Source organism: Pseudomaricurvus hydrocarbonicus (assembly GCF_011602365.1).
In the GTDB taxonomy this organism is placed as follows: Bacteria; Pseudomonadota; Gammaproteobacteria; order Pseudomonadales; family Cellvibrionaceae; genus Pseudomaricurvus; species Pseudomaricurvus hydrocarbonicus.
In genome coordinates this window covers 1-57,671 of the sequence record NZ_JAAONZ010000024.1, presented here as the reverse complement: position 1 = coordinate 57,671, position 57,671 = coordinate 1, and the positions used below count along the sequence as shown (strand labels likewise).

Sequence of the window (57,671 nt, the reverse complement as noted above, 5' to 3'; positions counted from 1 at the left end):
CCCCGTCGCCCATGCGGTACTACTCCTGTTCTCCCACAACTTACCCACGTCGAGTATACAGTGAGTCCAATTCACCCCTAATCTACCCGTTCACAATTTAACCCATATGGTTAGCCCCCGAGAAAGCCATCACTCACCACATTAAGCTGAAACCACACCAAGTATAGCGATAATCCTCAAAAAACACATTTTCGCGCCATTGCAAAGCCGTTGGTCAACGACGGCCGCAGAGCACACCAGGCCACACCGCTAGAGCGGCTGTTGGCGGCCCGCCCCCCACTCAGCAAGCGGCACCCGCGGCCGAGCTGAAAACCCACGCTTGCCGACCTTGAGGCGTTGCTGGGGTCTCTCTCGCTAGCCCTGGTGATATTGCCCCGACAGCTCATGCACCGCCTCAAAAAAGGCACCGGCGTGGGCCGGATCCACTTCCGGCGTCACGCCGTGACCCAAATTAAAGACGTGCCCGGAGCCCGGGCCATAGCTCTTCAGGATGGTCGCCACCTCAGCGCGAATACGTTGCGGCTGCGCGTACAAAACCGCCGGGTCCATGTTGCCCTGTAACGCCACCTTGTTACCGACACGAGCCCGGGCGGAGCCGATATCCGTGGTCCAGTCCAGTCCCAGAGCGGTGGCACCGGAATCGGCCATAGATTCCAACCATTGACCGCCACCTTTGGTGAACAGAATCACCGGCACCTGACGCCCGTCATGCTCTTTAATCAAACCGTCGATGATGCGCTGCATCGGCTTCAGGGAAAACTCCTGATAGGCATTATGGCTCAACGCACCGCCCCAGGAATCAAAAATCTGTACCGCCTGCGCTCCAGCCAGAATCTGCTGGTTCAGGTAATCGGTAATAGACAGCACCAGCTTATCCAGCAAAACATGCAACACTTCGGGCTGATCGTACAGCATGGCTTTGGTGCGACGATAATCTTTCGAGGAACCCCCTTCCACCATGTAGGTTGCCAGAGTCCAGGGGCTGCCGGTAAAACCAATCAGGGGCACGCGGCCGTTCAGTTCGCGGCGGATGGTGGCTACCGCGTCCACCACATAAGTCAGGTCTTTGCGGGTATCGAGCACCGGCAGCGCCTCTATGTCAGCGGCCGTGCGGACGGTTTTTTTAAAGCGTGGCCCCTCCCCGGTTTCAAAATACAGCCCCAACCCCATGGCATCCGGGATGGTGAGAATGTCCGAGAACAGAATCGCCGCATCCAGCTGTGGGTAGCGGTCCAAAGGCTGCAAGGTGACCTCACAGGCGCGCTCCGGATTCATGCACAAACTCATGAAATCGCCAGCTTCCGCGCGGGTGGCGCGGTATTCCGGCAGGTAGCGCCCCGCCTGGCGCATCATCCATACAGGTGTCACGTCCACTGGTTGCTTCAACAATGCACGTAGGAAACGATCATTTTTTAATTCGGTCATGGAGCCTCTGCAAGCCGTTACTGCTAATTGAATAAGTTACTGCAAATTGAATAAGTTACCGCGAAGAGTTTCATACCTTACTGCGCAGCAAGAATGACGGCTCTTCAGAAATGCCGGCATTGTACGCGATTTGACCGGCCAAGTCTTATGGCGAAACCTATCCAGGTCTTAGGACCAAAACTATCCAGCCTTATGAGGTAACCTATGGCGATCATTAACCGCACCCTCAAAGCCCTCAGGCTGGCCGGGACGGCAGAGCCCGATAAAGCGCAGCCGCCTGGTTTCGCCCCCGGCTTGTGACCACGCACAAAAAACCCCGCACTTAGGCGGGGTTTTCAGGCGGTTGTTGTCGCTCAAGACGCGGGGCAATCACACCTCCAGATAATCCAGAATGCCTTCGGCGGCTTCTCGACCTTCCCAGATGGCGGTTACCACCAGATCTGAGCCGCGCACCATATCACCACCGGCAAACACCTTGGGATTGGACGTCTGAAATTTGAACGCCTGCTGCTCCGGGGCTTCGACACCCCCCCAGTCGTTGACATTGATGCTGTGATCCGCAAACCAGGCCTCAGGGCTCGGGCGGAAACCAAACGCGATCAACACCAAGTCCGCCGGTAAAATTTCCTCACTGCCCGGAATGGGTTCAGGACGACGGCGGCCATTTTCGTCCGCCTCACCCAGCTGTGTGGTCACCACCTTCACCCCTTCAACCTTGTCTTCGCCGACAATGGCGATAGGCTGACGGTTGAACAAAAACTCAACCCCTTCTTCACGCGCATTCGCCACTTCGCGCTTGGAGCCCGGCATGTTGTCCTCGTCACGGCGATAAGCACACGACACCGATTCAGCCTGCTGGCGAATGGAAGTGCGGTTACAGTCCATCGCGGTATCACCGCCACCGAGCACCACCACTTTTTTGCCTTCAACACTGATAAAGTCACTGGGGTTCTTTTCAAAGCCCAGGTTGCGGTTCACGCTGGAGACCAGGAACGGCAGCGCATCATAAACGCCCGGCAGATCCTCACCGGGGAAGCCGCCCTTCATGTAATTGTAAGTGCCCATGCCCATGAAAACGGCGTCATACTCACTGAGCAGCTCTTCCATGGAAACGTCTTTGCCGATCTCGGTATTGAGGCGAAACTCAATACCCATCTCGGTAAAAATTTCGCGGCGACGAACCAGCACCGACTTTTCCAGCTTGAATTCAGGAATACCAAACGTCAGCAGACCACCGATTTCCGGGTAGCGATCAAACACCACCGGCTTGACCCCATTGCGCACCAGGACATCCGCACACCCCAGCCCGGCAGGCCCGGCACCAATGACAGCAACCTTTTTATCGGTCCAGACCACCGAGGACATGTCTGGCTTCCAACCCATGGCAAACGCAGTATCGGTAATGTACTTTTCCGCATTGCCAATGGTCACCGCACCAAAGCCGTCATTTAGGGTACACGCACCCTCGCACAAGCGATCCTGTGGACACACCCGGCCGCACACTTCAGGCAGAGTATTGGTTTGATGACTTAACTCAGCAGCTTCAAAGATGTTGCCCTCGGAAATCAACTTCAACCAATTAGGAATAAAGTTGTGAACCGGACACTTCCATTCACAGTAAGGGTTACCACACTCAAGACAGCGATGAGACTGGTTAGCCACCTGCTCTTCACTGAATGGCTGATAAATTTCCACGAACTCGGTTTTACGAGTTTCGATTGCCTTTTTGTTGGGGTCCTGTCGACCCACATCCAAAAACTGAAAGTTATTGTGTAAGCGGTCAGCCATAAATTCTATCTCTAATTACGTTCGTTGCCGTTAAACCTGTTTGTTGTCGCTGAAACCGGGGCTTGTTGTCGTTCACGGTGATCACTTTCACCGTGCTTTACACCACGCAAATGGCGTCACGACACATAGATATAACCAAGCCCCCAGCGCAACAGCGCAGTTTATTCGCCGCGCTGCTTGACGTTATCCAACAGCTGGCCCAGGCCTGCCGCTTTCGGTTTAACCAACCAGAATTTACCAATGAAATCGTCGAAGTTATCCAGTAACTTCTGGCCCCAGGCACTGCCGGTTTCCGCGACAAATTCCTCGATCACACCGCGCAAGTGGTTGCGATGCGCTTCCAGTGCTTCCCGGTTAATGCGATGAATTTCAATCAGCTCGTGATTGTACTTGTCCACAAAAGTGTTGTTCTGATCCAGTACGTAAGCGAAGCCGCCGGTCATACCCGCACCAAAGTTCACCCCGGTTTCACCCAGCACAGTCACAATACCGCCCGTCATGTACTCACAACAGTGGTCACCCGCACCTTCGACAACTACATGGGCGCCGGAGTTACGTACACCGCAGCGCTCACCAGCGCTGCCGGCCGCAAACAATTTACCACCCGTGGCACCGTACAAACAGGTGTTGCCCATGATGCTGGTTTCATTGGAAGCGAACTCCGACCCCTGTGGCGGACGCAGGACAATCTTGCCGCCCGCCATGCCTTTACCCACGTAGTCGTTGGCATCACCTTCCAGATACAGCTCCAGTCCACCGGCGTTCCAGACCCCAAAGCTCTGCCCGGCAATACCGGTAAGATTGAGCTTGATCGGCTTGTCGGCCATCCCCTGATTGCCATAGCGCTTGGCGATTTCACCACTGATGCGCGCCCCAATTGAGCGATCACAGTTGGTGATGTGGAACGAGAACTCGCCCCCGGTTTTGCCGTCGATAGCCGGCAACAACTCTTTCACCATGCGCTCGGCACACTCACCTTTATCGTAAGGCTCATTACGCTCTACCGCACAAATTTGTGGTTTGCTGTCGAGCAGGTCATCGGTGTAGATAATCGGCGTCAGATCCAGCTTGGCCTGCCTTTCGGTCCTGCCGTCAATGCACTCCAACAGATCCACCCGGCCCACCAGCTCTTCGATGCTACGCACCCCCAGACGGGCCATCCACTCTCGCGTTTCTTCAGCGACAAATTTGAAGAAATTCATCGCCATATCGACGGTGCCGATATAGTGCTCATCGCGCAGCTTGTCGTTCTGGGTCGCAACACCGGTCGCACAGTTGTTCAGGTGGCAAATGCGCAGGTATTTACAGCCCAGCGCCACCATCGGCGCGGTACCAAAACCAAAGCTTTCAGCGCCCAAAATGGCCGCTTTCACGACGTCCAGGCCCGACTTCAGGCCGCCGTCGGTCTGCACCCGCACCTTATCCCGCAAATCGTTCGCCCGCAGGGTCTGGTGGGTTTCACTCAGGCCCAGCTCCCAGGGGGATCCGGCGTAGCGAATCGACGTCAACGGACTTGCCGCGGTACCGCCGTCATAACCGGAAATGGTGATCAGATCCGCGTAGGCTTTCGCCACACCGGCTGCGATGGTGCCGACGCCAGGGCGGGACACCAGTTTCACCGACACCAGCGCATCGGGGTTCACCTGCTTGAGGTCATAGATCAGCTGAGCCAGATCCTCAATGGAATAAATGTCATGGTGTGGCGGCGGAGAAATCAGCGTCACGCCCGGCACCGAGTAACGCAGACGGGCAATCAGGCTGTTAACCTTGCCACCGGGCAGCTGTCCACCCTCACCGGGCTTGGCGCCCTGAGCGACTTTAATCTGCAGTACTTCGGCATTCACCAGATAATGCGGCGTCACACCAAAGCGACCGGACGCGATCTGCTTGATCTTGGACACCTTGTTGGTGCCAAAACGCACGGGGTCTTCACCACCTTCACCGCTGTTGGAGCGGCCACCTAAGGTGTTCATGGCCTGCGCCAACGCTTCATGCGCTTCCGGCGACAAAGCACCCAGCGACATCGCTGCCGAGTCAAAGCGACGCACGATGGACTCCATCGGCTCCACTTCACTCAGATCCACTGGCTGCACACCTTCTTTCAGCGCCAGCAGGTCGCGCAAGGTAGCCGTCGGGCGAGTGTTGACCAGTTCGGCGTAATCCCGCCAGGCGGAGTAATCCCCACTTTTAACGGCTTTTTGCAGGGCCTGCACCACGTCCGGATTGAACGCGTGGTACTCCTCGCCGTGGACATACTTCAGCAACCCGCCCTGATTAATCGGCTTGCGAGCGTGCCAGGCGAGCTTGGCCAGGGCTTTCTGATCTTTTTCAATATCGACAAAGCCGGCGCCCTGTATGCGGCTGGGCGTGCCCGCAAAGCACAAATCAATGACCTTGCTGTCGAGACCAATGGCTTCAAACAATTGCGCACCCCGGTAGGAAGCAACGGTTGAAATCCCCATTTTGGACAAGATTTTCAGCAGCCCTTTGTTCAGGCCTTTGCGGTAATTACTGTAGGCAGATGACGCATCCAGCAGCAGCTCACCGGTACCGATCAATTCATTGATCACCTGATAACTGAGGTACGGATAGACCGCGGTCGCCCCGTAGCCAATCAGCGCCGCCAAGTGGTGAGAGTCACGCGCCGTCGCCGTCTCAACAATGATGTTGGAATCACAGCGCAACCCGGACTGAGTCAGACTGTGATGCACCGCGCCCGTGGCCAGCAAACCGTGAATCGGCAGTTTGCCTGACTCAATGGCCCTGTCCGACAGCACAATCAACACCTTGCCGCTCTTAACCGCGGCCTCAACCGACTGCACCAGTGCCTGGATGGCCTGCTCCAGATTCTGCGTTTCAGGGTCATAGCTCAAATCGAACACCTGGGCTTCATACCCCGGGCGATCAAAATTCAGCACGGCCTGATATTTGGCCGGCGATAACACTGGCGACGTGAGGATCACACGATCGGCATGGGCAGCGGTCTCATCATAGACAGACAGCTCACGTCCCAGGCAGGTCTCCAGCGACATGACAATGGCTTCGCGCAACGGATCAATGGGCGGGTTCGTCACCTGGGCGAACTGCTGCCGGAAATAATCGTAGACACTGCGCTCTTTCTCGGACAGTACCGCCATCGGCGTATCGTCACCCATCGAGCCAACCGCTTCCTGCCCCCCTTCGGCCAATGGACGCAACACCTGATCCCGCTCTTCAAACGACACCTGAAACATCTTCATATAGCTTTTCAGGTCTTCGCGGGCCATGGGCGCATCCGCTTTCTCGGCACCCAGGGTCGCTTCGATGCGCGTCGCCTTTTCGCTCAGCCACTGCTTGTAAGGCTTGCCGCCTTTGAGCAGCTTGTCCACGTCTTCGGTGTGGAACAACTGGCCGGTTTGCGTATCAACCGACAAAATCTGACCGGGCCCAAGACGCCCCTTGGCCACCACATCTTCCGGCTTGTAGTCGTAAGTACCCACTTCCGACGCAACGGTGATGAAATCGTCCTTGGTGATCACCCAGCGGGAAGGGCGCAAGCCATTGCGATCCAGAGTACACACCGCATAACGGCCGTCTGTGATCACCAGGCCAGCCGGGCCATCCCAGGGCTCCACGTGCATGGAATTGTATTCGTAGAAGGCCCGCAGATCCGGGTCCATGTGCTCAACGTTTTGCCAGGCGGGTGGCACCAGCATACGAATGGCCCGGTGCAATTCCATGCCCCCGGTCAGCAACACTTCCAGCATGTTATCGAGACTGGAGGAATCGGAACCGGTGCGGTTGACCAATGGCGTCACTGCGCTCAATTCCGGCAGCAACTCCGTCTGGAATTTCGGCGTGCGCGCCACTGACCAGTTGCGGTTGCCCATGACGGTGTTGATTTCACCATTGTGGGCCAACATCCGGAACGGCTGAGCCAGCGGCCACTGTGGCGTGGTGTTGGTCGAGAAGCGCTGGTGGAAGACACAAATGGCCGTTTCCAGATCCGGGTTATCCAGATCCAGAAAGAATTTGGGCAGGTCCACCGGCATCATCAATCCCTTATAGGAAATGATGGTTGCGCTGAGACTGGCAATGTAAAAGCTTTTGTCGTCAACGAGACGCTTTTCCGCCAGGCGACGGGCCATGAACAATCTGGCGGCCAGCTCACGCTCGGAATGCTCACCTTCCGCCTCGACAAACAAATGCGAGAATTGCGGCAGTGACGCCAGGGCAATCGGCCCCAGACAGTCATTATTGGTGGGCACGGTGCGCCAACCCACGGCCTTCAGACCCTGGGCTTTCAGCTCTTCTTCGACAATCGTTTTCGCCGCTGCCGCCACCTTTTCGTCGCGAGACAGCATAATCGAGCCGACACCATAGGTATCCGCCAGCTCCACGCCGAGATCGGCCCGGGCCGCTTTACGCAAAAAGCCGTCAGGCTTTTGCAGCAGCAAACCACAGCCGTCACCGGTTTTTCCGTCCGCTGCAATACCACCGCGATGGGTCATGCAAGTCAGAGACTCAATGGCAGTTTTCAACAAACGATGGCTGGTCTTACCCTTGAGGTGGGCAATCAGGCCAAAGCCGCAGTTATCTTTAAATTCGTCTATCTGGTAGAGGCCAGTGCTCATAGGCGGTCTCTCAGTAATCCAACAAAAATCTTTATCAAGGGCTCAAACCTTTATGATCAGGCCTGAGACAAAAAAGCCCCTGTCTAATCGAGGGGCTCCTTGGCAAATGGGCGCAGAATATTACCCGCTTGGGAACAGGTTGGCAAGCTAAGCAAGTGGAGCCACGTGCAACTCCAGCGGGTACTTTCGCGATAGTGCTGCTAAATGCGGTGAAATTCCCGTATCTTTAAATGTACATCCGAAACACTCCTCGGCCATGGGCCTACTTTTTTCTGCTCAGGAGGCAGTGAAGCAACCCCAATCCGTGCGGCTTCTGAAGTCGGGTAGACCCCGGTGACCACCACAAACCAGGGTTGCCCGGAGCGAAGAGTCGCAAATAACCTTAACTCACGACGGTTGCCCTGACGCTCTATGAACGCCTCAACCGCGTCTTTCGAACCTGCCGCCATAACTTGCAACACATACTGACTGGGCGACAGTGACAACAAAAACGTCTCGTCGGATGACAGCTTCGAGGGCTGCCCGACAGGCGTGCCCGGGGCCTTTTCCCCGGCGCCAGCGGCAGCACCCGGCTCTTTCGAAAGCGGCTCTGGCACGGCAGCCACGGCTGTGGACAATGCGGCTGCAGAGCCCGACTGAACGCTGGACGTCAACCGCTGCTGAGCGGGGCCACCCCCGCTTGCCAACGGGTCGTTGCCGCCCGCTAAGGGCTTTTCATCTGCACGGACTAAGAGCTTGTCTTCAGCACGGACTAAGGGCTTGTCATTGCTCTCTGCTGCAGGTCGTTCCGCTTCACCCGCCAAGGGCTTTTCAGCGCCACCCGCCAAGGGCTTCAGAACCACGTCGAGGGACTCCTGCCGCCGCTGCGGCCTGGCTCCTTCGGCCACGACAGGTACGGGATCAACATCATGGCGGGTCGATGTACTGCGGCCGGCAGCATCGGCCACCGAGCCTGCGGCGGAGTCTGTTCCCGACAGCCAATTGTCCTTGTAAAAGAACGCCATCAGCAACACACCGATCAGCACCACCAAGGTAAAAATATGCGCAACCGGCAAGGTGTGCCCCACTGCCGTACTGGCGACGCCCTCATCACCGCTCTTCAACGCCAGCAACTCCCTGGCAGCGTCGTGTACCTGGCCCGGCACCCCGCCTGAGACAACCAACAACTGATCCAGTTCAGCCTCGTCAAAAGGCAGCGACCCGACCCAGCCAGCGGCTTTCAGCTTTACTTCAAGGTAGTCCGCCAGATCCTCAATATCAAGCAAGGGCAGTGCCAAGTCCTGCAAAAGGACATCCACCAAAGCGATCGCATCGAGTCGTTGCACCAGCTCAAAATCGCCAAACAGCACCATGTGCAATGGCAGCTCCTCCGCGCCGCCCGAGGACTGCAACAAACTCAGTAAGGCACTCAGCACCGCATCCCCCAGCAGGGGTGCATCGTCCAGCAACAGCAGTAAACTTTCGCGACGCTCTTGGCCCTCAGGCGCAACCGGCGCCGGCCATTCGCCAACAGAGCCCGGCTCGTCATTGTCTTGATTGGAACCCGGTGTGCGCCATTGATTCAGCCGTTGCCGAATCAAGGCCATCATTTCACCGGCCGAAGCACCCGGTGACACCTCGCAATCCAGAGCCGCCGCCAAAGCGCTAAAAATCTCTTCCGGTGACGTGACCTCATCCACCGTAATTTCGCACAGGCGGCGCGACTCGTAACACAGGTCACCCAACTGCTGCTTCAGCGTCGTGCGGCCACTGCCCGGGTCACCCGCCACCACAATGACACCGGCACCGAACGCCGACATCTGGACTAACTGCTCGACAATCAGGCCTCGCTGCGCACCACGATAGAACACAAAATCGTCATCAGCCGGATCAAAAGGGTCGAATGACAGCTGTAAGCTTTGCAGATAGCCAGGAAATATCGCGGCCGTGCCCTCTGTGGACTTTACCAACGGCATCTTGTCGCCACCCCCATCGTCTCCCCCTATCAACTGATTAATGCCTTCAATCCGCACACTGGACCAACAGCGTCTTTAATTGCGACAGGCACGGCGCCGCCCTCAGGCGGTCGCCAGTCCTTACACTTCATGTTAGCTTAACGTCAGGGAGTTTCAGATGCTACGCAATCAGTCACAGAGACTCAGGCCGACACCAAGCGGGACTCTCAGCAGGGTCGGCCTACTCAGCGTACTGCCAAACCCCGCTTGCCGGCTCAGGCACACCCAGGCCCCTTAAAATCCAGCAACTTTACGTGCGGGGGAACCTTAATAAGGCACGCCTCATCTTGCCGCCAGTGTTTGCTTCAAGTTGCTCAGGGAAAAATCCTGACTCACAACCGCCTGCCCCACAGACTGCAGCAACACCAGGCGCAACTGCCCATCCAACACTTTTTTATCCACCGCCATCAGCTTTAAAAACTCATCCTCCGTCATATTTTCCGGCGGACACAATGGCAGTTTGGCTCTTGCCAACAAACGCTTCAAACGCTCCACTTCCGCCGCGGGAAGATGCCCCTCGCGGACGGACAGATCCACCGCCATCACCATCCCTGCGGCAACCGCCTCTCCGTGCAGCCAATTGCCATAACCCTGGGAGTTTTCAATGGCGTGCCCAAACGTGTGGCCCAGATTCAGAATGGCGCGGACCCCACCCTCCCGCTCATCCTGAGCAACCACATTCGCCTTGTTTTGGCACGAGCGCTCGATCGCATAGGCCAGAGCTTCGGGCTCACAGGCCATCAAGCGTTCCATATGCTCTTCCAGCCAGCGGTAGAACGGCTCATCACTGATGAGGCCATATTTAATGACCTCGGCGATGCCGGCGGACAGCTCCCGCGCCGGCAGCGACTGCAGGACACTGGTATCAATAATCACCGCATTGGGCTGATGGAAAGCACCAATCATATTTTTCCCCAGCGGATGATTCACCCCGGTCTTGCCCCCGACAGAAGAGTCCACCTGGGACAGCAGCGTGGTCGGTATCTGGATAAAATCCACGCCCCGCTGGTAGCTGGCCGCCGCATAACCGGTCATATCCCCCACCACGCCGCCCCCCAGGGCAAGCAGCGTCGTGGTGCGATTGTGACGATCCTCCAGCAAGCGGTCATAAATGGAAGATAAGACTTGCAGGGTTTTATGCGCCTCGCCGTCGGGCAGGATCACACAAGAGACGGTCAGGTCGGTCAGCGCTGCTTTGACACGCTCCAGATAAAGTGGCGCAATGGTTTCGTTGGTGACGATGCACACTTGCTGACCACGAATATGAGGGCGCAACCACTGGGGATCCCCCAACAGCTGTTCACCAATATAGATAGGGTAACTGCGATCCCCCAAATCGACGTGCAAAGTGTGCATAGAACGGTGCTGCATAAAACCTGACCCAAACTCAAGGAAAGAGCGGCAGTTTAGCACAAGGCCAGCCTGTGACGGGAGAGCTGGCTGACGAGCCCCGGCAGGGTGATAGCTTTTAATGGTTTCCGGAAGAACTGAGCGCCAAAAAGGCCCAGCGGCCTATTTAAAGATAGAGGCAGATTAAAGATAGAGACAGAGGACGGCAAGAGAGGCTGCGCAGTTTGATTGCCGCACTGAGCAAACGGGTTTAACTGTGGTGTTTAACTGTGGTGTTTAACTACCGCGTTTAACCGTGGTGTTTAACTACAGCGTTTAACTATGGTGCTTAACTACAGCGTTTAACCGCAGAATTTAGTGTCGGGTTAGCGAACGATAGAACCGGCAGCCGGGCTTAATGTCCCCTGGCAAAGCCGCACCGGCAAGACCGGTTAACCATTATCCGGCCTGATAACGCTGTGCAATTTCCTGGGCCACGGCCTTGGGGCCACGCCGGTCCGTCTGGATGATCATGTCTGCCACTTCACGATAGAGAGAATCACGCCGGGCAATCAGTTCACGGATTTTGGCCTCCGGGTCCGGCACCTGCAAAAGCGGCCGCTTTTTATCCTTGTAGGTGCGCTCCACCAGCTGATCCACCGAGGCGGTCAAGTACACCACCGTGCCATCACCTTTCAGCATCTGGCGGTTTTCTTCTTTCATGACAATGCCGCCGCCGGTTGCCAGCACCGCCGGCTCACCAAACAACAGATCCTTGAGCACGGCGGTTTCGCGCATACGAAAGCCGTCTTCACCTTCGACGTCAAAAATCCACGGGATATCAGCGCCGGTGCGCTCCTCAATCACACGATCACTGTCAACGAACGGGAGGTGCAGAATACCGGCCAACAATTTACCGATGGTGGACTTGCCGGCCCCCATGGGGCCGACCAGAACTAAACTTTGAGACATAGGTTACTGAACCACAATGACTGAACTCACGTATACCGAGTTCTTTACGACTGAACTCTGTCGGAGCTCCTTCCAAGCCCTTATTGTACAACAGTATCCGCCAGAATCTTCGGTGTAATGAAGATTAACAGTTCTCGTTTGTTTTCGCTCTTGATGTTTTTCTTGAAGGCACGGCCCAGATAGGGAATATCACCCAGGAAAGGCACCTTGGTTTCGCCGATGACCTGCTCGGTCTGGAAGATCCCACCCAGCACCACGGTCTGGCCATCCGCCACCAGCACCTGCGTCACCAGCTCGGTCACGTCGATGGAGGGAATGCCACTGGTGGAATCAATGTCGCCCACGGAATCCTGATTCACCTTCAGATCCATAATGATGTGGTTATCCGGGGTGATCTGCGGGGTTACATCGAGCTTCAGCACCGCCTCTTTGAAAGAGGTGGAGGTGGCTCCACTGGAAGACGCCTCCTGATAGGGAATCTCGGTACCCGACTCAATGTGTGCCTGCTGCTTATCCCCGGTAATGACTTTCGGCTGCGACACAATTTCGGCGTGACCGGAGTCTTCCAGCGCCGAGATTTCCATATTCAACAAAACGTTGTCGTTGAGGAAGCTCATCGCAAAGCTGCCCGCCGGGTTGGCAATGCCCAGATCCACCGCCAGGTTTTCTGCGATGTCGGTGGTGCCACCGTTATTAAAGAAGTCGTTGGGGGTACCGGGATCGCTGTCGAGAGAATCGAAAGAGCCGCCAAACTCGACCAGCGAGTTTCCTGGGGTATCCACCCCAATGGTGCCCCACTTAACCCCCATTTCCTCGCGGAAATCCGTGTTGGCAATGACAATACGAGCTTCAATCATCACTTGACGGATCGGGACATCAATCTGCTCCACCAGCTTTTTAAACTCGTTAATTTTCTCTTGCGTATCGGTCAGAATGATCGAGTTGGTGCGCTTGTCCACGATCGCGGAGCCACGCTCTGACAAAATGCTGGCGGTCGAGCCACCCTTGCCTGCGCCGCCACTGCCGCCACCGCTGCTGCCGCCCTTGCCGCTACCGCCGAACAGCTTAAACAACTCTTCAGCACTGGCGTAACGCACACGCACATACTCAGTGAACAGCGGTGCCAACTCTTCCAGCTGCTTCTGGGTTTCCAGCTCCTGGCGTTCACGCTCGGCAATTTCTGCCGCCGGCGCCACCATCATCACATTGCCCACCTGACGCTTATCCAGACCTTTGGTCTTCAGCACCAGATCCAGCGCCTGATCCCAGGGGACATTGTCCAGACGCAGGGTAATACTGCCGGTGACGGTATCACTGGCCACCAGATTGAGCTCGGTAAAGTCGGCAATCAACTGCAGCACCGAACGCACTTCGATGTTCTGGAAGTTCAGGGAAAGCTTTTCACCCACGAAGGCAAAGCGGGCATTCTTCTCTTCCAGCTCTTTTTTGGTCAGTGGCTTGACGCTGATCACGTAGGTGTCGTCCGCCTGATAGGCCAGGTAATCGTATTCGCCCGTGGCCTTGATCTGCAGCGTGGTCTTGCGACCGTCATAATCGGCATTGACCATGGTCACCGGGGTGGCAAAATCCACCACATCGAGACTGCGACGCAGCGCGGAGGGCAACTTGGTGTCCATAAAGGAGATTTCGATATCTCCGGCGCGCTGATTCACATCGATATTCACCGCAGGGTCGGACAGATTCACAATGACCTTGCCTTCACCTTCCTCGCCACGACGGAAATCGATGTCACTGATGGCAAGCTCATCGCCGTAGACCACCAGGGCCGAGGACTGTGGAGCTGCGCTTGATTGAGCAACACCACCTGACGAGGCCACCTGCTGAACCGTTGGGCGGCTGCCCACTTCAATCACCAGCGCATTGCCTTCTTCGCGAGTGACATAGGCGCTGAGTTGCGCAAGATTCAAAATCAGCCGGGTGCGGTCATCACTGCTGAGCACGACCGCAGACTTGGCATTGTCAAATGACAAGGGGAACTTGCGCTGCGACAGCTCGTTATCCACCCCTTCAAAGTCCAGCACAATCCGCGCCGGCTGCTCAATGGTATAGCCCGTTGGCTTCTGGGGCTGTGCGTCAAAACCCAATCGAACTTCGAACCGGTCCCCGGGCAGTTCTGCAAACTGAACGTCCTGGAGCGTACTGGCCGAAGCCGCAGAGAAGGCGGTTAGCATCCAGACTCCAATCATCGCTGCGGCCGCTTCCGCTTTTCGCTTAAGATGCACTGTCATGTTTATTATTCCTTCTCCGCAATTTGTAAGACTTTAGGGCGTTCGACCCATCCATCCGCACCATTAGGCACAATTTCTATAATATCGATTTGACGACTCGAAGTAGCCACAATACGGCCGTAGTTCTTTCCCAGAAAGTTCCCTTGCTTCACTCGGTGAATACCACCCTCACCGTCGTTGATCAGCACCCACAGGGTTCCCCCCTGCTCCAGGGTGCCCACCATGTTCAGTGAGGCAATGTTAAAGCCTTCCAGAAATTCTTTTTCCCGGCTCAGATCGGGTTTGATGTTGGATTTCTTGCCCAGCACCAGTTGATTGAGGTCTTCCACCGGTGGATCAAAAGGGCTGCGCTCTGTCATGGCGCTGTAGGAAAAGCTTTGGTAGGGCACAAACGGCGGCAATGGTTCGATATTGCCCGCCGGACGCCGCTTGGTTTCTGCAATAAAATCTTTCAAGTCCTGATGGTTGCCACCACTACAGGCTGACAACATGAAGAGGGTGGCTAGCAAGCCAACACCGCGGGGCCAGTTAAACGACAACATTATTTGCTCCCCTCACTTTTGTAGCGGTAGGTCTTGGCCAGAATAGTCATGTCCAGCATACCGCTACTGCTTGATTTCTTGATGTTGTAATCGTGCAGGGTCACGATGCGCGGCATGCCCGCCACCCCGCTGACAAACGTACCAAAGTCGTGATAAGGACCGGTGACGTTGATTGAAATGGGCAGTTCAACATAGAACGCTGCCTTTTTTTCTTTCTGCAACGTGATGCTTTTGATCGTCAAACCGCTTTCGGAACCACGCTCATCAATATCCTCCAATAAACCCGGCACCTCGGTATCACTCGGGAGTTGCGCCACCAGCGCACCAAAGGATTTTTCCATTTCCTTCATCTGTTCACGGTAGGCGTCCAGATTGGCCGCCTGGAAAGCTTTTTGCTTGAAGGTATTTCTTAAGGTTTCCTCTTTTGCGGTCACTGTTTGTAACTGCACATTCAGGTCTTTGATGAAGAAGTAGTACCCCCCCGCCACCAGAGCCGCAATCAAAATCACGCACAATACTATTTTTCCAGCTACTGGCCAGACCCCCATACGGGTCCAATCGATGTCGTTCACATCGAATTCATTGAGCTGACCTAACACGTCTTGCAATGCCATCCCCAACCTCGCTACTTATTTCTTATGCTGCACGCCGCTTGCGGGCGTGCAATCGTGCTGACAGTTATAATCACACTCACTTTTTACCCGCCTCAGACAGATCCTCTTTTGGCTTGGTCGTAGCAAAATTCATCGAAAACTGACTGGCCTGCTCCCCGAATTGAGGTGCAGCTTTAACCGCTTTCAGGTTGGGGGTCGAGAACCACTCCGAACTGTCGAGGTTGCGCATGAACGCCGACACCCGGACATTGGATTCAGTAATACCTTCTAACTGAATCTGATCGCCGCGACGCGTCAATGAATTCAGGTAGACGCCTTCCGGTACCGCTCGCACCAATTCATCAAAGTAGCGAACGATGACCGGACGCTCACCCTGCAGCCCCTGAATTACCTTCATTCGGGCCAGCAACTCAGCGCGGCGCTTCTTCAGCGCCTGGATTTCTTTCACTTTTTCCTGCAGCGCGCTGATTTCCTGGTCCAGCATCCGGTTGCGGTCTTTTTGCGACTCAATGGAGCCCTGCACCGAACTGATCCAGATATACACACACAGCGCAGTGACGGCCGCCACAAACGCCAGCACACCCAAAAATTCCTGCTGTTTCTCGCGGCGATATTCATCGCGCCACGGGAGGAGGTTAATCTTTGCCATTAATCAAAACTCCTCATCGCCAGCCCCACGGCAATCATCAGCGAAGGTGCATCATTGGCCAGGGCAACGGCGTTGACCCGGGAGGCCACGGTCATATTGGCAAAAGGATTCGCAACACTCACTTCAGTCCCCAATTTTTCACTGATCAGATCGCTGAGCCCCGCCAGGGAGGCGACCCCACCGGCCAGGATAATGTGATCTACGTCGTTGTACTGGCTGGAGGAGAAAAAGAACTGCAGGGAACGGGTGACCTGTTGCACCACCGCATCTTTAAAGGGCTCGAGCACCTCTTCGGTGTAATCGTCCGGCAAGCCACCCTGTTTTTTCGCCAGCCCCGCCTCTTCGACCGACAAGCCGTAGCGGCGCTGGATTTCTTCCGTCAATTGCTTGCCGCCGAACAGCTGCTCACGGGTGTAGACCGTTTTGCCGCCGACCAGCACACTCAGGGTCGTCATGGTGGCGCCAATATCAAGCACGGCAATGACCTGGTCGTCCTGGTCTTCCAGCTGTTCCTCAACCAGAGCAAAGGCTCGCTCCATGGTATACGCTTCGACGTCCACCACTTTCGGTTTCAAGTCGGCCAATTCCAGAGCCGCCACACGCAAATCGACGTTTTCACGGCGACAGGCCGCCAGCAAAACATCGATCATGTCGGGATTGATTTCGGACTCGCCCTGGACTTCGAAGTCGATGGCAACTTCTTCCAGGGGGTAAGGAATGTACTGATCTGCCTCGAGGGAAATCTGCGTTTCCAGCACGTCGTCACTCATGCCCCCGGGCATTTCAATCACCTTGGTGATGACGGCCGACCCGGCAACGGCGACGGCCGCATCCTTCAGCTTGGTTTTGGATTGAAGAAGCAGCGACTTGAGAGTATCAGCAACGGCTTCGACCTCGTTGATGTTTTTCTCAACCACCGCATTCGGTGGAAGCGCCTTAACCGCGTAACTTTCCACTCGATAGCGGTCGCCATTGCGGCTAAGCTCCAGTAACTTGATCGATGTCGAGCTAATGTCCAGCCCCAAAACGGGCTTGGCTTTTCGCTCTAAGAACCCCAAAATTCCCATTTTTCTATCTATTTCCGTAACTTAGGTGCATTTGATGTTATAGCACTTTAACTTAAGCCTGCAACAAGGCAAACCATATGTAAACCCTTAAAAACCGCTTATAATGCTTCGCTCACACATTCCGTCTCGCTAACCCTTTAATTCTCATAGAAAAAATGACCTATAAAGAAAAAATCATACCCTGGGCTTTCTGGCTCATTCTGGCTGCGGGCAGCGGAACTTTGGCGCTTTTTGCGGGGATCACGCTCTACCTCACCCCTAAATTGCCGGAAGTGGAAACTCTTCGGCAGATAAAACTGCAAACACCGCTGCGAATTTATTCCGACGACGGCCTGCTTATTGGCGTCTTTGGTGAGAAACGACGCAACCCCGTCGCCATCGAAAATGTTCCCCAAGACTTTATAAATGCCATTCTTTCCGCCGAAGACGACAGATTCTACTCCCATCATGGCGTCGATATTAAAGGCCTTTTGAGAGCCGCTTCACAATTATTGCAATCAGGGCAAATTCAAACTGGCGGAAGTACCATTACAATGCAGGTCGCCAGAAACTTTTTTCTGACGCGCAAACAGACATTCAGCCGCAAATTCAATGAAATCCTGCTCGCGCTGCAGATCGAAAAAGAATTGAGCAAAAGTGAAATTCTTGAGCTCTACGCCAACAAAATCTACCTCGGCAACCGCGCCTATGGCATCGGAGCGGCGGCGCAGGTGTACTACGGCAAAGACATCAATGACTTGAGTCTGGCCCAGCTGGCCATGATTGCCGGCCTGCCAAAAGCGCCTTCAGCCTACAACCCACTGGCCAACCCACAGCGCGCACTGGTGCGGCGCAACTGGATTTTGGGGCGCATGGTGTCGCTGGACTACATCACCGAAGAGCAATATCAGGTTGCCGTGCAAGAGCCTGTGACGGCCTCCTACCACGGCTCCAAGCTGGAACTGAGCGCCCCCTATATTGCCGAAATGGCTCGCAAGGAAGCTGTCGACAAGCTGGGGCTGGCCGCCTACACCGATGGCTTTAAGATTTACACCACCATCAATTCACAACTACAGGCTCGCGCCCAAAAAGCCGTCATCGACGGCCTGATCAGCTACGACCTGCGTCACGGCTACCGAGGGCCCGAGGCCAAACTGACACTCCCGGACGCTCTGGCCGCCAAGACGACCAGCACGGAACCGCCATCGGCATCCACCCCTGGCGACAGCGCCGCCGCAGAGTCTGACTCGGCGCAGCCTCTGACGGAGTGGCAACAAGAGTGGCAACAGGAACTGGACCACTACAAAACCATCGGCGGGCTGATGGCCGCCGCGGTGACCCAGGTCAATGCCGACAGTATCGTATTTCTGGCGTCTGACGGCACTCAGGCCAGTGTCCATTGGGAGAACGGCCTGTCCGAGGCCCGCGCGTACATCAACGAAAACAGTCGCGGACCGGCCCCCAAACAGGCCTCGGATGTGCTCGCGGTGGGCGACGTCATTCGCGTGGCCAAAACTCAGGCTGCAGACACCGGGGAAGACATCTGGCAACTCACCCAGGTGCCCGCTGCCCAGGCAGCTCTGGTGTCTCTCAACCCCGATGATGGGGCCATCCGTGCGCTGGTCGGCGGTTTTGACTTTAACCAAAGCCACTTTAACCGCGCCACTCAGGCGGAGCGCCAGCCGGGTTCAAACTTTAAACCCTTTATCTACACCGCAGCACTGGAACAGGGACTTACGCCGGCCACCATCATCAACGATGCCCCCATTGTGTTTGACGACGCCTCCATGGAAAGCACCTGGCGCCCGGAAAATGCCAGCGGCAAGTTTTTTGGCCCCACCCGCCTGCGCCAGGCGCTGTATAAATCCCGCAACCTGGTCTCCATCCGCATCCTTCGTCGCATAGGCATCAATAATGCCCTGGACACCATGGACCGCTACGGGCTGGATAAAAGCCAAATGCCCCGCAACCTGTCACTGGCGCTGGGCACCGCTGCCCTCACACCACTGCAAATCGCCACCGGCTACACCGTGTTTGCCAATGGCGGCTACAAGGTCTCTCCCTACCTCGTAGCGCGGATTGAAGACGTGGATGGCAACATCACCTTTCAGGCTCTGCCGGCCACCGTTTGCCGCCCCTGTGAAGTCGAAGCCAACACGGCAGAGGCCAGTGAAGCGCTCACGGCGGATTCAGGGGACGGCAACCAGGTCGCCAACGCTCAACAAGAGAGCCTGGACGCCCTGGAAAAAGCCATGGCCGCAGAGCTCAATGACCAGCCACTGCAGCCCGCAAATGAGATTGCCAGCTCGTCCCTGGACACGGCGCTTGACCCCAACTCAGAGTCGGAAAACACCGCCGAGGACTCAGACCAGCTGATGCAGGAAGCCCCTCAACCGCCAGTGGCGCCGAGGGTTTTGAGCCCGCAGATCGCCTACCTGATAGATGACATGCTGCGCGATGTCATCAAGAAAGGGACTGGCCGCAAGGCGCTGGCCCTCGGACGCAATGATCTGGCGGGTAAAACCGGCACCACCAACGGCCCCAAAGATGCCTGGTTCTCCGGCTACAACAACCGTGTGGTCACCACCGCCTGGCTGGGCTTTGACCAAAACTCCGACCTCGGGCGGCGTGAGTACGGCGGCACCTCGGCCCTGCCGATCTGGATTGACTATATGGCCCTGGCCCTGAAGGACATTCCGGAAGCCCCCCGGTCCCTGCCCGACAATCTGGTCTCCGTGCGCATTGACCCGAACACCGGCATGCGCGCGCCGGCCACTCAAAGCAACGCCATCTTTGAGACCTTCCGCCTGGAAAACGTCCCTGAGTACAATCAGCAAACCGCTCCGCAACTGGACCACAGAGAAACCGGCGCGACTCAGGAAGCACTCCCTGAGGAACTGTTTTAGCCCCGGAATGCTTTCTCTGGCTGCGCCATTCGCCTTGAGCGAGTGGCGAGTGGCGAGTGGCGAGTGGCGAGAAACTAGAAACTAGAAACTAGAAACTAGAAACTAGAAACTAGAAACTAGAAACTAGAAACTAGAAACAGTGTGACGAGACGTTGAGCATAAAAAAACCGCCGGGAGGCGGTTTTTTTATGCTTGGGCGATAGCGATCTTTACTCAGCAATCGGCCACTGACTGCAATGGGTAGTGGGACGGGTAAGGCAAGCGCGCCACACCACTGTCCACGGCCGCCTGCGCCACCGCCGCAGCCACCGCACCCAGCAAACGCTGATCGGTCGGCTTGGGCAGAATGTACTGGCGACCAAAGCTCAGCTCACCGCCGCCATAGGCCTTCAGCACCTCGGTCGGCACGGCCTGTTTGGCCAGATCCTTAATCGCATGGACCGCTGCCAACTTCATGCTGGCATTGATTTCTGAGGCACGCACGTCCAGAGTGCCGCGAAACAGGAACGGGAAGCACAGCACGTTGTTCACCTGATTCGGGAAATCAGAACGGCCCGTGGCCATAATCAAATCATCGCGCACCTCATGGGCCAGTATCGGGCTGATTTCCGGATCCGGATTGGAGCAGGCAAACACGACCGGGTTCGCCGCCATCTTCGCCAGCTGCTCGGCACTCAGCAGGTTGGGACCCGACACGCCCAAAAAAGCATCGGCGTCTTCAATGGCATCGTCCAGAGTGCGCGCACTGGTTTCCCGAGCGAACTCTTCCTTGTACTGATTCAGACCATCTCGACCCGCGTAGATCACGCCTTTGCTGTCGAGCATGGTGATATTGTCGCGCTGGGCCCCGGCGATCACCAGCAAAGAAGAACAGGCGTGCGCTGCAGCACCCGCGCCCAGACACACAATTTTGGCGTCTTCAATGCGTTTACCCTGGATTTCCAGGGCATTGAGCATACCCGCCGCCGTCACAATCGCGGTGCCGTGCTGGTCATCGTGAAAGACCGGCACCTGACAGCGCTCGATCAAGGCTTTCTCGATCTGAAAACACTCAGGCGCTTTAATATCTTCGAGGTTGATACCGCCCCAGGTATTGGCAATGCTGGCCACGGTTTCAATAAACGCTTCCGGGCTCTCGGACTCGACTTCCACATCAACGGAATCGATACCGGCAAAACGCTTGAACAACAGGCTTTTCCCTTCCATCACCGGCTTGCTCGCCAGAGGGCCCAGGTTACCCAGACCCAAAATGGCGCTGCCATCGGTAATCACGGCCACCATATTGCCTTTGGCGGTGTATTTGTAGGCGCTCTCGGGATCTTGCGCGATCTCGCGGACGGGCTCAGCCACCCCAGGGCTATACGCCAAAGAGAGGTCTTCCTGTGTTTCAGCCGGTGTGGTTATCTCCACAGACAGCTTTCCGGGCTTGGGAAACGCGTGGTAATCCAAAGCCGCTTTTTTAAATGAATCTGACATGTCTCACGTCCGTTACCGCTCTAGGGCGTTTTTTTTAGGGGGCGTGAAGGATACCGGACACCCCAGAGTGACTCAAGAGCCTGACCGGCGCTTCAGGGTGAGCAAATTGGCCATGGAGACGGCTAATCTGGCAATTCCCCCACGATTTTTGCGTCTTTTGTACGTTTTTCAGGGATAAAAAAAGCGCTGCAGGCGTTAGTCCTGAGCGCTTTTTTTGAAACTGCTTCAAGAGAATTCCGCTCGACTTACGCCGTCGTAAACCCTCTCAAAACCGCAATTGGCTTCAATAAATAATCACTATTTATCTTATTTAGCCGCGATACGGCTGCCAAAACGCTTCTTAAACTTGTCAACACGACCACCGGTGCTGGTTTGCTTCTGCTTACCAGTGTAAAAAGGGTGACAGCTGGAACACACGTCCAGGTGCATGTCCTGACCCTTGGTAGAACCGGTAGTGATAACGTTGCCACAACTGCAGGTTGCAGTCATTGGGCTGTACTTAGGATGGATATCTGCTTTCATGGGTATCGCCTTCATGTCATTCTGTGCCGCCACTCGATCTTGTGCCGAGCACCGCACAACGGTTAGTCTTAGCGGGTAAAATAAGACGGCGCATACTACCAGAAACCCCCATCAACGCAAGACTATTGTGCGTTTTTTCGGCAGCCTGCTTACAGATTCACGGAGACCCCCACTTTTCCCATGCCAGCGCTTGAGATTTACGCCGTCGCCCTGCCCACTCCGCTGCGCAGAACGTTTGATTATTTGGCGGCGGAACCCGCTGAGGCCGCGCCAGCGCCCCAGCAGACGCTATTGCTCCAAGATGACCCAGCCCCAAGCCAGCCCGCGCACGAGCCGTCAATCAAAGGCCGGCCAGGCATGCGGGTCAGCGTCAATTTCGGTAACCAAAAGCTCATTGGGGTGATTGTTGCCGTCAAAGAGCACAGTGAGTTTGATCTGAAAAAACTCAAACCGATCTTGGCCCTGCTGGACGCAACCCCACTGATTCCGCCGGAACTGCTGCACCTGTGCCAGTGGGCGGCCCACTATTACCACCACCCTTTGGGGGAAGTCCTGGCGGCGGCCATCCCCGTGGCCCTGCGACAGGGAGAGGCCGCAGAGCTCAGCACAGAAAAAGCCTGGCAGCTGACCGTCAACGGGCTCCACTGCGACCTCAACGAGCTGCGGCGAGCCCCCAAGCAACAACAATTACTGCAGCAATTGCAGGACGAAGCCCGCCTCGGCGTCTCGACCGTTCTGCATAAAGACTTGTTATTGCAGGCGGTGAATCGCAATGCACTTAAAGGCTTGAGTGACAAAGGTCTGATCGACGCCCTGGAAATCACGCCCGAACCGCTGCGGCCCGCGAAATTGCTTAAGACACAACCGCTGGTACTCAACGCCGAGCAATCCAACGCCCTGGCGCAAATCACGCTGGACGATTACACCTGTCACCTGCTTTATGGCACTACCGGTAGCGGCAAGACTGAGGTGTATCTGCAGGCAATTGAACAGGTTCTCCGAGCCGGCAAGCAGGCACTGGTACTGATTCCAGAAATTGGTTTAACCCCGCAAACCCTCAGCCGCTTTCAGCGCCGCTTTAACCGCCCACTGGCGGTACTGCACTCCAATCTCAACGACACTGAACGCAAGCAAGCCTGGCTGTTGGCAGCCGCGGGAGATGCCGACATCATCATCGGCACCCGTTCTGCCATTTTTACCCCCCTGCGCCGCCCTGGCATCGTGATTCTGGATGAAGAACACGACACCTCTTTCAAACAGCAGGAAGGCTTCCGCTATTCCGCCCGCGATCTGGCCGCCGTGCGCTGCCAGCGGCTGGGCATTCCGCTGATTCTGGGCAGCGCCACCCCGTCACTGGAAAGCTACCACAACGCCCGGCAAGAGCGGTATCGCCTGCTGCTGCTGACCCAGAGAGCGGGCGACGCCCAACCACCGGCCATCGAGCTCATTGACCTCAAGCGCCAACCGCTGCAGGAGGGCCTGACCCAGGCTTTGCTGGAACAGATTGAGCAACACCTGCTGGCCAGCGGCCAGGTGCTGGTGTTCATCAACCGGCGGGGGTTTGCGCCCACCCTGATGTGTCACGACTGTGGCTGGCTGTCCCAGTGTCATCACTGTGACGCGCGCCTGACCGTGCACCAGCAACCCGCGCACCTGCACTGCCATCACTGCGACTATCAGCGACCGTTGATCCACCACTGTCCCACCTGCAACAGTCGCGAACTGCACTGTGTCGGTCAGGGCACCGAACGCACGGAAACCCTGTTGCAGAATCGCTTTCCGGACTTTCCGGTGATCCGGGTCGACCGAGATTCCACCCGCCAGAAACACGCCATGAGCAACATCATCGACCAGGTCAATCGCGGCGAGCCCTGCTTGTTGGTGGGCACCCAGATGCTGGCCAAAGGGCATCACTTTCCCAACGTGACTCTGGTCGCCATCATCGACGCCGACGGCGGCCTGTTCAGTACCGATTTCCGCGGTCCCGAACGCATGGGTCAACTGTTGTTGCAGGTGGCCGGCCGGGCCGGTCGGGCAGAAAAGCCCGGCAGCGTGCTGATCCAAAGCCATCTGTGCGAACACCCCATGCTGCAAACCCTGCTGCATCAAGGCTACAGCGCCTTTGCCCAGCTGTTGTTGCACGAGCGCCAGCTGTCCATGCTGCCACCCTTCCGTTTTATGGCGCTGCTGCGCGCCGAATCCTCACGCTCGGAAAACGCCCACGAACTGTTGCAGATTGCCCGCAATATGGCCGAGCGGATCTGTCCGTCACAGCCAGACCTGCAATACCTGGGGCCCCTGCCTGCGCCCATGGAAAAGCGCAACCAGCGCTTTCGGCATCAACTGCAGATACACGCCAGCAGTCGCGCCCAACTGCACCAGCTGCTCACACCACTGATTGCCGAGCTGGAGCAACACCCTCTCAGCCGCCGCACCCGCTGGTCCCTGGACGTCGACCCCCAGGATATGAGCTAGCTTGAGTCGGCGGCTTCCCGGACCCCGGCAGCCTTTAGCCAGAGCCCGGCCAAGCCGTTGCAACCACGCTGAGCTAAGGCTGGTACGGTTGCAGTAAAAGAAGACGTGAGCTGATTGGCAGGTTTTCACCAGCGTCGGTTGGTCGACCTGCCCATGTCGAGTACAATTCCGCATAAATCATTCGCTTGTGATACTTCATCTTCCCAAGACCCGGACCCCATGACCCGAGACTTTGCCAAAAAATCGCGCCCGCCCGCCGCCAGCAGCAGCCGCAGCTCGACAAGATCGAGCTCCCGCCGCAAGAGCAGCTCTGCCAACAAGCGTTCAGCCAACAAGCCCAAATCCCAGGTGCCGGGCTGGGTATGGCTGTTCACGGGCACAGTACTGGGCGCTTTCATCATGTTTCTGGCCTACCTTTCCGGCGTCGCGCCGCAACCGACCAACCCACAGCCGGTGATGGCCGAGTCCCAGCCTGAAAAAATCAAAGCCCAGGTCCCCAAACCCCGCTTCGATTTTTATCAACTGCTGAAAGAAACCGAAGTGGTGGTTAAAGACCCCACGCCAGCCCCCAAGACCCAAACCCAGCCCAGTGAGCAGCAGGAGTTTATTCTGCAGGTGGGCTCGTTTAAAAAGAGCGCCGACGCCGATCGCCTGCGGGCTGAACTGATTTTGATGAACCTGGAAGCGCAGGTGGAAACCGTCACCGTGCGCAACGGTGAGACCTGGCACCGGGTGCTGGTCGGCCCTTACGACTCAAGCTCACGAGTGGCCAGTGCGCGCAGCACACTGGTGTCCAACGACATCAATCCACTGCTGCTCAAGCGCAAGAAAGGTTAGAACAGCCGTTAAGCGCTGCCAGCCCACCCGGTGTGGCTTCTCTTATTGCGCCACACCCGGGTGTGGCGCCGCCTGACCACTCCCCACAGAGCGACTGCGTAAAGCAGTGTAATGACCCTCCCTGGCGCATTTTCCAGCCTTGAATTCTCCCCTGCCGCCCCCACCTTTGGTTTCAGAATCACCCCAAATTCACTGAAGCTAAGGATTCCCTGTGGAACAATATCGAGGTACTACCATTCTCTCTGTGCGTCGCAACGGCAAGGTTGTGATTGGCGGAGATGGCCAGGTCTCCATGGGCAACACCGTCATGAAGGGCAATGCCCGCAAGGTGCGCCGCTTGTATAATGATCAGGTGCTGGCCGGTTTTGCCGGTGGCACCGCCGATGCTTTTACCCTGTTTGAACGCTTTGAAGCCAAGCTGGAAGCGCACAACGGTCAGCTGGTCCGCGCCGCCGTAGAACTGGCCAAGGACTGGCGCACCGACCGCGCCCTGCGCCGCCTGGAAGCGCTGCTGGCCGTGGCCGACAAGGATGCCTCGCTCATCATCACCGGCAATGGCGATGTGATTCAGCCCGAGCAAGACATTATCGCCATTGGCTCCGGCGGCCCCTTTGCCCAATCCGCCGCCCGCGCCCTGTTTGAAAACACCGACATGGAAGCCCGTGGCATTGTGGAGAAGAGTCTCGGCATCGCCGGTGACATCTGTGTGTTTACCAATCACAACCACGTCATTGAAGAATTAGAGTACGACGCTTAACGCTGCAGACACTCAAGCCCAGGTGTGGGTTAAGCCCAACGGCTGTTCAGAACCACTTGTTTGTCAACAGCGGTTGCTGAACGCCAGCGGTGCGCAACCGCAACACCTGCAGACCACGAATCACTGAAAGAAGATTGCTTATGTCAGACATGACCATGACCCCCCGAGAAATCGTTCACGAGCTGGACAGACACATTGTTGGCCAGACAGAGGCCAAACGCGCCGTTGCCATTGCCTTGCGCAACCGCTGGCGCCGCATGCAGCTGGACGAAAACCTGCGCAACGAAATCACCCCCAAGAACATCCTGATGATCGGCCCCACCGGGGTCGGTAAAACGGAAATTGCCCGCCGCCTGGCCAAGCTTGCCAACGCGCCCTTCATCAAGGTCGAAGCCACCAAATTTACCGAAGTCGGTTATGTCGGCCGCGATGTGGAATCCATCATCCGCGATCTGGTGGACGGTTCCATCAAGCTGCACCGCGAGCTGGAGATGAAAAAAGTCGAGCATCGCGCCGCCGATGCCGCCGAAGAGCGCATCCTCAATGCCCTGCTCCCCCCCGCCCGCGGCGGCGACCTCAGTGAGGCCGAAAAGCTCAGCGGCAGCGACAAGGAATCCACCACCCGCCAGATGTTCCGCAAAAAACTGCGGGAAGGCGAGCTGGACGACAAGGAAATTGAAATTGAAATCTCGGCGCGCCCTGTTGGCGTTGAAATCATGGCGCCTCCCGGCATGGAAGACATGACCAATCAACTGCAGAGCATGTTCTCCTCCATGTCGGCCAACAAGACCAAGACCACCAAGATCACGGTCAAGCAGGCGTTCAAACAGATTCAGGACGAAGAAGCCGCCAAGCTGGTCAACGAAGAAGAGATGAAAAGCAAGGCCATTGCCGCCGCCGAGCAAAATGGCATTGTGTTTATAGATGAGATCGACAAGGTCGCCAAACGCAGCGAAGGCGCCGGTGCGGATGTGTCCCGCGAGGGGGTGCAACGCGATCTGCTGCCCTTGATCGAAGGCTGTACCGTCAGCACCAAACACGGCATGATCAAGACCGACCACATTCTGTTTATTGCTTCCGGCGCCTTCCACCTGGCCAAGCCCTCCGACCTGATTCCGGAGCTGCAGGGTCGCTTGCCGATTCGGGTAGAGCTCACCGCCTTGTCCCCGGATGATTTCGAACGCATTCTGACCGAGCCCAACGCCTCCCTGACCGAACAGCAGGTAGCCTTACTGCAGACCGAAGGCACGACGCTTGCGTTCACCAAAGACGGTATCCGCCGCATTGCGGAGACCGCTTATGAAGTCAACGAGCGCACCGAGAATATCGGCGCCCGCCGCTTGCACACCATCATGGAGCGCTTGCTGGAAGGGGTGTCGTTTGACGCCGGTGATGGCCATGAACAGCTCACCGTGGACGCCAGCTACGTGGACGCCCAGCTGGGCGAACTGGCCCAAAATGAAGACCTGAGCCGGTTTATCCTTTAAACCCGGTTCGGTTCCACGTTAAATCACGGCGAGAGAGCAGACCGATGTTGCCCCCCACAAAAATTCAGCTACACAAAAAAACACGGACCCTGGACGTCCACTTTGGTGAGCAGATGTTCGCGTTGCCGGCTGAGTTTTTGCGGGTGCACTCGCCTTCGGCCGAAGTGAAGGGACACGGTCCCGGCCAGGAAGTGCTGCAATACGGCAAAAAATACGTGGCCATCGACAAACTGGAGGCGGTGGGCAATTACGGCCTGCGCATTTACTTCAGTGACCATCACGACTCCGGCATCTTTACCTGGGCCTATTTGCACGAACTTGGCGTCAATCAAAGCGCGATGATGGCCGCCTACGAAACCGCCCTGCACAACGCCAAACTGTCCCGCGAGCCGGAAACCCAGGTGGTGAATCTGATGCCCGGCCCACCGGGCGCCTGAACAGCCCCTGCTGCGCATCCGCGTTATGATCTGGACGCACGCACCTCGGCGCATCATTCCCCTGGCCAGCGGCGAAACCGTTTACCGACGGTCTCGCCCCTAGCAATACGGTCAATCCGGCGGGTACAATAGCCGTCTCTTTACAGAAGTGACCCCCACCATGAGCGAGAAAAAAACCACCCATTTTGGCTTTCAGGAAGTTCCGGTTGAAGAAAAAGCCGGCCGTGTGGCCGATGTCTTTCACTCCGTTGCCGGCAAATACGATCTGATGAACGACCTCATGTCCGGTGGGGTACACCGCCTGTGGAAGCGCTTTACCATTGAGCTGTCCGGGGTGCGTCGCGGTCACAAGGTACTGGACATCGCCGGTGGCACCGGCGATCTCAGCTACAAATTTTCCAAACTGGTTGGCCCGGAGGGGCTGGTGGTGCTGGCGGACATCAACGAATCCATGCTGCGCGTGGGGCGCGACCGCCTCACCGACCGCGGAGTGGCCGGCAATCTGGTGGTGAGCCAGGCGGATGCCCAATACCTGCCCTTCCCCGACAACACGTTTGACTGCATCACCATCGCCTTTGGCCTGCGCAACGTCACCGACAAGGATCTGGCACTGCGCTCCATGTTGCGGGTGCTCAAGCCCGGTGGCCGACTGCTGGTGCTGGAGTTTTCCAAACCGCAAAGTGAGCTGCTGAGCAAGGCGTACGACGCATACTCCTTTAAACTGTTGCCGTTTATGGGCAAGCTGGTGACCAACGATGCCGACAGCTACGCCTACCTGGCCGAATCGATTCGGATGCACCCGGACCAGGCCACCCTGAAAAACATGATGCTGGACGCCGGTTTTGCCAACTGTGAATACCACAACATGACCGGCGGTATTGTCGCGCTGCACAGGGGCACCAAACCCTAAACTGGGCACCGAAGCACGCGTTACCTTAATTACCTTAAGCAAGCCCCGGGCGCACAACCGGGGCAGCTGCCAAACCCCAGCATCAGTACCCAGCTCACAGGAACCTTACGGCCATGGTCGACCCCACTCTCAGCGCCGCAGCGACCGCTTCTCTGGAAGCCGCCATCAACAAAGCGCTGCACTATGACCCCGCCACCCGCTTGCGCCTGCAGGCCCTGTCCGGCAAGAGCCTGGCGGTGGAGCTGCACGAGCCCCTGAGCGGCAACAAAATCCCCCTGTGCTGTCATTTTGACGACGACGCCATCCGCATCAGCACCCACATCGACAACCCCACCACCTGTCTGCGCGGCACGCTGCCTGGGCTGTTGATGCTGGCCACCAGCGATCGGGTAAACCTGGCGGACGCCAATGTGGAGGCCTGGGGCAACACCGCCCTGCTGGCCGACATCAAAACCATTGCCAGCGAGCTGGACCTCGACTGGGAAGAAGCCATCAACGAATGGCTCGGGGATGTGGCCGGCCACCAGCTGGCGGAGAAGGCCCGCCGTCAGTTCCGCTGGCTGAAAGCCCGCGGCCAAAATGGCAAGCGCCTGCTGAGCGAGTTCCTGACCGAAGAACTCCGCGCCATTCCGTCAGCCGCGGAGCTGCAACAGTTCAGCGCTCAGGTGGATGATCTGCGGCTGGCCGCCGATCGAATCCAGGCCCGGGTTGAACGCCTAATTGCTTCAAAACAAAAGCTTCGCCCCGAACACCCGCATTCCTCTTCTCAGCCCAAAGCATAAGGATTTCCCCCCACAGTGGTCGCCCTGTTCCGATTTCTAAAAATCCTCTTCACCGCCTTGCGCTACCGCCTGGATGAGCTGCTGCCCCACCACCGGTTGCCCTGGGGTCTGGCACTGCTGCTCAAGCTCACGGCGTTGCTGCCCGCCAGCCCGCAAACCCGCGGTCAGCGGCTGCGGTATTTTCTCGAAGACCTGGGCCCGGTGTTCATCAAATTCGGCCAGGTGCTCTCCACCCGTCCGGACCTGATTCCCCTGGACATCGTCGAGGAGCTGGACCACCTGCAGGACAACGTCGCCCCTTTTGATAAGGATCAGTGCCGGGAAATCATCGAGGCGGCGCTCGGCAAGCCGGTGGGCGAGCTGTTTGATGACTTTGACCCCGAACCGCTGGCCTCGGCCTCCGTGGCACAAGTGCACACCGCCAAACTGAAAGAGTCGGGGCAGGCGGTGGTCATCAAGGTGATCCGCCCGGGGATCGAAACCACCATCGAGAAAGACATCGCGTTGATGTACCTGCTGGCCAAACTGGTCCAGCGGTTTGCCACCGATGGCCAGCGCCTGCGTCCGGTCGAAGTGGTGGAAGAGTACGAGCACACCATCTTCGACGAACTGAACCTGCAGCGCGAAGCGGCCAATGCCTCCCAGTTGCGCCGTAACTTTGCCCAATCACCGATGCTGTATGTGCCCGAGGTGTTCTGGGACTATACCCGCCCCAATGTCATGGTGATGGAACGCATCTACGGCATCCCGGTGACCGACATGACGGCGCTGGCGGAACAGAACACCAACATGAAGATGCTGGCCGAGCGCGGCGTGGAAATCTTCTTCATGCAAGTGTTTGAGCACAACTTCTTTCACGCCGACATGCACCCGGGCAACATTTTTGTGTCCCGCGACCACCCCCAGCGCCCCCAGTACATCGCCGTGGACATGGCCATTGTCGGCTCCCTGACCCAGGCGGATCAGTACTACATGGCGCGCAATCTGCTGGCCATTTTCCGCCGCGACTATCGCCTTGTCGCCGAACTCCACGTACAAAGTGGCTGGGTGCCGGAAGACACGCCGGTGAATGAATTTGAAGCCGCTATTCGCACGGTGTGTGAGCCCATCTTTGAAAAACCGCTGAAAGAAATTTCCTTCGGCCAGATTGTCATCACGCTGTTCCAGACCGCCCGACGTTTCAATATGGAAGTGCAGCCGCAGCTGGTGCTGCTGCAGAAAACCCTGCTCAACATCGAGGGCCTGGGTCGCCAGCTCTACCCGGATCTGGACCTCTGGCAGACCGCCCACCCATTTCTGGAACGCTGGATGACCGAGCGCTTCCACCCCCGCAGCCTGCTGCAACAACTGAAACGCTACGGGCCGGAGCTGCTGGAACAGGCGCCACAGATGCCCCACAAAATCTCTGCCGCCCTGGACCAGATGCAGCAGTTGGGTGAACTCGCCCCGCAACTGCAACAGGCCGCCGAGCTGATCAACCGCCAAAACGCCACCGCCGGCCGCACCCGTCGGCGGGTATTCATTGCCGTCCTGGCCGGGCTGGGCGCGGTGGCCACGGCGCTGCCCGCCGCCGGCGTCAACCTCAGCCAGATTCCCCCCTACAGCTGGGTGCTGGTGGCCATTGCCGGCTGGGCCTGGCTGAGCCAATAACGTTCAGCCAGAGAACACCGGGCTCAGCCCCGCAGACTGGCCGGACCCGGTCACCAGCATCTCACCCCGGGTCCACCAACGGTCACACCGCCGCCCCTCCCCGGGCCGCCATCTCACATACCCAAAGACCGCCGGATAGGTTAGAATCGGCGGTCTTAGCACAGCAATGTTTAAGGTGACATTGACTGTGGCGACTGCCCAGCTCGACAGGCAACGCCAGTGAACAGCGGTATTTCAATGAAGGTGAACAGCAGGTGACCGATAACTCTTATCTCGACAGCATCAAATGGACCGAAGACGGTCTGGTGCCCGCCATCGCCCAGGACGCCAAAACCGGCCGCATCCTGATGATGGCCTGGATGAACCGCGAGTCCGTGCAATTAACCGCAGCAGAAGGGCGCGCTGTCTACTGGTCCCGCTCCCGGCAACAGCTCTGGCGCAAGGGCGAAAGCTCAGGTCACACTCAAGTAGTCAGCGAAATCCGCCTGGATTGCGACGCGGACGTGATCGTACTGCAGGTTGAACAATTGGGGGGCATGGCTTGTCATACGGGTAGAGAATCCTGCTTCTATCGGGTCCTGCAAGAGGGTGAATGGGTCACCGTCGACCCCGTTATCAAAGACCCCAAAGAGATTTATGCATGACCATGACCGCAACTGACAAACTCGATGTACTGGCCGAACTCTCCCGTATTCTGGAAGAGCGTAAAGAATCCGACGACGACAAATCCTACGTCGCCAGCCTGCACCGCAAAGGTCTCAACAAGATTCTGGAAAAAGTGGGTGAAGAGGCCGTCGAAACCGTACTGGCGGCCAAGGATGCTGAAACCAGCGGCGACAACCGCGATGTGATCTACGAAACCGCAGACCTGTGGTTTCATTCACTGGTGATGTTATCGCACCTGGGTGAAGACGCCTCTGCGGTACTCAGTGAACTGGCCCGTCGTTTTGACATGTCCGGGCTCGAAGAAAAGGCATCCCGCAACAAGCATTAATCGCGCTCGCAGCTGGGAACAATCACGACGAAAACACGAATAACGACGACAACGAGACAAAGTACGGCAACAGCGATGACAGCTGACAGCCAATAAAGGCAACAACACACACTTGTTTAACGTACACTTGATGTACACCTGCGATGGAGTAACCCTATGGGTATTGGTGGTATTAGTATTTGGCAATTGTTGATCATTCTGGCCATTGTTTTTATGTTGTTCGGCACCAAACGTCTGCGCAACCTGGGCGGTGATCTGGGTGGTGCCATCAAGGGCTTCAAGAAAGCCATGGATGATGACAAAAAAGCAGACGACGAAGTGGATCCCGCTAAAGTCGAAGACAAAACCGGGAACGCTGAAAAAGTGGTTCATGGTGAAACCGAAAAAACTGGCAACAAAAAGTAGGTTAAGGTGTTTGATATCGGCTTTTTCGAACTTCTGGTCATTGGCGTTGTTGGCCTGCTGGTCATCGGCCCCGAGCGCCTGCCGGAGACCCTGAGAACGCTTGCGCTCTGGTGGGGTCGATTCAAACGCGGCGTACAAAGTACCCGCGCTGAGTTCGAGCAGCAAATTGGCGCCGATGACATACGTCGTCAACTGCACAACGAAAACGTCATGCAGCGACTCAATGCCGGCAAGGAAGAAATCGAACGCACCCTCGGTGAGAATACCAGCAGCATTCAACAGGCCATGCAGAAAGAAGCGTCTTTGATTAAAGATTCTATGGAAGCCGCCACCCAGGAAGTAAAGGGTGATAAAGAGTTCACGGCTGAGTCACCGCGCCCCGAGAGCCCGGGGAGCCCCGATCACAGAGCACTGAAGCCTGACGGCAACGAGACTGAGGACGCTGCTCCTGACACCTCAACCCACGAGCCAACCCACCGCACTGACATCAGTCAAAACTGAGACGCCCCAACCAAACCATGAGCGACAACCCTTCTGACGATCAGGAAATGACCCTTGTCCAGCATCTGGTCGAGTTACGTGACCGCACCCTGCGGATCGTGATCATCGTACTGGTCATCTTTCTGGGCTTGTTTTACTTCGCCAATGACATCTACAGCTTTGTCTCCGCGCCGCTGCAGAAGTTTCTGCCGGAAAACAGCTCCATGATTGCCACTGAGGTGGCCTCGCCCTTCCTGGCCCCTTTCAAACTGACCTTTTTTGTCGCGCTGTTCCTGTCCATGCCGTTTGTGCTGTACCAGATCTGGTCCTTTATTTCTCCCGCCCTGTACCAGCGGGAAAAGCGACTGGCGATACCGATTTTGATCTCCAGCATCTTGCTGTTCTACGCCGGCATGGCCTTCGCTTATTTCGTGGTCTTCCCCCTGATCTTTGGGTTTTTCACCAGCGTTGGACCGACAGATGTCACCGTCATGACCGACATCAGCAGTTACCTCGACTTTGTTCTGAAGTTGTTTTTTGCCTTTGGCCTGGCCTTCGAAATCCCCATTGCCGCGGTAATTTTGATCGTCGCCGGTGTGGTATCTCCTGACAGCCTGGCGGCAAAGCGGCCTTATATTATTGTCGGGTGCTTTGTCTTTGGCATGCTGTTAACACCGCCAGACATCATGTCTCAGGCGCTGCTGGCCATCCCCATGTGGCTGCTGTTTGAGATCGGCTTGGTGTTTGGTCGCCTGCTCAGTCGACAAGCGGATGAAGAAGCGATCGAATAAGCGGCCGCGCTTCCGCCGGCCAAAAGAGGCGCTACCCCAACAGCACCAGCAACCAGCCCAACAGGGCCATCAGCATTGGCTCTTTGGCGGTACGCCAGTGAAACAGACCATAGCCATAAGCAACAGGGGGCAGGAACAAGGCACACAGGCCCCAGCTGTACTCCTCGGAAAAGGCCATCTGCAGCAACAACAACCAGCTGGCCACCAACAACACCCAACCCACAACCACACACACTGCCGACAACGGTTCCATGATATCCTCCCGCGGCTGCTGCCAGACCGGTCACTGCTGAGTGCCGGTTTGCGTCGTCTAGTGAATGACCGGTTATCCGTCTTCCAGCTGCTGTCGATGCCATTCACCAACGGTCAATACACTGACCCTGGCTTGCCAACCCTCACACGCCTTTAAACCCTTGCGCTTTGCAATCCCTCAGGCTGACGAGGTCACCTCAGTGGGTCATCCCCACATCGGGGTAGCGGATGCGCAACGCCATGACCTGCTCCAGAATGAGCGAAAATTTCTCCACCACTTGCGGGTCAAACTGGCTGCCACTGTGCTCGTACAGGTACTCCATCGCCTCCTTGACTCTCCAGGCCTTCTTGTACGGGCGCTCCGAGGTCAGGGCGTCAAACACATCACAGACGGTCACAATACGGGTGTAGAGGGGAATATCCTCACCGGCCAACCCCGCAGGGTAACCGGTACCGTCCCAGCGCTCATGGTGGGTGCGGGCGATCAAGGAGGCCACCTGCATCAGTTCGCTGTTGTAGCCACCGAGAATTTCCGCCCCCACTTCGGCGTGGGTTTTCATGGTTTCCCACTCATCAGTATTGAGCACTCCCGGTTTTAACAATACCTCATCAGGAATCGCAATTTTGCCAATATCGTGCATGGGGCTGGCGCGGAGAATTAATTCACATTCGTCGTCGTTCAGGCCCAGCTCTTTGGCGAGCAGCGCGCAGCTCTTACTCATGCGGACAACGTGCATACCGGTTTCATTATCCCGATACTCAGCGGCCTTGCCCAGACACTGAATGACTTTGGTTTGCGCCTCAAACAGTTGATCGGTTCGCTCCTTAACCCGCCGTTCCAAATCCTGGTTTTTTTGCTTTAACGCTTTATGCAACAGACTGGATTCCATAATGTTGCGCACCCGCAAAGCTATCTCGGTGCGATCAAAGGGCTTGCCAATAAAGTCCTTGGCCCCAGCCGACAAACATTGATTGCGGGTTTCCACGCTCAAATCCGCTGTCACCATGAGAATCGGCAGATACTCCTCAGGAAACGCCGTGCGCAACTTTGCCATGACCTCCAGACCATTAAAGTCCGGCATATGAACATCCAGCAAGATAAGATCGTAATCATGCTCACGGTGCAATTCCGGTACCTTCACCGGTTTACAGGTAGCATCAATCTGGCTGTAACCTTCGTGGCGCAGAATTTTCTCCATTATGGAGATGTTGACGGGGTTATCATCAACGATCAGAATTCGCCCCGAATGGGCGTCAGAAAGTTCCGACATCGTCAGCTTATATCCTTTTCTAAGTTGCGATGGTGACTGTTTTTCGACAGCTTAGGCAAGTATAGACCTTCGGCTCGACGGCGTCGTCGAGGACCTCGGTGTTCAGCCGGAGACGCGATGAAGGGATCATACTGGCAGCCGGCAAGCAGCCTATTGACCTCAATCAAAGCCAGTCATTTCAGGCTTTCACTCCCCATCTGTCACTCTCAGCCTTTAAAGACAGGCCAAGCCCATAAAACAACCACTCAGTTTCGTAAAGGCATCGGGGCCTGCTGATGGCAAAACATCAACAGGCCCGTGACCAGTGTCCCACTCTCGGGCCACTCGCGTCTGTGACGCCGGCCTCTAACACAGTGCCCACCGGGCGCTATAAGGGGTAGACCCGGGTCAGGTCTCCAGTAAAAAAGTCACCGGGCCATCATTGAGCAGTTCCACCTGCATGTCTGCGGCAAAAATACCGGTGGCCACAGAATTGTGGCGGGTGCGGAGCTTTTCCACAAACCGATCATAAAGCTCTTCCGCCAACACCGGAGTGGCCGCCGTGGAAAATCCCGGCCGCAGCCCTTTGCGAGTATCCGCCGCCAGCGTGAACTGGGACACTACCAGAATACCGCCGTCTATGTCCGCCACACTCAGATTCATCTTACCTTCGGCATCCGGAAAGATTCGATAGTTCAATAATTTGTGCAGCAGTTTATCCAGCGACTCTTCCGTGTCATTACGCTCTACCCCCAACAGCAAAAGAATGCCGCGTGAAATCTCACCGACTGTATCGCCATCGACCGCCACACTGGCACGGCTCACCCGTTGAATTAAACCTCTCAAAACGCCCCCTGCATGCTGCATGTTTACCCATAGCGATCAGCGCACCGGGCTCACACAAAAGTGCGCATTGTACAGGTTTGGTCGAGGGCTTGTGCAGAGTATCGGAAAAGGCATAAACCCACCATTGCCTCGATGCCCACGATTGCCTCTACGCCCCGGTCGGATAATCATGGGCAAAGCGCCGGGCCATCGCTCGTGTGGCGCGAATTAAGGCGTCAACAATACTCGGCTCACAGGCCGAATGGCCGGCATCGCGAATGATGTGCAGCTCGGAATCGTGCCAGACATGGTGCAGCGATTGCGCATTATCCAGGGGGCAGATCATGTCATAGCGACCGTGGACAATGATGCCCGGAATGCCGTCGAGATCGGCGGCGTGATTGAGGATTTGATTCTCTTCCAGAAAACCGGCGTGCATAAAATAATGGGCCTCAATGCACGCCATCGCCAGCGCAAGATGAGGATCTGAAAAGGCCTCCAAAACATCGAGGTTGGGTCTGAGTGTCGCACAATGCGCCTCCCACAGAGCCCACGCCTTGGCACACGACATCTTGGCGAGCTCATTGCTGCCGGTCAGCCGCTTATGGTACGCCGCCAGCAGATTCCCGTGTTCAGACTCCGGGATGGGGTGGACAAAATCCTCCCAGTAGTCGGGGAAAATCCGACTGGCACCGGATTGATAAAACCACCCGATGTCATCGGCACGACACAGAAAAACACCCCGCAAAATCATCCCCATCACCCGCCGGGGGTAGGTCTGTGCGTACACCAGACTCAGTGTTGATCCCCAGGAACCCCCAAACAATACCCAGCGCTCGATGCCCAAATGCAGACGGATCGCTTCCATATCCGCGATCAATGTCTGAGTGGTGTTATGCTCCAAAGACGTGTGTGGCTCTGAGCGTCCGCAACCGCGCTGATCAAATAAAATAATGCGATAGCGCTCCGGGTCAAAGAAACTGCGGTCTTGCCGGTGACAACCTGCCCCAGGGCCACCGTGCACAAACAACACCGGGATACCTTCGGCGTTGCCCGATTGTTCAAGGTAAATCACATGGCCGTCTGACACTGGCAACATCTGGGTTTGAAAGGGTTTGATATCAGGATACAGAATATGCATAAGCCGCCCTGGACGAGTCACAGATCCCTCACATGTTCCCGAACGCATGTGCTGTTGATGATAACCTGAGGGCTCTGCGCAGCGGGATCGTGGACCACGCTCACCCAGGTTAAATCCCCCTTGCTCAGCAAACCGGTGTACCGGGCATCCAACTTAGAGCCATCGGCGGCATCTAACTTAGAACCATCGGCGGCATCCAACTTAGAGCCATCGGCCGGCAAGGAGTCCGCCAAAAAGGCTCGCCGAGGGCGGTCTGAGCGACTCGTTTCGACATACCATTCATCGAACGTCCGGTCATTCATCGACCCTTATGTCAGAAGTTTTAAGCCTCCGGGTTCGGGTTTTCCCCAGCGCCATCCGGCCAGCAAGCGAACACGACATGGCCGCGAATCTCTGACCGTGAAAACTCTGACCGTGAAGTTCTGCCCGTGAAGTTCTGTCGCCTGCGCTTGAGTGACAAAACATTGTCATATCCTAAAGCGCTGTCATACTCGACACCATCATCACGGATTTCTGGCGCCGCACACAATGATTGTAGACTAAAACCATCCACACCGAACTGGCGTCAAAAACCTCATATACACCACGCCCCGCGGGCCTGGTGACGAGAGCCAAAGGTCCACACACAACCGTACTCGGAAGACATGTTATGCAGGAAAAACGCTGCGGCTGGTGCCTGAACGATCCCCTTTACGAAAAGTATCACGATGAGGAGTGGGGGGTACCCTGCTTTGACGATGCGATCCTGTTTGAATTTTTACTGCTCGAAGGCGCCCAAGCAGGGCTCTCCTGGATTACGGTACTGAAAAAACGCGAGGGCTACCGCCAGGCCTTTGACCAGTTCAACCCTGAAAAAATAGCGCGCTACAGTGACAGGAAAGTGGAAAAATTACTCACCAACCCCAACATTATCCGCAACCGATTAAAGGTCCAAAGTGCGGTCAAAAATGCCCAGGCGTTTTTAAATATTCAGGAGCGCTACACCAGCTTCAGTGATTACCTCTGGCAATTTGTCGACGGTCAGCCCATCCAAAATCATTTTCGCACGTTAAAAGAGGTTCCTGCCTCCACCGACCGTTCCGACCTCATGAGCAAAACCTTAAAAAAAGACGGCTTTTCGTTTGTCGGCTCCACCATTTGCTATGCCCATATGCAAGCCACCGGCATGGTCAACGATCACCTGATCACCTGTCCCCGCCATCGGGCGGTGATACCAAAAACCGAAACCTGAATCGGGCAAGTGACAGGTGACAGGTGACAGGGGATAACAGGTAGAAAAAGCCCGTTACAATTGGGCCTCGATGGGCAGCGCGCTCAGCAGCCGGATCCCCAGCCGCCGAAAAAAAGACGTTTGGGGGTCTGAGTAATAACACACCGTTTCATCGTTTTTATCAATTTCCCACACCAGCCGGGAACGGTCATCCAGCTTCAATTGATACGCCTGCCCCTGCAAAGACGCCTTAATATTATCCACCGCCACCGACGTCAGTTCGGCATTCTCCACCAATACCCCAATTTCGGTGTTGATCAGGATGGACCGCGGATCCAGATTCATGGAACCGACAAAGGTTTTTTCCCGATCAATAAAATAGGCTTTGGCGTGCAGGCTGGCACGAGACGATTTGTGGATAAACTGGGTAATTTTTTCGGGGTTCAACGGCTGAAAATGTCTGCGCCATCGAGCAAAATCCAAGCCGTCACTGTCTGCCGGAATTTCAAACAGTTTAACGCCGATTTTTAACAGCCGCTTGCGATATTTGGCGTAGCCGGAATGTACCAGGCTGACATCCGTCGCCGACAGGGAATTGGTCACAATCGTTACCTGCACCCCCTTGGCTCGAAGCTTCCGGAAAAACCTCATGCCCCGTATCCCCGGTACAAAATAGGGAGAGACCAACAGCAGCTCACGGCTCACCCGACTGGCCACTTTTGACAGTTTCATCAGCAACAAACTGGATTTACGAAAGCCGCTCAGCAGGGATTTTTTGGGGGAATCCGACAACACCATGGCGTCGCCCCAATACCATTTATTACTGGTGACTGACGCCGAAAAATCGAGTTCCAGCAACTGATCCAAAGAACGCTTCAGGCTGAAGTCCCGCAAATAAGAACGGATGGTGTCCATCAATTCCAGCAGTTCATCATTGCTGAACGCTTTTTTCACCAGCATTTGAATGGGGTAGCAGGCAGAGGATTGCCAGAATTCCTCGAAACTGCTGGCGACCTGATCCACTACCGGACCGACGGCCATCAGGTCCAGATCAGAAAACGCTACGTCATCCGACACATCAAAATATTCATCGCCAATATTTCGCCCGCCGACGACGGTCACCGTATTATCCACCGTCAGTGATTTATTGTGCATGCGGCGATTCGAGCGGCGAAAATTGGTGAGCATGGACCACAGTCGCTGCGCCCGATTACCGAGTGGATTAAACAGACAAACGTCGATGTTGGTGTGCTGGCTAAGCATCAATAAACGATCGTCACCCACCGGGGATCCCACATCATCCAGTAGAATACGCACCCGCACCCCTCGGTCTGCCGCCGCCAGCACTGCAGCAATCAGAGCGTGGCCACTGTTATCCCGAAGCCAGATGTAATATTGCAAATCCAGGGATTTTTCAGCAGCCCGAATCAATAACAGGCGTGCCAACAGCGCATCTTCGCCGGCGGTCAAGGGAAAAACACCACTCTGGCCAGGGTGTTGATCCTGCAAGGGCTTTAACGAAGCGGCCAGCTTCGATAAGGTTTCATCTGTCAACGAACTGTCCTGATCCTGCACAGGCCTGTCTCACTCAAATCCGTCAAATACCGCCGCAAGATTCACGGACCCATTAACCGATACCGAGCGGAAATCAACACCGCCACGGCAACGCTAGCCGATGTAATTACCGGACCAGACTAGATAGACAACACCACCCCACTTGGCGCGTCAGCCTTATCCCGATGCTCGGGCAAGCACACCAGTAATTGCCTGGGTTTAACGTTCAGCGTTGTCTGCAAATACTGTTTGACGGCCTGGGTTCTGTCCGCCCCCAGTTGATCCAACCGTTCACGCTGTTGTTGTGCTTGTTGTTGTAATTGTTGTTGAGATAAAACTTGAGGCTCAGACTGTTGCGCCTGCGATGCAACCCGAGCCTCATCCGCGACTGCAGTTGTCGTATCTTGACCCGGTGCTGCTGCACCCGCTGTGGTCACCAAAAACTGGGCATCCTGAGAATTGGTGACGCCGCACAGCTTCAAGGTGAGGGCTTCACGATCGTTCACCATGGCCGCTATTTTCCCGGAATAATCTTTGGCCACGGAGTTCAGCTCAACACTGCCCGCGTCAAACACAATAGGGTCCAGGTGAACTTCGGTCATCTTTTCACCCGCCATCTGGGCAACGGTAATAATGGCGCCATAGGGCTGCAACAGGGATTTCAACACCAGCATGGAGGCCTTCTTCATGGCCCCGCCCAAGGCTTTATTAATGACCTGCTGAATATCCACATCCGGGTCATTCAAAGCCCCTTTCACCGGCACGTTGAGTTTGATCTGATCGTCACTGTCACGCAGCAAATCCAGAGCCTGATCCAGGGGCATGGTCAGCTGGTGGGCAAACTTTTCGACCTGATCGGTCTGTTCCGGCCGCAAGCTGATGTGGTGCATGATGGCCTGGTTTTTGGTGTCCATAACATTGTCCGCCACCTTCACACTGGAGGTTAAATTAAACACCCCCGACTCCAGGGCATAACCGGTGAACTGACTGCTGTAACCACTCAGGCTGAGTAACTGATAGCCCTCCACGGCCAACTCCAGGTCGGTACTCTTCGACGCCACATTGAACTGGCCTTCGGCCTTAACCGTCGCGTCGTTCGACAATCTCATGTCCAGCAATACCGTGGACGGCAACTGGCGATCGGTTAACGACACATCGGTGAGCTCCAGCGCGTTCAATTGCAGCTTTTCCACAAACGCGGGCTTAACCCCCCGGTCGGACACCTTCGCCAGGACATCCGGTCCCAGTGTGATTTTTTTGATCAACACCGGTACCGCAGCCCCTGCAGGCGGGTTTGGCTCTGCGGACTTGTCATCAGGTGTTGCATCAAGCGGGCTGGCATCCGGGTTACTTGCCAGAGAGCTGCTCGCTTGCGGACGGTCGTTGCCAGTCCCCATGTCAGCCCCCTTGTCAGTGGGCTCAGCCGACAGCAGCGCCGCCAGTTGCGGCGTTTCACCCTGCTCGTCACGCAGGAAAGTAATGCGGGCCCTGGGCAAGCTCAACGCATCGATCACCACGCTCAGTGCCTGCCGGGACTCTGCTGGCGATGACGCTGCAGTTGCAGGCGTTGTTGAAGAGGCAGAGGAAGAGGTAGAGGTAGAGGAAGAGGTAGAGGTAGAGGAAGAGGTAGAGGTAGAGGAAGAGGTAGAGGTAGAGGTAGAGGAAGATGTGGCTGGTGATGCCGCTGGAGGTGACACAGACTCCGCCACTGGCGAGTCATTAGCCCCTGACGGCAAGGTGACCACCATGCCCTGCAGTTGGAATTCGGCCCCCTCCACCAGCGTCGGCACCGTCTCGGATGGCAGCACATCCAGGCCACTTAACAGCAGTTCTTTGAGCGTTAAGGTGCTGCCATCAAAGTCAGACGTCAGTGCCAGCCGGTTCAGGTCGAGCCACGGCACAGGCTGCGTCCCGTCTTTAACGGCAACAGACGCCATCGTGACGTCGGCCGCGGCCTGATAGGCCGTAGCCTCGCCCAGTCGGGCGTCCGCCTGCAGCTTGACGACGGTTTCCGAGGCTGTCGCCAACGCTTGTGGCGCCCTCACATCCAGGTCGCTTAAAGTCACGGTGGTTTGCACGGCAATCACCTGATCCGCCCCTTCAGACTGACCATCGACGTCCAGTTGAACGACGGTGTTGGGGGACTTAACCACGGCTTGCGGTGCGTTGACCGCCAGTTCCGAAAACTCCGTTTGTGACTTCGCGAGCAGTGACCAGCCGGCCTCTCCAAAGGTAGCCTCCGCGTCCATCTCCATCAGGATCTCAGGCAGTTGAATCGCCGCTTGCGGGGCCGCCACGCTCAGGTCAGACAGCCGCAGCCTGGAATCCGCCAACATGGACCAGTCTGCCTCCCCCAGCCGCTCCAGCTCCAGTTCGCTGTGAAAGTCCAACGCCAGCGCCACTTCGGTCTCGGCCGCAGGCAGGGTCAAGTTCGTCAGCTGCATCAGCAGCTCGACATTGCCGCGATGATCTTCCCCGGTGTCCAGTTTCTCAATGGCGATTTTCTCAATGGTCAGGTCCGCCGACACCTCGGGCAGATCCACCACAATGTGGACATTGCTCACGCCCACATTATCCAGCGCAAAATGCCAGGTGACCCCTCTCTCGCCCTCGATCTCCACCTCACCGGAAGCTACTTCTTCCACCGCCTGCTGAGTGGAGTTGTCCGTCAGGTTGATGCTGTTGATGTACAAATTTCCCGCCGCATCCTGCCTGACGGTCAAGTTGGCGTCGGCCAGCCGAATTCCACTGACCCGCACCTTGCGTCCCCACAAGTCGGTCAAGGTGAGATCCAATTCCAGATCCGCCAGGTAATAATCTTTGTCAGCGCTGGAAAATTTCAGTGCCTTGACGGAGGCGACGCCATTAAACGGATTGATCCAGAGCTTTTCCAGACTCACTGCCGTCATGCCCCGCTCTTCCAGTTGACGGGTAAGTAAATACTTAGACACCTGAGACAACAGCAATGGCAGGCACAGCAGAAAAACCACTGAGCCAATAATCGTATAACGACCCCATACGCGTCCTTTCATGGAATACCGAACCTATCAATCAAGAGTGTCTTCAAAGTGTACCAGCTAACCCCGAAGAAGAAAGCAGACGACAGCGCGGCGCAAAGGCGCACCCTGAGCGCGGCTGCAATGAAACCCGGCAGCAACAAACGCTTTCCTCAGCGGCTGGAAAGGTCGTTCAGCGCCATGAGAGTCTCTGCCGTGGGTAAAAAAAATCCCCCTCACCTGTCAGCCCCAATCGTAAACCGCTATAGTGCAGACCCACGTCCGACAGAACACAGAGATCATTACAGGTAGTTAACATGGGTAAGTTTATTGGTGCCATTTTGGGCTACATGGCCGGCGGCATTTTTGGGGCCTTACTGGGCTTTTTTGTCGGTCAGATCATCGACCGCAGCTTTAAATTCGGCAGTTTTACCCATCAGATCGGTGACCGGCAGGAAGCCCAGGATACGTTTTTCACCACGGTGTTCACCCTGCTGGGGTATCTGGCCAAGGCCGACGGTCGTGTCTCCGAAGCCGAAGTGCAGCTCACGGAGCAGCTGATGAGCAAGCTGGGACTGACCCCTGAGCATCGCCGGGCCGCCATCGATTTATTCAAGCAGGGCAGCCAGCACAATTTTTCATTGACGGAGCTGCTGGCAAAATTCAACCACGTCTGTGGCCGTCACACCAACCTGAAACAAATGCTGTTGGTGTACCTGATCAACATTGCCCTGGCCGATGGCGCCATCGAGGCCGAAGAAGAAGCCATCCTGCGGCAGGTTGCCCAGCACATCGGCTTTTCCGGGTTTGCGTTTGAACAGCTGTTGCGCATGATCAATGCGCAGAACCAATTCGGTGGCCAGCGCCAGGGCGGTGCTTACCAACAGGCTCCCAGTGCCAACGATCTGGATGTGGCCTACGCGGCACTCGGCGTCGACAAGTCCATCAGCGACAAAGACCTTAAGCGCGCCTACCGTAAACTCATGAGTCAATACCACCCGGATAAGCTCATGGGCCAGGGACTGCCGGCGGACATGATTCAGGAAGCCACCGAGCGCTCCCAGGAAGTGCAGGCCGCTTACGACCTGATTCAGAAAAGCCGCAAGCAATAAAACAATAACACGGCGGTCGGGGCCGTTTTGGCCCTAACGGTGATGACAGCCGCGCTGCCCTGTTTGCTATCAACCCTGCTTGGGTCCGACCCACACCTGCTGCACATTGACGAACGCCAATATGCCGTGGGGGCCGAGCTCGCGGCCAATGCCAGAATTCTTGATGCCACCACTGGGCAAACGCGGGTCGGTTTTGACAATGCCATTAATCGCCACCTGACCGGTTTCCAGCCGTTTTGCCATCGCTTCTGCGTTGCTGCTGCCGGTCCACACCGACGCCGCCAGACCGTAACGGGTATCGTTGGCGATGGCCAGCGCATGTTCGGCATTGTCCGCCTTTACCACCACCGCCACGGGTCCAAAGGTTTCTTCCTGACAAGCGGCCATGTCGTTGGTGACATCCACTAACAGGGTGGGCGGGTAATAATAGCCGGCGCCGGTGTCCGGCAGGCCTCCCACCAGACAGCGCGCCCCTGCCTCAAGGGTAGCCTCTACTTGTCGGGCGAGGTTATCGCGCAGGTCGGCGCGAGCCAATGGGCCGATATCCGTCGCCTCATCCCGCGGGTTACCCAGGGTTAGGGCTTCGATACGCACTTTCAGTCGTTCAATAAAGGCCTCGTAGACCGGCGCTTCGACGATCAAGCGTTTGGCCGCAATGCACGACTGCCCCGCATTGATCATGCGCGACAACACCAGCACATCCGCCGCCTGATCCAGGTCGGCATCGGCCAGCACGATACTGGGGTCTGATCCCCCCAGTTCCAGCACACAGGGCTTTAAAGATGCCCCCGCCAGGCCGGCCACCACACCGCCCGCCTTACCGGAACCGGTAAACGACACACCCCGCACCCGGAAATCCTGAATCACCCCGGCAATCTGTTCATTGGCCAAGGGCAGATTCTGCAACAGCCCTGACGGCACACCGGCTTTGACAAACACCTCGGCAATGGCCGCGGCACAGGCAGGCACGTGCGGATCGTGTTTTAACAGACAGGTATTCCCCGCCATCAGCGCTGGTGCGCAAAAACGAAAGGCCAGCCAGAAAGGCGCATTCCAGGGCAGGATGCCGAGCAGCGGCCCCACCGGCAGATGCTGCACATAACTGTGGTGGGCGTCCGACGCCAGCGTCTGGGAGCTCAGGTATTGCGCCGCATGCTCGGCATAATGCTGCGCACACCAGACCGCTTTATCCACTTCGGCCCGGGCTTCTTTGATCGGCTTGCCCATTTCATCGGTCATTAACAGCGCCAGCCGCTCTCTGTCGGCTTGCATGACCTCGGCCACCGCAAACAAAGCATCGGCACGCTCCTGGAACGAAACCGTTTTCCAATACTCGTAGGCGCTTACCGCGTTCTGCAGACTTTGCTCGATTTGCGCCTCGACCAACGTGGGGTAAGCGTGCAGTTGCTCACCCGTTGCCGGATTGATGACTGTTAACATAACGCGTCCTCTTATTGTTGACCTGTGGACTGTGCTGATACACAACCGATTCTGGCGCTGGCCAGTAGCCAGTAGCCAGAGGCTAGAAACTAGTAGCTAGTAGCTAGTAGCGAGAAACTAGAAACTAGCAGTGTGTTTTCCTGTCGCTTGCAGCGTGTTATTTACCGGCCAGCTTCTCTTTCGAGTCAGCCGCGGCACTTTTGTTCTGCGTCGATGAAGTTGATTTGCCGGCGGCGGGTTCAACCAACACAGGCTTGGAGCTCGCTTTGGAATTAGAGCCTGCGGCCACTCTGGAAGCGGTGTCGGGTTTGACCACAAAGTCCTGCGGAACGTCGTCATCAAAAAAAGAAGCGCAGCCATTGTCGGTGAGATAAATGGTATCCGAGATACCGCAGGTTTTATCGCCATCCACCCCCCACATCCACGGAATGAAGTGAAACGTCATGCCCTTTTCCAGAATGGTCGAATCGCCCTGTTTAAGGCTGACGATATAACCTTCATCCCAACTGGGCGGAAACGCAATGCCAATGGAATAACCCGAGCGGGTGATCAACTTGCCGCCCACATCGTTTTCCGTCACCGCCGTGCGCACCAGAATATCCACATCCGACACCGTCATACCCGGACGCACATGGTCATAGACCTGGCGCAGCGCATACTTCATGGTCTCCTGGGCCTTGTACATGGAATCGGACAGTGAGCCGCACACCACGGTGCGCATCATGGCGGTGTGATAGCGGCGAAAACAGCCCCCCACTTCCAGGAACACATGTTCATTGGGTTGCACGGTTCGGCCTTCCCAGGTGGCGTGACCAATCATGGTGCGCGGCCCCGAAGTCACATAGGGCATGACTGCCGGTGGCTCGCCCCCCGCGCTGAACATGGCCTGACTGATGGCGCCGCCAATTTCATTCTCCGTCACCCCCGGTTGCACGGCGTCAATGCCGGCTTTCATGCCCGCGACCGTGGCCTGCGCTGCGCGCCGCATGATATCCAATTCAACATCCGATTTGGTGCGGCGCCCTTCCTCTACAATCCCGAAGCAATCCATTAAGCGGCCGTCCGTAAACGACGTGTTGAGCACATCCTGATGGTAGGCCGGGAAAAAATAACTGTTGCGTTCATAGCCCAGAATTTTTGTCGACAACCCAAATTCACGCAGCGACTCCACCAACATCTGAATCGAATCGCCAGTGTCCGAATAAGGCCGGGTATGTTCCAGCCAGGTGCGGGCGTGCACGTTCGACTCTTCCAGTTGTCGGGTAATCATGAAGGGTGGAGCGTCAATCGGCACCACCAGCGCCTGAAAGAACGAATAGCCCGTGGTTTGATAATCCGTCAGGTACATCAGGTTTTCCGGGTCGGTAATAATCACCGCATCCAGTAACCGTTTCTCCATACGTCGGCGCAAGTCTCCGAGACGCCGCTCGTATTCGGAAAAGGGAAAAGTCATATCATCGCGCTGTCTCATCATTTACTCCATGCAGTAGGCTACGGCGGCAGCCAAGAGAGATAAGCCTTCATCAAGTTCTTCATCTGAAATGGTCAGCGGCGGCAACAGTTTCACCACCCGGCCTCCGGTGCCGCAAGGCCCCACCAGCAAACCGGTTTCAAAACAGCGGTTGGCAATGGCTTTCGCCAACGCCCCGTCCACAACATCCAGCGCCTGAATCATGCCCACGCCGCGCACGTCAAAACCGGCATCCGGGTAAGAGTGCTGAATCTCCTGCAAGCGTGCGTGAATGAGTTCACCGCGTCTTTGGGTCTGGCTCATGAGCTCGTCGTCATCAAAATAGCGCAGTGCTTCCCGACCTGCGACAAACGATAAATCCTGTCCGCGAAACGTCCCCGTGTGTTCACCCGGGCTCCAGTGAACATCGTGCTCCGGCTTATTGAGGTTCATCGCCATGGGAGTACCAAAACCACCAATGCCCTTGGCCAAACAAATAATATCCGGTTCGATCCCCAGGCCCTCAAAACTGAAATACTTGCCGGTGCGGCCACAGCCCACCTGGATTTCATCCAGAATCAGCAGAGCCCCCACATCTTTGGCCAACTGCTGCAATTCCTGCAGCCATTCCTGGCTGGCAATGTTGACGCCGCCCTCGGCCTGAATCGCCTCCACTAAAAAGGCTGCGGGCGCTTCCAGCCCACCGGACGTATTTTTTAAAAGCTGGCGCAACGCTTTCAGGTTTTCGATTCCACCACCAGGATTATTTTCAAACGGTTCGTGACGGGCAAATTGCAACGGGATGCCCGACGCGTTGCGAAAATATTCATTGGCCGTACAGGCCAGCGCCCCCAGAGTCATGCCGTGAAATCCCTGTGAGAACGCAATCACTTGTTGACGTTTAGTCACACGACGCGCCAGTTTCAGTGCGGCCTCGACGGCGTTGGTTCCGGTTGGCCCCATGAACTGCATTTTGTAATTCATGTTTCTGGGTTTGAGAATGGTGTCGGCAAACGCACTGATAAATTCACGTTTGGCGGTGGTATACATGTCCAGACTGTGGACCACCCCATCCTTCTGTAAATAATCGATGATGGCGGCTTTCATCTTCGGGTTGTTGTGTCCGAAATTTAAAACGCCGGCACCGGCGAAAAAATCCAGATAGGATTTTCCCTGCTCATCCACTTGTCGAGCATTCGTCGCCGTGCTGAAGACGGTAGGATAGGCTCGGCAATAACCGCGGATATCGGATTCCCATTGTTCAAAGATCTCCATAGGGGATACTCCTGATGTCGAATGATCGAATTGTTTCCGCCGTGCGTTAACGGGCGGCTGTGGTGGCCCCTGTCAGACAATCAACACCGTGCTGAGACAGGAACTCATATTTTAAAACGGACTGCACATGAACAGTTTCTCTGTAGCAGCCGATAAAGCGACAGCACCTTAATCAGGTGTCGTTGAGACAATAGCTTTTTTGACAACAACTTTTTGACAATTACTTTTGATAAGTACTATTTGGCAATTTTTTTGAAAACCACTCGCTAACCGCCGCGCATTGACAGCGATACAACGGGTGATCAATGAGTGGTGCAGTTGAGACTGCGACCAACGCGTTTCGGCGCATGAACATCACTACCGTCCTCTGAAGGTAGGGGATATCTGCAAGCTTCGCAAGTGCTTTCCGGGTTTACCGGTGTAATCCGATGTTCACCGTCAACCAGCAACACAAAAATTTTATTCGGTTTTGAAAAAATCCGTTCTCATGCAGAGACGAACTAAAAAGCGCCTCGATATCGCAGATTGCGTGAATATTTTAGCGTCACAGGGCACCGACCTGCCTACCAGCCTTCATGCAGCAGACACCTGTCTGTTGCCATCACTGAGCAGATTCTCAATGCGGCATTATGTGCCTGCATATTTTGTGCCGGGAACAAAATAACGTTTTGTCGCGCCCCAGCGACCCGTCTATTTTGCAGCCGGCATGTCGAACCGCTTTATTCTCGGGCATTGCATTATTCTGCGACATTGCATTTCAAAACAAAGAAAGCGCTCTTGAACGGCCAAGCCATGCACGCACCTGGACTATAACCCGTGACCTTGACGCTCACTCTTTACAGCTCAAGTTTTAGCTTTCAAGCTTTGCGTTTGAACGCTTAAATTAAGCTTCCAGCGTTAAGTTTCCACTTACGTTTCCACGACGGGCAATCCCGCCAGGCGGGAATAGATGCGCACCACCGGCGCCAACAGCGCATCGTTGAACTGATAGTGCGGGCTGTGGCAGGGAAACTGATATTGCTCTTCGCCCCCCATGCCTATCAACGCAAAGGCGCCGGGAATTTCATTCAGGTAATAACTGAAATCTTCTGAAGCCATAATGGGTGTCGGCAATTGGGTCATGCACCAGTCTTCCCCAAATTCTGTCGCCAGTGCCTGGCGATAGTCCTCGGCAGGCCCGGCATGATTGACCGTCGCCTCATAGCGCGGCTCTGACATGACCTTGACCGAGACACCGTAACTGTTGGCCGTATCTTGCGAAATTTGCGCAATCAATTCATTCAACTGGCTGCGCAACAATGGGTCACTTAAGCGAATACTGCCCGATAGGGACGCTTTTTCCGGTGTGACGGTGGGTGCTGCATCCGCTCTTATGGAACTGACACTGACAACGGCCGCCGACTGAGGCGGCAAGCGGCGACTGACGATTTGTTGCAGGTTCAGGGTGATGGCCGCCGCCGCCAGCACCGGGTCATGGCACAGCTCAGGCTGACTCGCATGCCCGCCCTTACCGGTCACCTCGATCTGGAAAATACCATTGCCCGACATCACCGCGCCGTCCGGACAAACCGCCTTACCCAACGGTATCGCCGGCCAATTGTGCCAGCCGAAGATTTCATCAATGCCGGTCAGGGCACCGTCCTCAATCATCCGCCAGGCACCGTGTCCACCTTCTTCCGCAGGCTGAAACAGCAGAGAGACCGGTCCCGGCAACTGCGACTCATGTTGTTTTAACCACGCCGCCGCGGCCCACAGCGCTGCCGTATGACCATCGTGACCGCAGGCGTGCATACAACCCGCGTGTTGTGATTGATACTGCACCGCGGTTAATTCAACAATCGGCAGGGCATCGATATCCGCGCGCAAGGCAATGTGCTTGCCTTTGGCCGAAGCCGCCAGAGTGGCCACCGTGCCATGGTCTGCGCACACACGCCAGGGAATGCCCAATTTAGTCAACGCTTGACGGACACGCGCGGCTGTTTGCTCTTCCTGCCAGGACAACTCCGGGTGCCGGTGCAGCTCGTGTCGAAATTCCACCGCGTTGGCGATGATCGTTTGCCAATTATGCACATTGCCTCCCACTGCTGTGACTCGGACATTCCCTGAGGCCGGGATTGCTCTCCGCTCGGGGTACCCCGTGGAAAAACACCTAGCTTCCAATGCTGCTTAAAGCGTCAGGGAACACCACAAACATAGCTGCTCTGACGCCCGGATACAAACCCGGTAACCGCGAGCCACCGCAACAACGGCAAAACCGTGTCACAGTCACCGTTACATGATTTCGCGGATTCTACGAGCTTCCCGCACCCGCTCTTGTTCTTTCGTTGAATTGGCAGAGGGTGTCGTTGAATTGGCAGAGGGTGTGGTTGAATGGGTTCTGGGTGTGGTTGTTTGGGGGGTGTTAGTAGCTGATTGGGGGGTGCTAGTAGTTGAGTGGGTGGCTGTCGCGGCATTGGTCTTGGCTGCAGTTGAAGTCGTTGCATTGGCCCTGGGTGTTGCCGAGGGGGGAGCCAAGTCACCGCTCTGGGCGGCAGGCTGCAACAGACTCTGCTGACAAGCGTCATACACCGCCTGCGATTCTACCCAGCATTCGGCCGGGCTGGTGCGGGAAAGGGTTTCATCCTCACGCTGCTTGACCAAACACTGCTGCAGGTAATTCACGGCGGTGCGTTCACAGAGAACGGCTGAAGGCTCTGATGACGCCACCGCGACCCGGGTGCAGCTGGCCGCGATCATCATCGCCAGCCCCACCCGGATCGCCCGATCCCTGTTCGCTCTGTAAAGCACTGTGTTCAACCTGCGATAGCCTTCGTCAACAATAAGCCGGTCGGCGCCAAACCGAAGCCCCGGCTTAGCCGTTGAGCGGCGGTCCAAATTCACCATTATGTACCTCAGCCGTGTAGAGTATAGACACGATGTTGACAGGGCGGGGGCGGCTCACTTTCCGGGTCGACGCGGTGCCTGTCATAAACACCTCGCGGGCTTGGGATTTCTCGCAGGCTGTTGGCTTTCACGCAGGCTGGGGGTTGGGCACTGGCTGGGGGTTGGGCACAAGCTGAAGTATGGTGAATCCAGCTTCACGGATCGCGGGCTACTCCAGCGATAGGCCACAAAAGGGACAATAGTTCACCTTGATGGACGACAGGTTCAGCAATTCACCCACTGTCTCCGCTTCACCAGATTCAACGTCGCCCTCGTTCGCCAACCACAAACTGAACAGCTCCCAGTGCGTCTGAGCCTCACCCTCAATGGCGATCACACGATAGACTTTTAAATGGTCCGGAATTTCATTGCGCTCACACGTATGCTCTCGCCCCAGTATCGTGCCACTCTCTTCTTCCAGCTGTTCTTTATTCATAACCACCTAATTTTTTAGAGGATAAAACTAAAAATTTATGCCCGCTTCGCCCCCGGGTATTTGTCGGGTGCGGGCTCATCATGCTCGTGACGCTCATCAACCCGCTCGCCCTGGGTAACAGAGTCTCCTGCCGTCACCTGCGACTTGCCCGGCGAAGTCTTGACGCTATTATGGACCAAAGCGTGAGACTTTAACGCAAAGTCAACAATGCATAACAACACCACCGGAATCAGAAATCCGGTAATTAACGCAAAGTCCTGGCGCAGTGATGTTAACAGATAATCCCCCACAGAGGTGACCGTCTCGTCCGGCCACAGCGCGATCACGACCGGAGTCAATGAAAAAAACAGCGTCGGCACGATAAACCACATACTGCTGTGAGCGCTGTCTTTCGCTCGGTACGCACAGTAACCATAAACCAACACCATGGCGATCACGCCAACGATGGAAAAGACATTCATCACCACCGATAAAATTTGGGAGATGATTAACACCAGAATGGTGAAGGTGACTAATTTTCGGATGGTCGAGATTTTCATAACGCCCCGCTCTTTAAGGTTATCCACTGTGGGTTATCGACTGATGAGGATTTCCCGCTGGTGCATCCATGGATGCGAAGCTGACGATGCCATCGGCATGCCGGCTTATTTTCGTTAAAGTGATTACACGGGTTAGCGAACATTTCGCTCAATGTTCAGGTCCGCGATACACATGCGACAAGCGCCAGACTCTGTTCACTATAGCCGACATCCTTAAACGCACATCGTCGCTCCGCCAAAGCCAAAGCCCCACATTCAAGTCGAAACAGCTAGCCGAAGGGCCGCTCTGCAAGGCCTCGGTTCACGATTCATTCTCATCAAAAACCTGAACCGGCGCCCGATCTGGGGTATCCAGATCGATGTCCACGGTGATGGGACGACAACACACCTGACAGTCTTCAATATAGCGCTGTTGGGGCACGGAGCGATCAATGATCAGTTCAATCGGTTCACCGCAATAAGGGCATTGCATGGTTCGGGTTTCTATCAGATCCACAATCGGTCCTCCCAATAACGTCACGTTTCGGCGCCAGGCGTCCTCATCATGGCCAACCGCAAAAACACCCAGGCGCGAGTCACTCCAATGCCTGTCTTCTGATTCATTAATTCTTCATAAGCGCCGGTCGTTTTTGAAATTTATCCCGCTGGCCGCGAATTTTTTCTCTATCCTTATTTTTAGCCCATGATGATGTTTTGTGCTCACGCTGTTGCTTATGCACCACGATTTTTTGTTTACCCCATGATGCTGTAATTATCTCATGCTGTGGTGCTTATCGATGATGTCGATGATGTCGTGTACGTCTCATGATGTTACTGCCATGACTTTTGTCATCGAAGGGATCAGTCCGTGACGAGCCTCAACGTAGATGGAATCGACTTTCTCTGCCTGTCTATTTTGGTGTTGTGGACGGGCCGGATCATCAATCACCGGGTGTCTTTTTTGGAGCGCAACAGCATTCCAAATGCGGTCACCGGCGGCATATTATTCAGCATCGCGGTAGCGTGCCTGGAATCCTACAAACACATCGATGTCACGTTCGACATGCAGCTGAGAAACCTGTTGCTGCTGGTTTTCTTCAGCACCATTGGCCTCACCGCCAGCTTTCACCGCCTGGCCGCCGGCGGCAAACCCCTGGCTCTGCTGGTGCTACTGGCAGGAGGAATACTGGTTGTGCAGGATGTTGCCGGCGTTTCGATTGCGAAGCTACTGGGCCATCACCCGGGCTACGGGCTGATGGCCGGCAGCGTCTCCTTCGCCGGCGGTCACGGCACCGCCATTGCCTGGGGAGCTGAAGCGGCCAAAGCCGGTCTGCTACAAGCGCAAACCGTCGGCATCGCTTTTGCCACCTTTGGACTCATCAGCGGCGGTCTTGTCGGCGGTCCACTGGGGCGCTACCTCATCGAGCGCAACAAGCTCTCCTGCACCAACCAGGACGATACTTTGCACCAGGCGCCGAAACGAGCCCAGGTCGTCCCCCTGGCTGACGACACTCTGTTTCACTCTCAGCGCACCCTGCTCTATCTCGCCCTGTGCGTGGCTCTGGGAGACCTCGTCAACCGCTATCTGTTTGCCAATCACGTGCTGCTGCCGGGTTTTTTGACCGCCATGCTGGTGGGTATTGTGCTAACCAACGGCCTGGATTTACTCTCTCGACCGCTGTCGCGCGAACCCATTGAGCAGGCCGGCAATGTCAGCCTGGGCATTTTTCTCGCCATGAGCCTGATGAGCATGGACTTACTGCCCCTCTTTAAAATCGGTCCGGTGTTGTTGCTGGTGCTGGTGGTCCAGACCGTACTGACTCTGGCTTATTGTCTGTTCGTGATCTTTCCCCTCATGGGGCGCAATTATGATGCCGCTGTAATTTGCTCCGGCTTTGCCGGCTTAGGGATGGGGGCGACACCGGTGGCCATCGCCAATATGGACGCGGTCACCCAACACTACGGGCCTTCCGCGAAGGCTTTTCTGATCGTGCCACTGGTCGGCGCGTTTTTTATCGACTTGATGAACGCCATCGTGATCAAGTTTTTTATCGGGGCCCTGGCCTATTTGCCCTGAGTCAACCCTCTGATTCAGCCCTCTGATTCAAAGCCCTCATGCAGAGCTTCAGCCATGCAGAGCTTCAGCCATGCAGAGCCGCAGCGGCTCGTGCTTGGGCTCGTGTTTGGGCTTACTGATACGTCTGGCCGCGGTACTTCAACCAGCCCCCCACATGACGGCCAGCAGGGTCGTGATGGGTCCAGTGGATAACACCGCCCTTGGCATTCCACTCGTACTCCCCATAAAACGCCACCACCTCACCTGCGGTTAAATGCTCTATCCGTGGTGCCAGATCAATGTTATGGGCAATCAGTACCGTGAGCTCCGGAGTCAGCCGGACAATGAATCGTTGGTGACGACTGCCTTTGAGATCATCACGCAAAACCTTGATCACCACACCGGAGCCCTGCACCTGAACATCGTGGGCCTGACGCTCAAAAGCCGCAACGATGTGCCTGTTTTCTTCAACATCTGGCGTATGAACGACGTCCGGACGATCCACAAGTACAGGACCCGGCAGGTCTGAGGCCTGCCCGGGGTGCGTAAACACCTTTGGATTGTCGACATAGAAAAGGCACAGCGCCAGTGCGATAACACCAGCCGCCGCCCATTTTTTCAGATCACGCATCTCTTCGTCCGTTCATCTGGTCGTCCGTCCATGTGGTCCTCAGGTCATGGGTTCAATGCCGCTGGCCTCATCCGCGGAGGGTAACGGTGACCCGCCGCAGACCACGCCGCTTAGTGCAGCTTGAAGCGGGGGCGAATGAAGTGATTGATTTTATCCGCCAGCGCCACCACCGCGGTACGGGTCCAGCCGTAAATAGCCACCTGATGCATGCGATAAAGGGACACATAAGCCATCCGTGCCACCTTGCCTTCCAGACTCAAACCGCCGCGGGCCAGACCGCCCATCAAACGGCCAAAGGCGGTGTACTGGCTCAGGGAGACCAGCGACCCCAAATCTTTGTACTGAAACTCTTGCAGCGTTTTTTCCCTGAGCAACAGGCACAAATTGCGCCCCACCGACGAGGCCATCTGATGCGCGGACTGGGCCCGAGGCGGCACCCACTTTTGCTGACCGTCCGGACCCGTGATCGGGCAACCGGCACAATCACCCAGCACGAAAATGCTGGGATCGCCTTTGGCTTGCAAGGTGGGTTCAACCACAATTTGGTTGGCGCGGTTGGTTTCCAGCCCGTCGATGTGGGTCAGGAATTCTGGCGCTTTGACGCCCGCCGCCCACACCATAAGATCGGTGGGAATCTCTTCCCCCTCTTTGGTCACCAGACTGCGTGGGCGCGCCGAGACAATGGCGGTATTGACGCGCACATTGACACCCAGCTTGACCAGTTCTTCGTGGGCACCCGATGAAATGCGATCATTGAGGGCCGGCAATAAACGCGGTCCGGCTTCGATCAGCGACACTTCCAGATGCTCCGGTGTAATTTCTCGCAAGCCGTAAGACGTGAACCACTCCTGGGCCTTGTACAACTCAGCGGACAGTTCCACCCCCGTTGCCCCGGCGCCGATAATCGCCACCCGCAACTTGCGATCAGACTGACCGTCGGCGAGATCGCGATTGAGGCGGATAAAACGGTCCACCAAACGCTGGTGGAAGCGGCGCGCCTGCGCCGGACTGTCCAAAAACGTACAGTGCTGAGCCACGCCCTCGACCCCAAAATCATTGGAGACACTGCCAATGGCCAGCACCAGATAATCGTACGACTCTTCGCGCTGCGGCAGAATTTCTTCGCCTTCTTCATCGACAAACGCGTCGAGCAACACCACCTTGCGCGCACGATCGACGCCGCCCAGCGTGCCCAGTTTGAACTCAAAATGATTTTTATAGGCGTGCGCCCGGTAACCGACTGCATCGATATCCGCATCCAGAGAGCCCGACGCCACTTCGTGCAGCAGGGGTTTCCAGATGTGAGTCTGATTGCGGTCAATCAAGACGATGTCCGCTTTGCCTTTTTTGCCTAAGTTGTGTCCCAGTGTGGTTGCCAGCTCCAGACCGCCAGCGCCGCCTCCTACAATAACAATTTTCATGAAAGTACCCTGATTTAAGAAATATACCGCTACCCCCTGACATCGAGCAGTAAACAACCACTCACCAACGGCAGGCACCGGTATATTTCCTCAGGCGTCAAGATATACCTCTGCCAGAGACTTTTCAATGAATAAGGCCATGCAGCCATAGCCCGAAAGAGGTAGAGGCGTAACCCGAATTTTGTGAATTCCTGTCGGCACCATACGAACACCGAACGACATAAATAATTCACGCGACAGCGGATCCAGCGGGTAGCCAATCTTCAAGAGTCTGCCAAAATACGAAGAACATTCACGCCGCAACTTTACAGGTATTACTCTGGTGAGCACGATTAAGGCTCAGGTATTTACCCGCGAGGTTTACCCAGCCCTCAAACCGCTGTTATTCGGGGCCAAAGTAAATGTTGGGACGTGTTTTTTTATGCAAGTGCCCGTTTATGAAAGAGCCTGAACAGGTCTTTTCCTAGAAACTAGAAACTAGAAACTAGGATTTTTTCACCGCCCTCCCCAAGCAACTATTTCGCAAACTTGATCATCAGTGCCGTCGCCACACCCCACACCCAGTTAAAGAAAAGCACAAACACTGGCGTCAGCAAACCCAACTCCAGGCCGGCAATGCCGTAACGGGTTTGCAGCGGGTAGATAAAAAACAACTGCACGATGGAGGGAAACAAGCTCAAGATGGCGCCCTTGAGCAACAGCTGCGATTGCAGCATGGGCAAGATAAACAACAAGCCCCAAAGTCCACCCAGAACAATGCGAGGATAGAGCCCGGCCAACGATAAAGAAGGTGCCATGGACACACCCAACGAGGCGGGAATCCCCCATTGGCCAAACTGCCAAGTGACCAGACTGTACACCAGACCGCCGAAACAGCCGGCGGCAAAAAAGATTAACAGTTTTTTCATACTCTTCCCCCAAAAAATGCCAATCTAGGGCCTGTTCACACTAATTTTGGTAAAATTTGCGCCTATGGAAATTACAAACGCGCAATTCAAAATCATCGAACACCTGCTGCCCGTGCAGAGGGGTAACGTCAAAATACCGAATAT

General features: G+C 56.1%; 49 protein-coding genes. 17 read left to right on the top strand and 32 right to left on the bottom strand.

What is annotated here, in order from left to right; all coding sequences use genetic code 11:
* Positions 1-354 precede the first annotated feature (354 nt).
* The 11 genes from hemE to G8770_RS21350 form a co-directional block, all read right to left on the bottom strand.
* A complete protein-coding gene (gene hemE / locus G8770_RS21400) occupies positions 355-1,425 on the bottom strand; it encodes a uroporphyrinogen decarboxylase (protein ID WP_167191801.1) in 1,071 nt (356 codons plus the stop codon).
* Positions 1,426-1,794: 369 nt separating this feature from the next.
* Positions 1,795-3,213 (bottom strand): FAD-dependent oxidoreductase, encoded by a 1,419-nt coding sequence (locus G8770_RS21395; RefSeq protein WP_167191799.1) that lies wholly within the window; start codon positions 3,211-3,213, stop codon positions 1,795-1,797.
* 161 nt (positions 3,214-3,374) lie between these two features.
* Positions 3,375-7,826 carry a glutamate synthase large subunit gene (gltB, locus tag G8770_RS21390; protein ID WP_167191797.1) on the bottom strand — a complete coding sequence of 1,484 codons (4,452 nt, stop codon included), beginning with the start codon at positions 7,824-7,826 and terminating at the stop codon, positions 3,375-3,377.
* A gap of 200 nt (positions 7,827-8,026) precedes the next feature.
* Positions 8,027-9,781: an AAA family ATPase gene (locus G8770_RS21385; protein WP_167191795.1), complete on the bottom strand. Its 1,755-nt coding sequence runs from the start codon at positions 9,779-9,781 to the stop codon at positions 8,027-8,029.
* 321 nt (positions 9,782-10,102) lie between these two features.
* Positions 10,103-11,176, bottom strand: a complete 1,074-nt coding sequence (gene aroB, locus G8770_RS21380) for a 3-dehydroquinate synthase (RefSeq protein ID WP_167191793.1) — start codon at positions 11,174-11,176, stop codon at positions 10,103-10,105.
* Between the two features lie 432 nt (positions 11,177-11,608).
* Positions 11,609-12,121 carry a shikimate kinase AroK gene (aroK, locus tag G8770_RS21375; protein WP_167191791.1) on the bottom strand — a complete coding sequence of 171 codons (513 nt, stop codon included), beginning with the start codon at positions 12,119-12,121 and terminating at the stop codon, positions 11,609-11,611.
* 80 nt (positions 12,122-12,201) lie between these two features.
* Positions 12,202-14,370 carry a type IV pilus secretin PilQ gene (locus tag G8770_RS21370; RefSeq protein WP_167191789.1) on the bottom strand — a complete coding sequence of 723 codons (2,169 nt, stop codon included), beginning with the start codon at positions 14,368-14,370 and terminating at the stop codon, positions 12,202-12,204.
* 5 nt (positions 14,371-14,375) lie between these two features.
* Positions 14,376-14,912 (bottom strand): pilus assembly protein PilP, encoded by a 537-nt coding sequence (locus G8770_RS21365; RefSeq protein WP_167191787.1) that lies wholly within the window; start codon positions 14,910-14,912, stop codon positions 14,376-14,378.
* Positions 14,912-15,526 carry a type IV pilus inner membrane component PilO gene (locus G8770_RS21360; RefSeq protein ID WP_167191784.1) on the bottom strand — a complete coding sequence of 205 codons (615 nt, stop codon included), beginning with the start codon at positions 15,524-15,526 and terminating at the stop codon, positions 14,912-14,914. The genes G8770_RS21365 and G8770_RS21360 overlap by 1 nt, the downstream gene beginning before the upstream one ends.
* Before the next feature lie 76 nt (positions 15,527-15,602).
* A complete protein-coding gene (locus tag G8770_RS21355; RefSeq protein ID WP_167191782.1) occupies positions 15,603-16,175 on the bottom strand; it encodes a PilN domain-containing protein in 573 nt (190 codons plus the stop codon).
* A complete protein-coding gene (locus G8770_RS21350; RefSeq protein ID WP_167191780.1) occupies positions 16,175-17,242 on the bottom strand; it encodes a pilus assembly protein PilM in 1,068 nt (355 codons plus the stop codon). Before G8770_RS21350 ends, G8770_RS21355 begins: the two co-directional genes overlap by 1 nt.
* Positions 17,243-17,397: 155 nt before the next feature.
* Between G8770_RS21350 and G8770_RS21345 the strand changes: the two genes are divergently transcribed.
* Positions 17,398-20,127, top strand: a complete 2,730-nt coding sequence (locus G8770_RS21345) for a penicillin-binding protein 1A (RefSeq protein ID WP_167191778.1) — start codon at positions 17,398-17,400, stop codon at positions 20,125-20,127.
* Between the two features lie 213 nt (positions 20,128-20,340).
* On the opposite strand, the gene G8770_RS21340 is transcribed toward G8770_RS21345, so the two are convergent.
* Positions 20,341-21,603 carry a malic enzyme-like NAD(P)-binding protein gene (locus tag G8770_RS21340; protein ID WP_167191775.1) on the bottom strand — a complete coding sequence of 421 codons (1,263 nt, stop codon included), beginning with the start codon at positions 21,601-21,603 and terminating at the stop codon, positions 20,341-20,343.
* 306 nt (positions 21,604-21,909) lie between these two features.
* Entirely contained in the window at positions 21,910-22,125 is a 216-nt protein-coding gene (rpmE, locus tag G8770_RS21335; protein ID WP_167191773.1) for a 50S ribosomal protein L31, read from the bottom strand.
* A 180-nt stretch (positions 22,126-22,305) separates the two neighbouring features.
* On the opposite strand from rpmE, the gene G8770_RS21330 reads away from it, so the two are divergent.
* Entirely contained in the window at positions 22,306-24,600 is a 2,295-nt protein-coding gene (locus tag G8770_RS21330; RefSeq protein WP_167191771.1) for a primosomal protein N', read from the top strand.
* A gap of 125 nt (positions 24,601-24,725) precedes the next feature.
* Here the strand turns inward: G8770_RS21330 and G8770_RS23980 are convergent, their stop codons facing one another.
* The gene (locus G8770_RS23980) at positions 24,726-25,001 is read right to left on the bottom strand and encodes a hypothetical protein (RefSeq protein WP_208022434.1); all 276 of its coding nucleotides are present in this window, start codon (positions 24,999-25,001) and stop codon (positions 24,726-24,728) included.
* Between G8770_RS23980 and G8770_RS21325 the strand changes: the two genes are divergently transcribed.
* From G8770_RS21325 to tatC, 12 genes are all read left to right on the top strand, one after another.
* Positions 25,000-25,437 (top strand): SPOR domain-containing protein, encoded by a 438-nt coding sequence (locus G8770_RS21325; protein ID WP_208022433.1) that lies wholly within the window; start codon positions 25,000-25,002, stop codon positions 25,435-25,437. The genes G8770_RS23980 and G8770_RS21325 overlap by 2 nt on opposite strands.
* 211 nt (positions 25,438-25,648) lie before the next feature.
* Complete coding sequence (hslV, locus tag G8770_RS21320) at positions 25,649-26,194, top strand: ATP-dependent protease subunit HslV (RefSeq protein ID WP_167191767.1); 546 nt, start codon at positions 25,649-25,651, stop codon at positions 26,192-26,194.
* A gap of 149 nt (positions 26,195-26,343) precedes the next feature.
* Entirely contained in the window at positions 26,344-27,681 is a 1,338-nt protein-coding gene (gene hslU, locus G8770_RS21315) for an ATP-dependent protease ATPase subunit HslU (RefSeq protein WP_425050943.1), read from the top strand.
* A 44-nt stretch (positions 27,682-27,725) separates the two neighbouring features.
* The gene (locus tag G8770_RS21310) at positions 27,726-28,118 is read left to right on the top strand and encodes a gamma-butyrobetaine hydroxylase family protein (RefSeq protein WP_167191763.1); all 393 of its coding nucleotides are present in this window, start codon (positions 27,726-27,728) and stop codon (positions 28,116-28,118) included.
* 160 nt (positions 28,119-28,278) lie between these two features.
* Positions 28,279-29,028 (top strand): bifunctional demethylmenaquinone methyltransferase/2-methoxy-6-polyprenyl-1,4-benzoquinol methylase UbiE, encoded by a 750-nt coding sequence (ubiE, locus tag G8770_RS21305; protein ID WP_167191761.1) that lies wholly within the window; start codon positions 28,279-28,281, stop codon positions 29,026-29,028.
* 113 nt (positions 29,029-29,141) lie between these two features.
* Positions 29,142-29,810, top strand: coding sequence for a ubiquinone biosynthesis accessory factor UbiJ (locus tag G8770_RS21300; protein ID WP_167191759.1), 669 nt, complete (start codon positions 29,142-29,144; stop codon positions 29,808-29,810).
* A 15-nt stretch (positions 29,811-29,825) separates the two neighbouring features.
* Positions 29,826-31,460 (top strand): ubiquinone biosynthesis regulatory protein kinase UbiB, encoded by a 1,635-nt coding sequence (gene ubiB, locus G8770_RS21295; RefSeq protein WP_167191757.1) that lies wholly within the window; start codon positions 29,826-29,828, stop codon positions 31,458-31,460.
* 254 nt (positions 31,461-31,714) lie between these two features.
* Positions 31,715-32,104, top strand: a complete 390-nt coding sequence (gene hisI, locus G8770_RS21290; protein WP_167191755.1) for a phosphoribosyl-AMP cyclohydrolase — start codon at positions 31,715-31,717, stop codon at positions 32,102-32,104.
* 2 nt (positions 32,105-32,106) lie between these two features.
* Positions 32,107-32,454: a phosphoribosyl-ATP diphosphatase gene (locus G8770_RS21285; RefSeq protein ID WP_167191840.1), complete on the top strand. Its 348-nt coding sequence runs from the start codon at positions 32,107-32,109 to the stop codon at positions 32,452-32,454.
* Positions 32,455-32,610: 156 nt separating this feature from the next.
* Positions 32,611-32,859 (top strand): twin-arginine translocase TatA/TatE family subunit, encoded by a 249-nt coding sequence (gene tatA, locus G8770_RS21280; protein WP_167191753.1) that lies wholly within the window; start codon positions 32,611-32,613, stop codon positions 32,857-32,859.
* 6 nt (positions 32,860-32,865) lie between these two features.
* On the top strand, positions 32,866-33,360 hold the full coding sequence (gene tatB / locus G8770_RS21275; protein ID WP_167191751.1) for a Sec-independent protein translocase protein TatB: 495 nt from the start codon (positions 32,866-32,868) through the stop codon (positions 33,358-33,360).
* A gap of 17 nt (positions 33,361-33,377) precedes the next feature.
* Entirely contained in the window at positions 33,378-34,130 is a 753-nt protein-coding gene (tatC, locus tag G8770_RS21270; RefSeq protein ID WP_167191749.1) for a twin-arginine translocase subunit TatC, read from the top strand.
* A gap of 31 nt (positions 34,131-34,161) precedes the next feature.
* On the opposite strand, the gene G8770_RS21265 is transcribed toward tatC, so the two are convergent.
* The 5 genes from G8770_RS21265 to G8770_RS21245 all read right to left on the bottom strand — a co-directional run bounded on the left by G8770_RS21265 (position 34,162) and on the right by G8770_RS21245 (position 37,900).
* Positions 34,162-34,383, bottom strand: coding sequence for a hypothetical protein (locus G8770_RS21265; RefSeq protein WP_167191747.1), 222 nt, complete (start codon positions 34,381-34,383; stop codon positions 34,162-34,164).
* Positions 34,384-34,579: 196 nt separating this feature from the next.
* Positions 34,580-35,653, bottom strand: coding sequence for an HD domain-containing phosphohydrolase (locus tag G8770_RS21260; RefSeq protein ID WP_167191745.1), 1,074 nt, complete (start codon positions 35,651-35,653; stop codon positions 34,580-34,582).
* 387 nt (positions 35,654-36,040) lie between these two features.
* A complete protein-coding gene (dtd, locus tag G8770_RS21255) occupies positions 36,041-36,478 on the bottom strand; it encodes a D-aminoacyl-tRNA deacylase (protein WP_167191743.1) in 438 nt (145 codons plus the stop codon).
* A 148-nt stretch (positions 36,479-36,626) separates the two neighbouring features.
* Positions 36,627-37,598 carry a prolyl aminopeptidase gene (gene pip, locus G8770_RS21250; protein WP_167191741.1) on the bottom strand — a complete coding sequence of 324 codons (972 nt, stop codon included), beginning with the start codon at positions 37,596-37,598 and terminating at the stop codon, positions 36,627-36,629.
* Between the two features lie 17 nt (positions 37,599-37,615).
* A complete protein-coding gene (locus G8770_RS21245) occupies positions 37,616-37,900 on the bottom strand; it encodes a hypothetical protein (RefSeq protein ID WP_167191739.1) in 285 nt (94 codons plus the stop codon).
* Between the two features lie 347 nt (positions 37,901-38,247).
* Between G8770_RS21245 and G8770_RS21240 the strand changes: the two genes are divergently transcribed.
* Positions 38,248-38,829, top strand: a complete 582-nt coding sequence (locus G8770_RS21240) for a DNA-3-methyladenine glycosylase I (protein ID WP_167191737.1) — start codon at positions 38,248-38,250, stop codon at positions 38,827-38,829.
* Positions 38,830-38,883: 54 nt separating this feature from the next.
* On the opposite strand, the gene G8770_RS21235 is transcribed toward G8770_RS21240, so the two are convergent.
* Positions 38,884-40,362, bottom strand: a complete 1,479-nt coding sequence (locus G8770_RS21235; RefSeq protein ID WP_167191735.1) for a phospholipase D family protein — start codon at positions 40,360-40,362, stop codon at positions 38,884-38,886.
* Positions 40,363-40,502: 140 nt separating this feature from the next.
* Positions 40,503-43,394: a DUF748 domain-containing protein gene (locus tag G8770_RS23975; RefSeq protein ID WP_208022432.1), complete on the bottom strand. Its 2,892-nt coding sequence runs from the start codon at positions 43,392-43,394 to the stop codon at positions 40,503-40,505.
* 281 nt (positions 43,395-43,675) lie between these two features.
* Between G8770_RS23975 and djlA the strand changes: the two genes are divergently transcribed.
* Positions 43,676-44,470: a co-chaperone DjlA gene (gene djlA / locus G8770_RS21225; RefSeq protein ID WP_167191733.1), complete on the top strand. Its 795-nt coding sequence runs from the start codon at positions 43,676-43,678 to the stop codon at positions 44,468-44,470.
* Between the two features lie 69 nt (positions 44,471-44,539).
* Here the strand turns inward: djlA and G8770_RS21220 are convergent, their stop codons facing one another.
* From G8770_RS21220 to G8770_RS21185, 8 genes are all read right to left on the bottom strand, one after another.
* The gene (locus tag G8770_RS21220) at positions 44,540-45,910 is read right to left on the bottom strand and encodes an NAD-dependent succinate-semialdehyde dehydrogenase (RefSeq protein WP_167191731.1); all 1,371 of its coding nucleotides are present in this window, start codon (positions 45,908-45,910) and stop codon (positions 44,540-44,542) included.
* A 157-nt stretch (positions 45,911-46,067) separates the two neighbouring features.
* A complete protein-coding gene (gene doeA, locus G8770_RS21215; RefSeq protein WP_167191729.1) occupies positions 46,068-47,381 on the bottom strand; it encodes an ectoine hydrolase in 1,314 nt (437 codons plus the stop codon).
* Between the two features lie 3 nt (positions 47,382-47,384).
* Complete coding sequence (ectB, locus tag G8770_RS21210; RefSeq protein ID WP_167191727.1) at positions 47,385-48,635, bottom strand: diaminobutyrate--2-oxoglutarate transaminase; 1,251 nt, start codon at positions 48,633-48,635, stop codon at positions 47,385-47,387.
* 909 nt (positions 48,636-49,544) lie between these two features.
* Positions 49,545-50,705, bottom strand: coding sequence for a N(2)-acetyl-L-2,4-diaminobutanoate deacetylase DoeB2 (doeB2, locus tag G8770_RS21205; protein ID WP_341771185.1), 1,161 nt, complete (start codon positions 50,703-50,705; stop codon positions 49,545-49,547).
* A gap of 201 nt (positions 50,706-50,906) precedes the next feature.
* On the bottom strand, positions 50,907-51,518 hold the full coding sequence (locus tag G8770_RS21200) for a hypothetical protein (RefSeq protein ID WP_167191723.1): 612 nt from the start codon (positions 51,516-51,518) through the stop codon (positions 50,907-50,909).
* Positions 51,519-51,726: 208 nt separating this feature from the next.
* Entirely contained in the window at positions 51,727-51,993 is a 267-nt protein-coding gene (locus tag G8770_RS21195) for a hypothetical protein (protein WP_167191721.1), read from the bottom strand.
* Positions 51,994-52,028: 35 nt separating this feature from the next.
* Positions 52,029-52,532 (bottom strand): hypothetical protein, encoded by a 504-nt coding sequence (locus G8770_RS21190; protein ID WP_167191719.1) that lies wholly within the window; start codon positions 52,530-52,532, stop codon positions 52,029-52,031.
* Positions 52,533-52,833: 301 nt separating this feature from the next.
* The gene (locus G8770_RS21185; protein WP_425050925.1) at positions 52,834-53,028 is read right to left on the bottom strand and encodes a CPXCG motif-containing cysteine-rich protein; all 195 of its coding nucleotides are present in this window, start codon (positions 53,026-53,028) and stop codon (positions 52,834-52,836) included.
* Between the two features lie 351 nt (positions 53,029-53,379).
* Here G8770_RS21185 and gltS point away from each other — a divergent pair, with 351 nt between their 5' ends.
* Positions 53,380-54,588: a sodium/glutamate symporter gene (gene gltS, locus G8770_RS21180; RefSeq protein ID WP_167191716.1), complete on the top strand. Its 1,209-nt coding sequence runs from the start codon at positions 53,380-53,382 to the stop codon at positions 54,586-54,588.
* 112 nt (positions 54,589-54,700) lie between these two features.
* Here the strand turns inward: gltS and G8770_RS21175 are convergent, their stop codons facing one another.
* The 3 genes from G8770_RS21175 to G8770_RS21165 all read right to left on the bottom strand — a co-directional run bounded on the left by G8770_RS21175 (position 54,701) and on the right by G8770_RS21165 (position 57,527).
* A complete protein-coding gene (locus G8770_RS21175; RefSeq protein WP_167191715.1) occupies positions 54,701-55,198 on the bottom strand; it encodes a DUF3465 domain-containing protein in 498 nt (165 codons plus the stop codon).
* Between the two features lie 110 nt (positions 55,199-55,308).
* The gene (locus G8770_RS21170; RefSeq protein ID WP_167191713.1) at positions 55,309-56,619 is read right to left on the bottom strand and encodes an NAD(P)/FAD-dependent oxidoreductase; all 1,311 of its coding nucleotides are present in this window, start codon (positions 56,617-56,619) and stop codon (positions 55,309-55,311) included.
* Positions 56,620-57,134: 515 nt separating this feature from the next.
* Positions 57,135-57,527, bottom strand: coding sequence for a hypothetical protein (locus tag G8770_RS21165; RefSeq protein ID WP_167191711.1), 393 nt, complete (start codon positions 57,525-57,527; stop codon positions 57,135-57,137).
* Between the last annotated feature and the right edge of the window lie 144 nt (positions 57,528-57,671).

Coding starts and splice junctions, on each gene's coding strand:
- ectB (WP_167191727.1), bottom strand. CDS start 48,635: ATGGAGATCTTTGAACAATGGGAATCCGATATCCGCGGTTATTGCCGA.
- G8770_RS21200 (WP_167191723.1), bottom strand. CDS start 51,518: ATGGTGAATTTGGACCGCCGCTCAACGGCTAAGCCGGGGCTTCGGTTT.
- tatC (WP_167191749.1), top strand. CDS start 33,378: ATGAGCGACAACCCTTCTGACGATCAGGAAATGACCCTTGTCCAGCAT.
- G8770_RS21265 (WP_167191747.1), bottom strand. CDS start 34,383: ATGGAACCGTTGTCGGCAGTGTGTGTGGTTGTGGGTTGGGTGTTGTTG.
- G8770_RS21175 (WP_167191715.1), bottom strand. CDS start 55,198: ATGCGTGATCTGAAAAAATGGGCGGCGGCTGGTGTTATCGCACTGGCG.
- G8770_RS21170 (WP_167191713.1), bottom strand. CDS start 56,619: ATGAAAATTGTTATTGTAGGAGGCGGCGCTGGCGGTCTGGAGCTGGCA.
- G8770_RS21285 (WP_167191840.1), top strand. CDS start 32,107: ATGACCGCAACTGACAAACTCGATGTACTGGCCGAACTCTCCCGTATT.
- G8770_RS21370 (WP_167191789.1), bottom strand. CDS start 14,370: ATGACAGTGCATCTTAAGCGAAAAGCGGAAGCGGCCGCAGCGATGATT.
- G8770_RS21360 (WP_167191784.1), bottom strand. CDS start 15,526: ATGGCATTGCAAGACGTGTTAGGTCAGCTCAATGAATTCGATGTGAAC.
- ubiE (WP_167191761.1), top strand. CDS start 28,279: ATGAGCGAGAAAAAAACCACCCATTTTGGCTTTCAGGAAGTTCCGGTT.
- G8770_RS21350 (WP_167191780.1), bottom strand. CDS start 17,242: ATGGGAATTTTGGGGTTCTTAGAGCGAAAAGCCAAGCCCGTTTTGGGG.
- G8770_RS21245 (WP_167191739.1), bottom strand. CDS start 37,900: ATGAATGACCGGACGTTCGATGAATGGTATGTCGAAACGAGTCGCTCA.
- tatA (WP_167191753.1), top strand. CDS start 32,611: ATGGGTATTGGTGGTATTAGTATTTGGCAATTGTTGATCATTCTGGCC.
- gltB (WP_167191797.1), bottom strand. CDS start 7,826: ATGAGCACTGGCCTCTACCAGATAGACGAATTTAAAGATAACTGCGGC.
- G8770_RS21330 (WP_167191771.1), top strand. CDS start 22,306: ATGCCAGCGCTTGAGATTTACGCCGTCGCCCTGCCCACTCCGCTGCGC.
- G8770_RS21165 (WP_167191711.1), bottom strand. CDS start 57,527: ATGAAAAAACTGTTAATCTTTTTTGCCGCCGGCTGTTTCGGCGGTCTG.
- G8770_RS21190 (WP_167191719.1), bottom strand. CDS start 52,532: ATGAAAATCTCGACCATCCGAAAATTAGTCACCTTCACCATTCTGGTG.
- G8770_RS21365 (WP_167191787.1), bottom strand. CDS start 14,912: ATGTTGTCGTTTAACTGGCCCCGCGGTGTTGGCTTGCTAGCCACCCTC.
- G8770_RS21355 (WP_167191782.1), bottom strand. CDS start 16,175: ATGGCAAAGATTAACCTCCTCCCGTGGCGCGATGAATATCGCCGCGAG.
- G8770_RS21220 (WP_167191731.1), bottom strand. CDS start 45,910: ATGTTAACAGTCATCAATCCGGCAACGGGTGAGCAACTGCACGCTTAC.
- pip (WP_167191741.1), bottom strand. CDS start 37,598: ATGCATATTCTGTATCCTGATATCAAACCCTTTCAAACCCAGATGTTG.
- G8770_RS21260 (WP_167191745.1), bottom strand. CDS start 35,653: ATGTCGGAACTTTCTGACGCCCATTCGGGGCGAATTCTGATCGTTGAT.
- G8770_RS21300 (WP_167191759.1), top strand. CDS start 29,142: ATGGTCGACCCCACTCTCAGCGCCGCAGCGACCGCTTCTCTGGAAGCC.
- doeA (WP_167191729.1), bottom strand. CDS start 47,381: ATGAGACAGCGCGATGATATGACTTTTCCCTTTTCCGAATACGAGCGG.
- G8770_RS21240 (WP_167191737.1), top strand. CDS start 38,248: ATGCAGGAAAAACGCTGCGGCTGGTGCCTGAACGATCCCCTTTACGAA.
- G8770_RS21310 (WP_167191763.1), top strand. CDS start 27,726: ATGTTGCCCCCCACAAAAATTCAGCTACACAAAAAAACACGGACCCTG.
- G8770_RS21395 (WP_167191799.1), bottom strand. CDS start 3,213: ATGGCTGACCGCTTACACAATAACTTTCAGTTTTTGGATGTGGGTCGA.
- G8770_RS21345 (WP_167191778.1), top strand. CDS start 17,398: ATGACCTATAAAGAAAAAATCATACCCTGGGCTTTCTGGCTCATTCTG.
- G8770_RS21325 (WP_208022433.1), top strand. CDS start 25,000: ATGTTTCTGGCCTACCTTTCCGGCGTCGCGCCGCAACCGACCAACCCA.
- G8770_RS21385 (WP_167191795.1), bottom strand. CDS start 9,781: ATGCCGTTGGTAAAGTCCACAGAGGGCACGGCCGCGATATTTCCTGGC.
- hemE (WP_167191801.1), bottom strand. CDS start 1,425: ATGACCGAATTAAAAAATGATCGTTTCCTACGTGCATTGTTGAAGCAA.
- G8770_RS21195 (WP_167191721.1), bottom strand. CDS start 51,993: ATGAATAAAGAACAGCTGGAAGAAGAGAGTGGCACGATACTGGGGCGA.
- G8770_RS23975 (WP_208022432.1), bottom strand. CDS start 43,394: ATGAAAGGACGCGTATGGGGTCGTTATACGATTATTGGCTCAGTGGTT.
- G8770_RS23980 (WP_208022434.1), bottom strand. CDS start 25,001: ATGATGAAAGCGCCCAGTACTGTGCCCGTGAACAGCCATACCCAGCCC.
- djlA (WP_167191733.1), top strand. CDS start 43,676: ATGGGTAAGTTTATTGGTGCCATTTTGGGCTACATGGCCGGCGGCATT.
- aroB (WP_167191793.1), bottom strand. CDS start 11,176: ATGCACACTTTGCACGTCGATTTGGGGGATCGCAGTTACCCTATCTAT.
- rpmE (WP_167191773.1), bottom strand. CDS start 22,125: ATGAAAGCAGATATCCATCCTAAGTACAGCCCAATGACTGCAACCTGC.
- aroK (WP_167191791.1), bottom strand. CDS start 12,121: ATGTCTCAAAGTTTAGTTCTGGTCGGCCCCATGGGGGCCGGCAAGTCC.
- G8770_RS21340 (WP_167191775.1), bottom strand. CDS start 21,603: ATGTCAGATTCATTTAAAAAAGCGGCTTTGGATTACCACGCGTTTCCC.
- hslU (WP_425050943.1), top strand. CDS start 26,344: ATGACCATGACCCCCCGAGAAATCGTTCACGAGCTGGACAGACACATT.